This window comes from Stenotrophomonas chelatiphaga, from assembly GCF_032054965.1.
GTDB lineage: Bacteria > Pseudomonadota > Gammaproteobacteria > Xanthomonadales > Xanthomonadaceae > Stenotrophomonas > Stenotrophomonas chelatiphaga.
Genome location: NZ_DAMBRS010000004.1, coordinates 169,923 through 227,593, shown reverse-complemented (window position 1 = coordinate 227,593; position 57,671 = coordinate 169,923). Strand labels below are relative to the sequence as shown.

At 67.6% G+C, this 57,671-nt stretch carries 33 protein-coding genes (1 of these 33 only partly in view); 22 read left to right on the top strand and 11 right to left on the bottom strand.

The features are described from left to right. Positions 1-510, bottom strand: the beginning of a protein-coding gene (locus RTX79_RS08440; RefSeq protein WP_312683169.1) for an efflux RND transporter permease subunit. Its footprint begins 2,730 nt before the window's first position; 510 of the gene's 3,240 nt are visible here — the first part of the coding sequence; the start codon lies at positions 508-510; its stop codon lies beyond the left edge, outside the window. A gap of 75 nt (positions 511-585) precedes the next feature. After that, positions 586-1,827: an efflux RND transporter periplasmic adaptor subunit gene (locus tag RTX79_RS08435; protein ID WP_057509268.1), complete on the bottom strand. Its 1,242-nt coding sequence runs from the start codon at positions 1,825-1,827 to the stop codon at positions 586-588. A 185-nt stretch (positions 1,828-2,012) separates the two neighbouring features. Between RTX79_RS08435 and RTX79_RS08430 the strand changes: the two genes are divergently transcribed. From RTX79_RS08430 to RTX79_RS08370, 13 genes are all read left to right on the top strand, one after another. Next, positions 2,013-3,332, top strand: a complete 1,320-nt coding sequence (locus RTX79_RS08430; protein WP_057509267.1) for a M20 family metallopeptidase — start codon at positions 2,013-2,015, stop codon at positions 3,330-3,332. Positions 3,333-3,841: 509 nt separating this feature from the next. Next, on the top strand, positions 3,842-4,660 hold the full coding sequence (gene queF, locus RTX79_RS08425; protein ID WP_312683168.1) for an NADPH-dependent 7-cyano-7-deazaguanine reductase QueF: 819 nt from the start codon (positions 3,842-3,844) through the stop codon (positions 4,658-4,660). 92 nt (positions 4,661-4,752) lie between these two features. Next, positions 4,753-5,043 carry a LysM peptidoglycan-binding domain-containing protein gene (locus tag RTX79_RS08420; protein WP_123698829.1) on the top strand — a complete coding sequence of 97 codons (291 nt, stop codon included), beginning with the start codon at positions 4,753-4,755 and terminating at the stop codon, positions 5,041-5,043. A 56-nt stretch (positions 5,044-5,099) separates the two neighbouring features. After that, on the top strand, positions 5,100-5,609 hold the full coding sequence (locus tag RTX79_RS08415) for a hypothetical protein (protein WP_312683165.1): 510 nt from the start codon (positions 5,100-5,102) through the stop codon (positions 5,607-5,609). A gap of 185 nt (positions 5,610-5,794) precedes the next feature. Further along, on the top strand, positions 5,795-6,478 hold the full coding sequence (locus RTX79_RS08410) for a hypothetical protein (protein WP_312683164.1): 684 nt from the start codon (positions 5,795-5,797) through the stop codon (positions 6,476-6,478). A 219-nt stretch (positions 6,479-6,697) separates the two neighbouring features. Further along, complete coding sequence (locus RTX79_RS08405; protein WP_312683163.1) at positions 6,698-8,929, top strand: NADP-dependent isocitrate dehydrogenase; 2,232 nt, start codon at positions 6,698-6,700, stop codon at positions 8,927-8,929. 218 nt (positions 8,930-9,147) lie between these two features. After that, positions 9,148-10,089: a hypothetical protein gene (locus tag RTX79_RS08400; protein WP_312683161.1), complete on the top strand. Its 942-nt coding sequence runs from the start codon at positions 9,148-9,150 to the stop codon at positions 10,087-10,089. A 2-nt stretch (positions 10,090-10,091) separates the two neighbouring features. Beyond that, positions 10,092-10,640 (top strand): GTP-binding protein, encoded by a 549-nt coding sequence (locus RTX79_RS08395; RefSeq protein WP_312683160.1) that lies wholly within the window; start codon positions 10,092-10,094, stop codon positions 10,638-10,640. Further along, a complete protein-coding gene (locus tag RTX79_RS08390; protein ID WP_312683159.1) occupies positions 10,633-11,049 on the top strand; it encodes a roadblock/LC7 domain-containing protein in 417 nt (138 codons plus the stop codon). The genes RTX79_RS08395 and RTX79_RS08390 overlap by 8 nt, the downstream gene beginning before the upstream one ends. A gap of 53 nt (positions 11,050-11,102) precedes the next feature. Further along, positions 11,103-11,462, top strand: coding sequence for a hypothetical protein (locus tag RTX79_RS08385; protein ID WP_123698835.1), 360 nt, complete (start codon positions 11,103-11,105; stop codon positions 11,460-11,462). A 113-nt stretch (positions 11,463-11,575) separates the two neighbouring features. Continuing rightward, positions 11,576-13,306, top strand: a complete 1,731-nt coding sequence (aceK, locus tag RTX79_RS08380; protein WP_312683158.1) for a bifunctional isocitrate dehydrogenase kinase/phosphatase — start codon at positions 11,576-11,578, stop codon at positions 13,304-13,306. Positions 13,307-13,365: 59 nt separating this feature from the next. Then, a complete protein-coding gene (locus tag RTX79_RS08375; RefSeq protein WP_312683157.1) occupies positions 13,366-14,235 on the top strand; it encodes an energy transducer TonB in 870 nt (289 codons plus the stop codon). A gap of 42 nt (positions 14,236-14,277) precedes the next feature. Next, positions 14,278-15,159: an energy transducer TonB gene (locus RTX79_RS08370; RefSeq protein WP_312683154.1), complete on the top strand. Its 882-nt coding sequence runs from the start codon at positions 14,278-14,280 to the stop codon at positions 15,157-15,159. A 364-nt stretch (positions 15,160-15,523) separates the two neighbouring features. Here the strand turns inward: RTX79_RS08370 and RTX79_RS08365 are convergent, their stop codons facing one another. From RTX79_RS08365 to trxA, 6 genes are all read right to left on the bottom strand, one after another. After that, entirely contained in the window at positions 15,524-17,092 is a 1,569-nt protein-coding gene (locus tag RTX79_RS08365) for a sensor domain-containing diguanylate cyclase (RefSeq protein WP_312683153.1), read from the bottom strand. A gap of 615 nt (positions 17,093-17,707) precedes the next feature. Then, positions 17,708-18,739 carry a cupin-like domain-containing protein gene (locus RTX79_RS08360; RefSeq protein ID WP_428695977.1) on the bottom strand — a complete coding sequence of 344 codons (1,032 nt, stop codon included), beginning with the start codon at positions 18,737-18,739 and terminating at the stop codon, positions 17,708-17,710. 6 nt (positions 18,740-18,745) lie between these two features. Next, positions 18,746-21,736, bottom strand: coding sequence for a TonB-dependent receptor (locus tag RTX79_RS08355; protein WP_312683151.1), 2,991 nt, complete (start codon positions 21,734-21,736; stop codon positions 18,746-18,748). A gap of 339 nt (positions 21,737-22,075) precedes the next feature. Further along, positions 22,076-23,089: a LacI family DNA-binding transcriptional regulator gene (locus tag RTX79_RS08350; protein ID WP_312683150.1), complete on the bottom strand. Its 1,014-nt coding sequence runs from the start codon at positions 23,087-23,089 to the stop codon at positions 22,076-22,078. Between the two features lie 364 nt (positions 23,090-23,453). Then, the gene (gene rho, locus RTX79_RS08345; protein WP_312683149.1) at positions 23,454-25,241 is read right to left on the bottom strand and encodes a transcription termination factor Rho; all 1,788 of its coding nucleotides are present in this window, start codon (positions 25,239-25,241) and stop codon (positions 23,454-23,456) included. A gap of 226 nt (positions 25,242-25,467) precedes the next feature. Then, entirely contained in the window at positions 25,468-25,797 is a 330-nt protein-coding gene (trxA, locus tag RTX79_RS08340) for a thioredoxin (RefSeq protein ID WP_042612690.1), read from the bottom strand. A gap of 523 nt (positions 25,798-26,320) precedes the next feature. Here trxA and rhlB point away from each other — a divergent pair. From rhlB to ung, 5 genes are all read left to right on the top strand, one after another. Next, the gene (gene rhlB, locus RTX79_RS08335) at positions 26,321-28,069 is read left to right on the top strand and encodes an ATP-dependent RNA helicase RhlB (protein ID WP_312683146.1); all 1,749 of its coding nucleotides are present in this window, start codon (positions 26,321-26,323) and stop codon (positions 28,067-28,069) included. A 236-nt stretch (positions 28,070-28,305) separates the two neighbouring features. Further along, a complete protein-coding gene (gene ftsE / locus RTX79_RS08330; RefSeq protein WP_057507407.1) occupies positions 28,306-28,992 on the top strand; it encodes a cell division ATP-binding protein FtsE in 687 nt (228 codons plus the stop codon). Next, positions 28,989-29,963, top strand: a complete 975-nt coding sequence (ftsX, locus tag RTX79_RS08325; RefSeq protein WP_123698842.1) for a permease-like cell division protein FtsX — start codon at positions 28,989-28,991, stop codon at positions 29,961-29,963. Before ftsE ends, ftsX begins: the two co-directional genes overlap by 4 nt. A 9-nt stretch (positions 29,964-29,972) precedes the next feature. After that, positions 29,973-30,812 (top strand): response regulator, encoded by an 840-nt coding sequence (locus RTX79_RS08320; protein WP_057507409.1) that lies wholly within the window; start codon positions 29,973-29,975, stop codon positions 30,810-30,812. Next, a complete protein-coding gene (gene ung, locus RTX79_RS08315) occupies positions 30,812-31,513 on the top strand; it encodes a uracil-DNA glycosylase (RefSeq protein ID WP_428695976.1) in 702 nt (233 codons plus the stop codon). Before RTX79_RS08320 ends, ung begins: the two co-directional genes overlap by 1 nt. A gap of 117 nt (positions 31,514-31,630) precedes the next feature. Here the strand turns inward: ung and RTX79_RS08310 are convergent, their stop codons facing one another. Further along, on the bottom strand, positions 31,631-31,993 hold the full coding sequence (locus RTX79_RS08310) for a helix-turn-helix domain-containing protein (protein ID WP_083491918.1): 363 nt from the start codon (positions 31,991-31,993) through the stop codon (positions 31,631-31,633). A 376-nt stretch (positions 31,994-32,369) separates the two neighbouring features. Here RTX79_RS08310 and RTX79_RS08305 point away from each other — a divergent pair, with 376 nt between their 5' ends. The 4 genes from RTX79_RS08305 (at position 32,370) to rpoH (ending at position 54,564) form a co-directional block, all read left to right on the top strand. Then, positions 32,370-34,463 carry a hypothetical protein gene (locus RTX79_RS08305; protein WP_312683143.1) on the top strand — a complete coding sequence of 698 codons (2,094 nt, stop codon included), beginning with the start codon at positions 32,370-32,372 and terminating at the stop codon, positions 34,461-34,463. A gap of 117 nt (positions 34,464-34,580) precedes the next feature. Then, on the top strand, positions 34,581-49,694 hold the full coding sequence (locus tag RTX79_RS08300; protein WP_312683142.1) for an Ig-like domain-containing protein: 15,114 nt from the start codon (positions 34,581-34,583) through the stop codon (positions 49,692-49,694). A gap of 3 nt (positions 49,695-49,697) precedes the next feature. Then, the gene (locus RTX79_RS08295) at positions 49,698-53,348 is read left to right on the top strand and encodes a hypothetical protein (protein ID WP_312683141.1); all 3,651 of its coding nucleotides are present in this window, start codon (positions 49,698-49,700) and stop codon (positions 53,346-53,348) included. A gap of 340 nt (positions 53,349-53,688) precedes the next feature. Next, positions 53,689-54,564 (top strand): RNA polymerase sigma factor RpoH, encoded by an 876-nt coding sequence (rpoH, locus tag RTX79_RS08290; protein ID WP_057507413.1) that lies wholly within the window; start codon positions 53,689-53,691, stop codon positions 54,562-54,564. Positions 54,565-54,672: 108 nt separating this feature from the next. Here the strand turns inward: rpoH and purD are convergent, their stop codons facing one another. Together purD and purH are read right to left on the bottom strand one after the other, a co-directional pair. Continuing rightward, positions 54,673-55,956, bottom strand: a complete 1,284-nt coding sequence (gene purD / locus RTX79_RS08285) for a phosphoribosylamine--glycine ligase (protein ID WP_312683140.1) — start codon at positions 55,954-55,956, stop codon at positions 54,673-54,675. A gap of 77 nt (positions 55,957-56,033) precedes the next feature. Beyond that, positions 56,034-57,617 carry a bifunctional phosphoribosylaminoimidazolecarboxamide formyltransferase/IMP cyclohydrolase gene (purH, locus tag RTX79_RS08280; protein ID WP_312683139.1) on the bottom strand — a complete coding sequence of 528 codons (1,584 nt, stop codon included), beginning with the start codon at positions 57,615-57,617 and terminating at the stop codon, positions 56,034-56,036. Between the last annotated feature and the right edge of the window lie 54 nt (positions 57,618-57,671).

Genomic DNA, 57,671 nt, shown 5'->3' with positions numbered 1-57,671 from the left:
CACGCCCTGCACCTGCGAAAGGCGCTGGGCGAGAATGGAATCGGCGTAGTTGTTGACCTCGCGCAGCGGGCGCGTGTCGGACGTCAGCTTCAGGGTGACGATGGCCGCATCGGCCGGATTCACCCGGTTGTAGACCGGCTGGTAGGGCAGCGAGGAGGGCAGGGTGGCCTGGCGGATCGCGGCCTGCACGTCCTGCGCGGCGATGTCGATGTCCCGTTCCATCGAGAACTGCAGGATGATCGTGGACAGTCCGGCCGACGAATCGGAGGTCATCAGCTCCAGCCCGGAGATCTGCCCGAACTGGCGTTCCAGCGGCGTGGTCACCAGCGAGGCCATGGTGGTGGCGTTGGCACCGGGGTACTGGGTGGTGACCACCAGGCTGGGCGCATCGATTTCCGGCAGCGCCGACACCGGCAACTGGCGGTAGCCGAGGATGCCGAGCAGCAGCAGGCCCGCCATCAGCAGCGAAGTGGCGATCGGGCGGCGGATGAAGAGGGTCGAAAAGCCCACGGGCGGATCCTTGCTGGAACGTCATGACAGCGCCGGCAGAAGTGCCGGCGCCGGTAACTCAGGCGATGCCCGCGCTCAGCGCGGGCCACCACCGCGGCGGCCGCCGCCGTTCTGCTGCTGTGCCGCCTTCAGTTCGGCTTCGGTCGGCGCGGCCGGGGTCTCGCCCGGCTTCAGCGCGTTGACCTTGGCACCCGGCTTGAGCCGGAACTGGCCTTCGCTGACCACCCGCTCGCCGCCCTTCAGGCCTTCGGTGACCTGCACGTGGCTGTCACCGACTTCCACGCCGCTGCGCACGGTCTGCATCTTGACCGTGTTGTCGGCCTGCACCACGTAGACGTATTCGCCGTCCGGGCCGCGCATCACGGCCTGGGTCGGGATGACGATGCCGCCACCGATGGTGCGCAGCTGCAACCGCACGTTGACGAACTGGCCTGGCCACAACACGTTGGCCTGGTTGTCGAACAGGGCGCGGGCACGGAAGGTGCCGCTGTCGCTGCTGATCAGGTTGTCCACCACGTCCAGGGTGCCGTCGCCGCTGATGACATGGGCGTCGGTGCGGTCCAGCGCGGCGATCTGCACCGCGCCGGCCTGCTGGGCGGTGCGCACGTCGCCCAACTGGCGCTCGGGCAGGTTGAACACCACGTGGATGGGATGCACCTGGGTCAGGGTGACCAGGGCGGTCCCGGCGCTGACCACGTTGCCGGCGTCCACCGCGCGGATGCCGGCCACGCCGGTGATCGGCGCGGTGACCTTGGTGTACTGCAGCTGCACCTGGGCGGCGCGCATGCTGGCTTCGTTGGCCGCCACCGCGCTTTCGAACTGGGCCACCTGGTTGCGCTGGGTGTCCAGGTCGGTCTTGGCAACGTACTGCGCGTACTCCGGCGCGCTGGAGCGCTGGTAGTTGGAGCGCGCGGTGGCCAGCTGCGCCTGGTTCTGGCGCTTGGCTGCCGATGCCTCGTCGTAGCTTGCCTGTGCGCTCCGCGGGTCGATCACCGCCAGCACGTCGCCCTTCTTCACTTCCTGGCCTTCGCGGAAGTTCAGGCTCATCAGCTGGCCGCCGATCTGCGGACTGACGGTGACGGTATTCATCGCGCTCACCGTGCCCAGCGCGCTGGCGTACACCGGCACGTCCTGGCGCTGGGCTTCGATCACCGTCACCGGCACCGGGCCGGCGTCGGCCTGCGGCCCACCACGCTCACCGCTGGCGGCGGCTTCGCCCGACGGCTTGTCCTTGCCGCCACCGGCCATGCGCAGGCCAACGAACACGACCACCAACACTGCCACCACCAGCAGCACGATCTTCCACAAACGCGACATTCCAATCACTCCTGGGGGCTGGGCCGGGCAAGGCGCACGGCTGGCAAGGTGCCAAGCATACCTGCGGGCGATGCCGCTGCCTGCATGCCAAAAGGGCCGGGTGCTCGGACCCTGCCCGGGCCCGAAGGTTCCCGAAAGCGACAGCTTGGCCTACATTCAACCGCAACCCTACCGTGGAGATCCCGATGCCCCGTCGCGCGCTGCTGTCATCCGCCCTGCTGCTGGCCCTGCCGATGCTCGCCCATGGCCAGGCGGCCGAGCGCCCCGAAGTGGCCGCCGCCGCCCAGCGCCTGCAGGCCCAGGTGGTGGAGTGGCGCCGCGATTTCCACCAGCACCCGGAGCTGTCCAACCGCGAGGAGCGCACCTCGGCGGAGGTGGCCAAGCGGCTGCGCGCGATGGGCCTGAAGCCGAAGACCGGCATTGCCCACCACGGCGTGGTGGCGATCATCGAAGGCGGCAAGCCCGGTCCGAAGATCGCCCTGCGGGCGGACATGGACGCGCTGCCGGTGACCGAACAGACCGGGCTGCCGTTCGCCTCCAAGGCCACCAGCACCTACCGCGGCCAGCAGGTCGGGGTGATGCACGCCTGTGGCCACGATGCGCATACCGCCACGCTGCTGGGCGTGGCCGAAGCGCTGGTGGCGATGCGCAAGGACCTGCCGGGCCAGGTCATGCTGATCTTCCAGCCTGCCGAAGAGGGCGCGCCGTCGCCGGAAGAGGGCGGCGCGGCGCTGATGCTGAAAGAGGGCGTGTTTGCCGACTTCAAGCCGGAGGCGGTGTTCGGCCTGCATGTGTTTTCCAGCGTGCAGGCCGGCAAGATCGCGGTGCGGGGTGGCCCGTTGATGGCAGCCTCGGATCGCTTCGGGATCAAGGTGATCGGCCGCCAGACCCATGGTTCGGCGCCGTGGAACGGGGTGGACCCGATCGTGGCCACGGCCGACCTGATCGGCACCGCGCAGACCATCGTCAGCCGCCGCACCAACCTGGCGCAGCAGCCGGCGGTGGTGACCTTCGGTGCGATCAACGGCGGCATCCGCTACAACATCATCCCGGACGAGGTGGAGATGGTGGGCACCATCCGCACCTTCGACGAGGGCATGCGCCAGCAGATCTTCGCCGACCTGCGCAACGTGGCCGAGCACACCACGGCGGCGCACGGGGCGACGGCGGTGACGGAAATCTACGAGGCGGAGGGCAACCCGGCCACGGTCAACGACCCGCAGCTGACCGCACGCATGCTGCCGAGCCTGCAGGCGGTGGTGGGCAAGGACAATGTGTACGAGCCGCCACTGCAGATGGGCGCGGAGGACTTCTCGCTGTTCGCCAGGGAAGTGCCGGGAATGTTCTTCTTCGTCGGTTCCACCAGCGAGGGGATCGACCCGGCGAAGGCGCCGGCAAACCATTCGCCGAAATTCCTGCTGGATGAGAAGGCACTGGATGTGGGCCTGCGGGCGTTGCTGCAGGTCAGCCTGGATTATCTGCACGGCGCGCCTGTCGAAGGCTGAGGGTATGCCTGCCGTTTGGAGCAACGGCAACGGCAACGGCAAAAAGCTGCGGGGGTTGTTTGTTGGCGGGGCGGGGTGGGTTGGCGGGGGACGGCAGGAGCCGCATCCCTGCGGGCCTCGTTTCGCGCCATCCATGGCGCTCAACGCCCCCGCCAACCCACCCCGCCCCACCTCCGACAGGCCCATGGTGGCCTTGGTAGCGCCGACCCATGGTCGGCGGATGGTGGTGGAACGCGGGCTGATGGATCCCGCCGACCGTGGGTCGGCGCTACCGCTTTTTCATTCTTTTTCTACGCGGGTGGCGGCCACCGGAACCTGTGAGGGGGCCGGGCGGTGGGGCTGGGCGGGGGCGTTGAGCGCCATGGATGGCGCGAAACGAGGCCCGCAGGGATGCAGTTTTTGCCGTCCCCCGACCAGCCCTACCGCCCGGCCCACCCCAGACGCAGCTCCAGAACCGAAACCTGCGAGGGGGTCTCACCCGTTCGACCCGCTCATTTACAATGAGCGCCATGAACACCCCCCAGGATTCCAGCCTCGGTCGCGAGGTCAGTTACCCGTCGCAGTACGATCCCGGCCTGCTGTTTCCCATTCCCCGGGCTGCCGCCCGCGCCGAGATCGGGCTTGACGCCGCCGCCCTGCCGTTCGTCGGCCATGACCGCTGGCATGCGTTCGAACTGGGTTGGCTGGACAACCGGGGCAAGCCCTGCGTTGCCGTGGCCACCGTGCAGGTGCCCTGCAGCTCGCCGAACCTGGTGGAATCGAAGTCCTTCAAGCTGTATCTCAATTCGCTCAACAGCGCCCGCTTCGCCGATGCCGAGGATGTGCGCAGCACGATCGCCAGCGACCTCTCCGCCTGCGCAGGCGTTGCGGTGCAGGTGACGTTCGGATTGCCCGCGCTGCGCGAGACCCCGCGTGGCGAGTCGATCGACGGGCTGGACGTGGACATCGACTGCTATGGCCCGCCGCGCGCGGCGTATCTTTCCGCCGATCCGGCCGACGTCGTCGAAGAAACCCTGGTGTCGGCGCTGCTGAAATCCAATTGCCCGGTGACCGGCCAACCGGATTGGGCCACGGTGAGCCTGCGCTACCGCGGCGCACGCATCGACCGCGCCGGCCTGCTGCGCTATCTGGTCAGCTACCGCGAACATGCCGAGTTCCATGAGCAGTGCGTGGAGCGGATATTCAACGAAGTCCGCCAGCGCTGTGCACCGCAGTGGCTGGAAGTGGAAGCGCGGTACACGCGCCGCGGCGGGCTGGACATCAACCCGTGGCGCGCCAGTCCGGAGATCGTTGCACCTGCAAGCATCGACCGCGAGCTCCGACAGTAGATCCGGCGACGGCTTCACGCGAAAACCATCCCCATTTAACAACCTGTGTGAGAACGTGCCTGCCACGTAGTCACGCAGATGGGAGTGTGTGGATGAGTACCGAGAAGAAAGCCGATTTCTCCGGTGTCACCGGCAGCGTCGACAGCACCGCGCAACAGGTTCCCAAGGCCGATTTCTCCGGCGTGTCCGCTTCGGTGGACAGCACCGCGGAGGTGGTCGATGCGACCTACACGGTGGAGAAGGGCGACACCTTGTCCAGGATCGCCAAGCAGCACCTGGGCGATGCGAATGCCTGGAAGAAGATCTTCGATGCCAACCGTGACCAGCTGGATGATCCGGACCGGATCCAGCCGGGGCAGGTGTTGAAACTTCCACCGAAGTAACCCCGCAGTCCCCCCGCACACGCGTTCCGTTGTTGTACCCCCTTGGAGGAAACCCGATGACCCATACCAATACGCTTCGCAATGGGCTGCTCGTTGCACTGCTTGGCAGCGTTGCGCTGGTCGGCTGCAAGAAGAACGAACCCGCCGTCGATACCACCGCTACGCCGGCTGCCGATACCGCCCCGGCCGCCGCTCCGGCGCCGATGACGGGCGCACCGCCGCCGATGGCCGAAGCGGCTTCGGTGAATGTTGCGTCGGTAACCGTCGGCAAGACCGCCGCAGCAGACAAGTCGGTTGCCACCGCCGCGCTGTTCGCGCCGAAGGACGAAATCATCGTCTCGGTTCGTACCGATGGAACCGCGAATAATGCGAATGTCGGCGCCAAGCTGACCTTCCAGGATGGCCAGGTGGCCGGTGAGCAGAGCGCCACGCTCAATACCTCCGGTGCCGAGACCACCAATATCAGTTTCAAGAATGCCAATGGCTGGCCGGCGGGCAAGTACCGTGCGGAAGTCATGGTAGATGGCAAGGCGGCCGGAACGCCGCAGGAGTTCGAGGTCAAGTAAGTCCACGCGCTGCCGACTCTCTCCCGGTAGTGGACTCACGATGGACGCAGCCGCGAGGCTGCGTCTTTTTTCTGGGCTCGGTAAAGGCCTGCAGACCTCGCTCGCCGTCAGGCACGACGGTTTTCTGGAAGTGCCCGCAGTCGATCCCAACGATACTCGCGCTTCCTCCTCCAACGAGAGCAGCGATGCGGGTAGATTCCCTTTCCGTCGTCAGCATCGGCACCGGTCAACGACGATCGCATCACAGCGTGAACGAGGTCCACAGCATGGCCGTGCGCCTGCGGCGGATCAGCGTGCGGCAATCCCCGGATGCCATCCAGGCCGAGCTCAACGATCGCGTGTACTACTGGCGGCCTTCCGTGCAGAAGGAGCTGGAGGCGGAGCTTGGGATCGTCAACGGGAAGCGCCGGCAGGCACCGGTACGGACCCAGTTCCTGCGCTGTGGCGCTTCAAGGACGTTCGCGACCAACCTGAGGAAGGTCGCGATCCTGAAGAAGCCTATTCTGCAGGGCATACGCGCGGGCAAGACCTGGCGCGAGGCGATCGCCCCGCTGGATCTTCCGGCCGATGCACTGCGCGGACAGGCTGGCTTCGAGGTCGAGAAGTGGCTTGCCGCTACGGTCGGACCCGAGGTCTTCCAGCGCGTCGGCAATGTCCGCCAGGCCGCCGAAACGTTGGACCTGGGCACCTGGGGTCGCATGCAGCTCGAGGACGCCGTCATCGCGCGGTTTGCGATTCGTGGGCTGTGCACGGCATCGCCCGATGAACTGGCGGCGCGCTGGGAGCTCGGTGAGCACGCACGACGTGACTTGGCCAGCCTGCACCAGGAACTGCACGCCGTCACGGCAGCCACCCCCGTGCGCACGTAGTGCCGGGAGCCAGGCACGAGGATCTACATACCTGTGAGTATGGCGGGGCTTTGCTCCGCACGGCTGAAATCGGGACAATGAAAGGGTTTCCTCCGCAGCGCGCCAGAGGTGGCGCCGCGGAGGGAGAGTGCAGCAGGCCCATCCTGCCGCGACACGGTTGCACGTGGCCCGGTGTGATACCGGCCTTCCCCTGAGATCCGCAGAGAGCCCTGATCCCCCATGTCGAATACGCCCAAGATCCTCTACACGCTGACCGATGAAGCGCCGTTCCTGGCCACCCAGTCGCTGCTGCCGGTCGTCAGTGCGTTCACCGCAACCGCCGGTATCGCCGTGGAAACCCGCGACATTTCGCTGTCCGGCCGCATCCTGTCGCTGTTCCCGGAGCGCCTGAAGGACGACCAGAAGGTCAACGACGACCTGGCCGAGCTGGGCCAGCTGGCGACCACCCCGGAAGCCAACATCATCAAGCTGCCGAACATCTCGGCATCGGTGCCGCAGTTGAAGGCGGCCATCACCGAACTGCAGCAGCAGGGCTATGCGCTGCCGGATTACCCGGAAAACCCGGCCGACGACGAGCAGCGCGACATCAAGGCGCGCTACGACAAGGTCAAGGGCAGCGCGGTGAACCCGGTGCTGCGCGAAGGCAACTCCGACCGCCGTGCGCCGCTGTCGGTGAAGAACTACGCGCGCAAGCATCCGCACCGCATGGGAGCCTGGGCGAAGGATTCGGCCTCGCATGTCGCACACATGGCATCGGGCGATTTCTACGGCAGCGAAAAGTCGGCAACCATCGCCACCGCCGGCAACCTGAAGATCACCCTGCACGCTGCCGATGGCACGGACGTGGTGCTGAAGGAAAAGACCGCGGTCAAGGCCGGTGAGATCGTCGATGCCGCGGTGATGAGCCGCAAGGCACTGGCTGCGTTCATCGCCGAGCAGATCGAAGATGCCAAGGCGAAGAACGTGCTGTTCTCGCTGCACCTGAAGGCGACCATGATGAAGGTCTCTGACCCGATCATGTTCGGCGTGGCGGTCAACGAGTTCTACAAGGACGTGCTGGCCAAGCATGCCGACGTGCTGAAGCAGGCCGGTTTCGATGCCAACAACGGCATCGGCGACCTGGCCGCGCGCCTGCCGTCGCTGCCCGAAGCCACCCGTGCGGAAATCGAAGCCGACCTGAAGGCCGAGTACGCGCACCGCCCGGGCGTGGCCATGGTGAACTCGGACAAGGGCATCACCAACCTGCACGTGCCGAGCGATGTGATCGTCGACGCCTCGATGCCGGCGATGATCCGGGACTCCGGCAAGATGTGGAATGCCGAAGGCAAGCTGCAGGACACCAAGGCGGTGATCCCGGACCGCTGCTATGCCGGGGTCTACCAGGCGGTGATCGATGACTGCCGCACGCACGGGGCCTTCGATCCGGCCAGGATGGGCTCGGTGCCCAACGTCGGCCTGATGGCACAGAAGGCCGAAGAATACGGCTCGCACGACAAGACCTTCCAGATCGCCGCCGATGGCGTGGTCAAGGTCACCGACGACGCCGGCAAGGTGGTGTTCGAACATGCCGTGGAAGCCGGTGACATCTGGCGCATGTGCCAGACCAAGGACGCCCCGATCCAGGACTGGGTGAAGCTGGCCGTGGAGCGTTCTCGCCTGAGCGGCACCCCGGCCGTGTTCTGGCTGGACGCCGGGCGTGCCCACGATGCGCAGGTCATCAGCAAGGTCGAAACCTACCTGAAGGACCACGATACCAACGCCCTGGATATCCGTATCCTGCCGCCGGTGGAAGCCACCGCGTTCTCGCTGGATCGCATCCGCAAGGGCGAGGACACCATTTCGGTGACCGGCAACGTGCTGCGCGATTACCTGACCGACCTGTTCCCGATCATGGAGTTGGGCACCAGCGCGAAGATGCTGTCGATCGTGCCGCTGATGGCAGGCGGTGGCCTGTTCGAGACCGGTGCCGGTGGTTCGGCGCCCAAGCACGTGCAGCAGTTCGTCGAAGAGGACTACCTGCGTTGGGATTCGCTCGGTGAGTTCCTCGCCCTGGCCGCGTCGCTGGAACACCTGGGCAACCGCTACGACAACGCCGCTGCGCGCGTGCTGGCCAAGGCGCTGGACGTGGCCAACGGCGAGTTCCTGGACAACGACAAGTCGCCCTCGCGCAAGCTCGGTGGCATCGACAACCGTGGCAGCCATTTCTACCTGACCCTGTACTGGGCGCAGGCGCTGGCCGCGCAGGACGACGATGCCGCACTGAAGGCACGCTTCGCCCCGCTGGCCAAGGCACTGGCGGATAACGAAGCGAAGATCGTCGAAGAGCTGGTGGCGGTGCAGGGCAAGGCCGTGGACATCGGCGGTTACTACCGTCCGGACCTGGCCAAGGTGGCCGCGGCAATGCGCCCGAGCGCCACGCTGAACACCGCGCTGGAACTGATCGCAGGCTGATCACTGCACCAGGTTGCGAAACGAAGGCCCACGCAGTGCGTGGGCCTTTCGCGTTCCAGGGCCGGCGGCACGGATTTTGCCCATGGCAGGCGATCACAGTTTCACGCTTCGAGGTCCAAACCGCCCGTTCATTCTGAGCATTCGATCACGATGTATCTGTCGTGACCGGCCTTAGTCTGGCGTGGTCCTGCCGCGGGGATCCGGCAGAAGGAGCGGTGATGGCACGGATACTCGTCGTGGGCGCTGACATCGAATGCGAACGCGCGCTGCTGCGCCGGCTGCGGCAGGTTTCCGCGCTGCCGGATGGGCGCGTGCGCAGCTGCCGCGATCTGGATGACTGCGACCTGCTGGTCATCAAGGACACGCCCGCGCTGCGCAACGCCGCGGCGAACCTGCTGCGCGGCCGACCGCGGCTGCAGTGCTGGGTGGAGGATCCGCGCGGACGACTGCGCGGCAAGGACAGCGGCGATGAGCTGGACGATGGCGCGATCGCTGCGGCGCTGCAGGGCATGCAGCCGCGGCCGTCGAAACCGGCGGCGGACCCGTCCGAGCTCGGACGCGGCAGCCATGCGATCACCCAGCTGCTGCGGCAGCGCCTGCCGGGCCGGGAGGGCCAGTTGCTGCTGCTGCGCGATGGCCACGCCGTGGTGCTGCTGGATATCGGCCAGGACCATGCCATCGCCATGCAGGACACCTGTGCGCTGGACACACTGTGTGAGCACTTCGATGCGCTCAGCGTGCACGCGGCTGCACCGACCCAGTGGCAGGCGCTCGCCGCCGGCCGCACCCGGCAGCCGCTTCGCCCGCTGCTGTGGCAGTGGGGCCTGCGCAGTACGCATTGGCATGCCCTGGACACGCGGCTGCAGCAGGGCGCCAGTGTACGGATGACGCGCTGGCCCGATTTCCGCGTGCTCGGGCATGACCACGATGGCTTCCGGTTGTGTTCGCTGCTGCTGAAGCGCGCGCATACGGTGGGCCAGTGCGCACGCCTGCTCGACCTGCCCGAAGCGAGCGTCCGCACCTTCGTCCATGCCGCCTACCTGAGTGGCCACGCGCAGCTGGAAGGGGCGCCGGTGCAGGCCGCGCTGCCGGATAGTGGACCGGCGGAGGCGGGCAACCTGCTGTCGCGGATGTGGCGCAGCCTGCGCGGGAAGGCCTGAGCATGCGCGAGTACAAGATCGTGGTGATCGGCGGCATGGGCAGCGGCAAGTCGACCCTAATACGCAGCATCGCCGCCGGTGCGGTGGTCGACACCGACGTCGCCAACAGCGACCGGCTGGCGGCGGACAAGGCCACCACCACCGTGGCGATGGACTATGCGGACATCGACCTGCCCAACGGTGACCGCCTGCGCCTGTACGGCACGCCTGGACAACAGCGCTTTGATTTCCTGTGGCCGGTGCTGCTGCGCGGCGCCAGCGGCGTGCTGCTGCTGGTCGACGGCAGCCGCCCGGATGCACAGGCCACCCTGGCCAGCTACCTGCAGGTGGTACGGCAGCATGGCGCGGACACGCCGCTGGTGGTGGGCGTGACCCGGCTGGACCTGCTGCCCGCGCCCTCCCTTGATGCACTGGCGGCGCAGGCCTGCGTCGACGGCGTGCCGATCCCGGTGGTGCCTACCGATGCGCGCGAACGTGCGCAGGGCGTACGGCTGATGGATGTGCTGATGAGTGAACTGGAAGCGCAGGCACTGGTGGCCCGGCATGGCTGACGGTGAACCGATGCCGCGGGTGGATGCGCTCCAGGCCCAGCGACTGCGGCCGGCGATGCAACGCTTCGTCGACCGCGTCGAAGGGGTGCGCACCGTGGTGCTGGCCAGCGTGGATGGCTTCGCCCTGGTACAGGCCGGCGCACACGGCAACGGCGAGCGGTTGGCCGCGATGACCAGCGCGATGCTGGGCCTGGCCGGTGCGGTCGGGCGCGAGCTTGCGCTGGGCGAACTGCAGACGCTGATGCTGGAGGCCGACGAAGGCAAGGTGTTGATGCTGGCACTGCCCACTGCAGCGGGCGCGCCGCTGCTGCTGATGGCCGGCTGCGACCAGCGCAGCGTCATCGGCCAGGTGCTGTGGAGTGCACGCGAATGTGGCCAGGCAATCCTGGCCGAACTCGGCGGACCGTGAGCCAGCCGCAGGGGATGCACCGGCTCCCATGACTACAGTGACGGGGTGACACGATGGCAGGTTTGAAGGAATCGCTGGATGCGCTGATGGGCATCGACGGCGCGCAGGCGGTGGCACTGGTGGATTATGAAAGCGGCATGCTGCTTGGCGAAGCCGGCGCGGGCGTGGACATGGAGGTTGCAGCGGCGGGCAACACCGAAGTGATCCGCGCGAAGATGAAGACGGCCGCATCGCTGAACCTCAACGACAGCATCGAGGACATCCTCATTTCGCTGGGCAGGGCGTACCACATCATGCGTCCGGTGGCGAAAACGAAGGGGCTGTTCTTCTACCTCGTGCTGGATCGCAACAAGTCCAACCTGGCCCTGGCACGCCGCAAGGTGCAGGACGTGGAAGCCGAACTGGCCATCTGATCGGGCGGGCGTGGCAGGCGGGCTGCCGGCACATGCCGGCAGCCACAGGGCAACGCTGGGCAACAGGCAGGCGGACATCGTAAGGTGGATGCGAATCCGGCCGTGAGCCTGCCATGTCCCCCATCGACATCGATCCGCTGCTGGCCGAACGGATGGCGCTGGCCATCCGTGATGGCTTCGAGGACTACCACGCGCGCTTTGCGGCGATCACCGCCCGCGCCCGGGGGCGGTTCGAGCAGCGGCAATGGGAGGCCGCCCAGCACGATGCGGTCGAGCGCATCGGCCTGTATGACCAGTGCGTCGCGGCGTGCATGCACAGCCTGCGTCGGTTGGCCGGTGATGCCATCGGCGAGCGCACGTGGTGGCTGCAGGTGCATGCCCGTTACACCCTGCTGCTGCATGGTCTGATCGACGCCGAGCTGTACAAGACGTTCTACAACACGTTGGCGCGGCGCCTGTTCGGTACCCGCGGCGTGGATGCGCAGGTGGAGTTCCTCGCCTTCGACGTGGAGCCCTCCGATGCGATCACCCATCCGGTGGCGCGGCATGCCTATGCGGTGTCGGCCACGCGCCCGGCCGACGCGCTGATGCGGGTGCTGGGCGACTATCGCTTCGATGTTCCCTACGCGCACCAGCTGCGCTGCGCTGCGGCCATCGCGGTGCGCCTGCAGGACGACCTGGCGCATTGGGGAGCTCACCCGGTGCGTGGCATCGAGCTGCTGGACACGGTGTTCTACCGCGAGCGGCGCGCCTACCTGGTCGGTCGGGTGTTCGGTGAACATCGCTTCTCGCCCTGCGTGATCGTGCTGGTGAACGACGGCCAGGGTTTGCGCGCCGATGCGGTGCTGACCCGGCGGCGCGACGTGGCGCATCTGTTCGGCGTTTCGCGCAGCTATTTCCAGGCCAACCTGGGCACGGTGGGCGACGCCGTGGTGTTCCTGCGCAGCCTGCTGCCGGGCAAGCCGATCGATGAGATCTACACCGTGCTCGGCCGCGCCAAGCAGGGCAAGACCGAGCGCTACCGGGCCTTCTTCGGGCACTTCCTGGACCATTCCCAGGAGCAGCTGGTGCATGCCGAAGGCACCCCCGGCATGGTCATGGCGGTGTTCACCCTGCCCAGCTACCCGCTGGTGTTCAAGCTGATACGCGATCGTTTCGCCTGGCCCAAGGCAATGTCACGGCAGCAGGTGGAAGAGAAGTACGCGCTGGTGTTCAACCTGGATCGCGTGGGCCGGCTGCTGGATGCGCAGCCGTACCGGCACCTGCGCTTTCCTGCCGCGCGCTTCGCCCCGGCGCTGCTGCAGGAACTGCTGCAGCAGTGTGCGCAGAGCGTGCGGCTGGACGGGGAAGAAGTGGAGATCGCGCTGTGCTACGTGCAGCGGCGCTTCCGGCCACTGAACCTGTACCTGCGTGAGCAGGGGCCCGAGGGCATGCGTGCGGCGGTGCTGGACTACGCCCAGGCGATCACCGACATGGCGCACAACAACATCTTTCCCGGCGACATGTTGCCGAAGAACTTCGGTGTCTCGCGGCATGGGCGGGCGGTCTTCTATGACTACGATGAGCTGTGCCTGGTCAGCGACTGCGTGTTCCGCGACTGGCCTGCACCACGCAATGCCGAAGAAGCGCTGGCTGACGAGCCCTGGTTCCATGTCGGGCCGCGTGATGTCTTCCCCGAGCGCTTCGCTCCGTTCATGGGCCTGCCTGCCGCTGAGCTGGCGGCGGTGCGCGAGCACTTCGGGCATCTGTTCCAGCCGGCATGGTGGCGCGCGCTGCAGGAGCGCTTTGCCGCGGGCGAGCATCCCGATACGCCCCCCTATGCGCGTGAGAACCGCCTGGCGTGAGGTGGCCGCTGCCGGATGCCTTTGCTACCCTCGGGGCACATCGACACGGAGCAGTCAGCATGCGTACTTCGATCTTTCTTGGATTGGCCCTGGCCCTTGGCGCAGGCAGCGCAGCGGTACCGCTGGATGCCAGCGCGCAGAGCGCACGTGCGGCGCGCGCGCAGGCCGAAGGCAGCATGGTCCTCAGCGGCAGCATCGACATCGCGCCGGATGGCTCGGTCGAAGGCTTCACGCTGAAGGACGAGCACAAGATCGAGCCGTACATCCAGGATTTCCTGAAGCAGAACGTGGCCCGGTGGCGGTTCGAGCCGGTGCTGCGTGATGGCAAGGCAGTGGCAGCGAAGACGCCGGTGAACCTGCGTCTGGTGGCTCGACAGGTGGAGGGTGGCGGCATGGATGTCGTGCTGAGCAGTGCCAGCTTCCGCAACTATGATCCCAAGGCGACCGACGGGGTCGCCAGTGACAACATGCGGCCCCCCTCGTTCCCGCGCGAACTGCTGGATATGCGCGGTGCGGGCGAGGTGCTGCTGCTGGTGCGCGTGGCGCGCGATGGCACGGTCGACGATGTGATCGCCGAACAGGTGAACGGGTACGTGGCCGGGTCGCCCCGCGCCATGCAGCGGATGCGGGATGTCATGGCGCGCGCGGCGGTCGGGGCGGCACGCAAATGGACCTTCGTGGCGCCCACCACCGGTGCCCGCGTCGATGATCCGTTCTGGACCGTGCGCGTGCCGGTGCGCTACTTCTACGGTGGCAACGGCGACCGCTACGGCAAGTGGCAGGCGTATATTCCGGGCCCGAAGCAACGCGCCACGTGGGACGTGGGGCACGGCGACACGGATGCGGCGCCCGATCTGCTGCCCGATGGTGGGGTCTACATGGTCGGGATCGACAACGGGCCGAAGCTGCTGACGCCGCTGCAGGGCTGATTGCCGCGTTCACGTTCGCCGTGGTTCAAGGGAGTGATGAGGATGGAATTCAGAAAAATCACCGGTCGCGTCGGCCTGGCCGTGGTCCTGATGCTGGCCGCGGCTGGGGCGCTTGCTGCACCGGGGAGCAAGCGCGAGGTACTGGGTAAGGCGGAGAGCAGCCTGCTGGTCAAGGGCGAGATCCACATCGAAACGGATGGGTCGGTTTCGGCAGTCGTGTTGGATAGAAAGCGCAGGCTGGATCCAGGAATCGCGCGTTTCGTGCATGAGACTGCCTCGAAGTGGACCTTCGAGCCTGTGCAGGAGAACGGCAAGCCGGTAAGCGTTCGCAGCCCGATGGCAGTCAATCTCGTGGCGACCGTGTCCCAGGCCGGGAGCGTGGACATCCGGGTGGGTGGCGTTAATTTCAGCGGGCCAGCCGACGATTCTGATGAAAGCATCAGGCGCCTGAGGACGGCCGTCCCAACGTATCCGCCGCGCGCAGTCGCGATGGGAGCCGAGGGCATCGTATATCTGCTGGTCCAAGTATCGCCCGATGGAAAGGTGACGGACGTGGTTGCAGAGCAGGTCAACCTGACGGTGGTTGCCTCGAGCCAGCAGATGCAGCGCATGCGCGAGCTGCTGACGATTGCGAGCATCAGTGCGGCGCGCCGTTGGACCTTCCTTCCTCCGACCAGCGGCCCCGAAGCGGACGCCCCGTTCTGGACCGTGCGCGTGCCGGCTCAATTCATATTGAACCTGCAGAATGATCCGGAGCGTGCTGGTCGATGGGAGACCTACATACCGGGGCCGCGCCAGCGCGCCCCGTGGCTGGTGGACCAGGATGCCCCCGGCTTCTCGCCGGATGCCCTGTCCGATGGCGGCCTGTACATGGTGGGCGCCGACAAGAAGGCCCCGAAATTGCTGACCCCGCTGGGAGGCTGAGCGGGCTATGCCGGCCCTGCCTGTGTGATTCCAGGTAGTCGCTGATCCCTATAGCGGTCAGCATGGACAGCTGTCCGCTCCAGGAGTCGTTTCGCCATGCACGCGCTCCCGCAGCCACTGCGCCACTGTCCGTTTCCCCACGCAGTACTCGGCGCAGGCCCGGCCATCGGCCGCCGCCAGCACCGCGACGCGCTTGCCTGCCAGCGAGGGCAACACGGTGCCGCAGGTCGCGCCTGATCGGGTACGCGCGGGTACGGGCTGCGCTGCGCGGGAGCCGATGCATTCTCCATTCTTTCGACAAGGCCATCGAGCTGCTGCAGCCTGCGCGCTGCGCTCGCCGAGCGCGGCTCGGCGCGACCGGGGGTCAGCGGTAAGGGTAGGTCACGCTGCGGTTGCGGCCCTGTTCCTTGGCCATGTACAGCGCCTTGTCGGCCATGCGCAGGGCCTGCTCGGCATCGGCATCGAAGGTCGGGTAATGCGCGACGCCCACCGAGACACTGACATGGCCGACCGGATCCAGTGGCTGGGTCGCGATCTGCTGGCGCAGCCGCTCGGCGATCAGCAGGGCATCGTCGGCATCGGTGGTGGGCAGCAGCATCAGGAACTCTTCGCCGCCATTGCGGCACAGCACATCGCCATCGCGCGAGTAGCGCCGCATCTGTTCGGCGATGTGGCCGATGACCTGGTCGCCGACTGCGTGGCCATGCTGGTCGTTGATGCTCTTGAAGCGGTCGATGTCCAGGGCGAGGATGGCGAAGGACTGGCCCTGCGCCTTCCACGTTTCCAGCGCCTGCTGCAGCCCGCGGCGGTTGAGCAGCCCGGTCAGCGGATCGGTGCGGCTGGCACGGTTGAGGGTACCGATGCGGTCCTGCAGTGCATTGAAGCTGTACAGCACGGCCTGCTTGAGCTGCGCCACTTCGAAGTACCACGCGCGGATGCCACCGACATCGGAGATGGCACGGCCGGTGTCACCTTCCTGCACGTTGCGCGCCAGCTGCCATAGCGGCAGCGAGATGCGCCGCGCGAACCACCAGGTCACCAGCAGCGAAAGTACGCCCAGGGGGATCGCACGCCAGATCACCGACGACATCAACTGCGAAAGCGGCTGCAGGGTGGATGCAGCGGGGCGCTGGGCGACGATGCCCCAGCCGGTGGCCGGTACCGGTGCGTAACCGGCCAGCATGGACACGCCGCGGCTGTTGGTGACCTGCGTTGCCCCGCGCTGCCCGCGCGCCACGGCGTCGATCACCCTGTTGCCCGGTGCATACCCACCGACCCGCTCGGGATCGGCGTGGTAGAGCAGTCGGCCGTTGCGATCCACCACGTACAGGTAGGACCCGTCGCGGTAGTAATGGGTGCCCAGCAGGCTCTGCAGGATGCTGCGCTGGCGCAGGTAGATGGTGCCGCTGACGTAGCCGCGGTACACGCCCTGGGCGTCGAATACCGGGTGCGACATCGCCACCAGCAGCTTGCCGGTGGCCGAGTCGTAGGGGTCGCTGATCATCGGCTGGCGCCGCTCCAGCGCGATGCGGTTGCCTTCGCTGCGCAGCGTGTCGCCCTTCAGGTACAGCGTCTGCGGCGAGGTCGCCATGACCAGGCCGGTCTGGTTGACGATCAACACCGAGTTGAAGCTGTTGGTCTGCAGTTGCAGGCGGCTGGCCTCGTCCTGCGCGCGGCGGTCGTCCATGCCATGGCGACCGAGCAGCATGGCGGTGTAAGCGAGCTGCTGCTGCGATGAGAGGACGAAGTTCTGCGTGGTTTCGGCCAGCTTGTTGGCGTAGACGCGATTGGCTTCCAGCGTACTGCTGATCAGCTGATCACGCTGCACGCGGTAGCTGGCCAGCAGGGTATTTGCCAGCCCCACCACGGTACTGAGCAGGGCCAGGGCAAGGATCAACGAGCCCAGGTTGAGGCGTTTGGAGAGCGTGCGCATGCGGGCAGGTCGGGCTGTTCAGGTGCTGGTCCAGCCGGTCTGGCCGGAGGGAACGACAGCGCGGGACGGCGCCCGCACGCAGCAGCCTGCGCACGGTTCGGTGGGGGACTGCGCGGGCATTATCGCTGAAAGCGACAGGTCACGTGCGGAGGGTGGGCAAGATCAACGTCAACGTCAACGTCAAGGGCTGCAGGGCTATGGGTTGGTGGGGCGGGCTGGGTTGGCGGGGGACGGCAGAAGCCGCATCCTGCGGGCCTCGTTTCGCGCCATCCATGGCGCTCAACGCCCCCGCCAACCCAGCCCGCCCCACCTTCGACGGGTCCATGGTGGCCCCGGTCAGGACGACCGGCATGCCCATGGTGGGCGGATGGCGGGGCACCGGGGGACGGGGTCAGGGTCCTTTCGCGCAGCGAAAGGACCCTGACCCCTGCCTTTATTTCTTTCATTACGCGGGTGGCGGCACCGGAACCTGTCTGGGGGCGGGCGGGGAGTCTGTGCGGGGCCTTGAGCGGCAGGAGCCGCGAAGAGCTACAGGGACGTACTTGCGCGTGCCCCGCACAGCCTCCCCGCCCGACCCACCCCCAGCGGCAGCCAACCAAGCCACCCGCGAGGGGGTCACCCGTTCGATCCCCGCGACAACCGCGTGCGCAGCACCTCGCGCAGCCGCGCGGCGGATGATTCATCCAGCTCGCCCAGCACGCCACGTGCATGCGCTGGCACGTGCGCGGCAACCTGGTCATCGGCGTTGAACACGTAGTGTTCGAACACGGCCTGCCAGGCCGCGCGCTGCGCTGCAGGAAGATCACGCACCGCGAGCAAAGCGAGCATCAGGGCATTCATCGGCGCATCGCGCCATGCCTCAACCGGGCGCCACCAGTAATTGACCAGAACGTTGAACGCCTCGAGTCCCTCCATGTGGTGCCACCACAGGGCGGGAATGAACACCGCATCGCCGGGTTCCAGCACGGCCCCCTGCGCATGCTCCATCGCCTGTTCAAAACGCGGGAAGCGCTGCAGGTCCGGCGCGGCGAAATCGACCAGGCTGATGGCCTGGCCGGCAGGGGTGAAGTCCAGCGGGCCGATGTACAGATTGCCGATCTGCGCAGGAGGAAACAGCATGACCCGCCGGCGCCCTGCCGCCACGCAGGCGAGGTTGTCCGGTGCATCGTGATGGGCGGCGATGCGCGAGCGGTTGCCGATCCAGATGCTGGCCAGCGGATCAGCCTGTCCGAGCGGCAGCGGATTCGCCTGCTGCAGTCCCGGCAGGTAGGTATCCAGCGTGGTGGACGCCACGTAGATGGTCGGCGCGTGCGGGTCGCCGCGGTACTTGATCAGGGTATCGAGGACCACGCGCAGCGGCACCTGTTCGCGGCGGAAATTGAAGCCGGTCAGGTCCTCGTTGTAGAACACCCGGCCCTGCGTGCCGGGCGCGGCGGTGGTCGCGGTGACCGGCATGCTCCCGTGGTCGAACTGCTTGAGGTAGTCCGCCGCGGCGGTGTCTGACTGCCGCGCGGCCCGAACCAGCGGCCAGCCGGCGGCCAACCCCCGCACCACCTTCGGCGTGGTCCAGCTACGCAGTGCGGCAGGCAGTGCCGCAGGATCGGCGAGCTGGACTTCCTCGATGGGGCGGGGCGGGGGCAGGTGCATCGTCGCTCAGAACTTGTAGCGCACGCCGAACATGTAGCGCGGGCCGGTCTGGGTGGCATAGCGCAGCATGTTGCTGTGGCGTGCGTAGGTGCGCATCGTTTCGTCGGTCAGGTTGATCGCCTCCACGCTCAGCGTCAGCTGTTCGCTCACCGCGTAACTGATGTTCAGATCGAGCTGACCATAGGCTTCGGTGTAGTTGGGGTTTGGTCCCTGGCCGCCGATGCCGTTGAGGAACTTGTCGCGCCAGTTGTACGCCGCGCGGATCTGCCACGCGTTCTTGTCATAGAACAGCACGGCGTTGGCCGAATCGCTCAGGCCGATCATCGGGTACTGGTCGCCCAGGCTCAGGTTGTCGAAGGTCAGCCCGGACTTCACCTTGGTGTAGTTCGCCGCCACGCCGAAACCGGACTGGCCGAACAGGTGCTGCACCGCGACTTCCCAGCCGTCCAGATGATCCGAACGCTGGTTGGCCGGCAGGGTGATGTCGAACCCGGCGATCGGGTCGCCCGGCTGGCCGACGATGCTGCCGGTCTGCTGGCCGGCGGAGTTGACGCCGGTGGAGATCACGCCCGGATCGCCGGCGTGGTTGGTGAAGATGTAGTTGCGGATGCACACGGTATCGGTGGTGACGCAGCCCGACGCCAGCGCTTCATTCCAGTACGCGCCGCCCACCGGCGTGTGCAGGCTGCCGGCATCTTCGCGCGCGATGGTGTTGCTGATGAAGTTCTTGATGTTCTTGCGGAAGAAGCCGACCGAGGCGTAGCTGGCATCGCCGTAATACCACTCCAGCGACAGGTCGAAGTTGTCCGACAGCAGCGGCTCCAGCGCCGGATTGCCACGTGAACCGGTGCCGCCCTGGGTGCGCACGATGTTGTCCAGGCGCTGGCCGCTCTCGATCTGCGTCCAGCCCGGACGACCCAGGCTTCGGCTGTAGCTGCCGCGCAGTGCCAGCGACTCGTTGATGTCCAGCTTGAGGTCGACGTTGGGCAGCACGTAATCGTACTTGCCCGTGCCACCGATGAAGGTGCCGTCGTCGGCGTAGGTGATGTTGAACTCGTTGAGCGAGTTCCAGCTGATCGAGGTCGGCACGCGCACCAGCGCCAGCGATTCCACTTCGGTCTGCTCATAGCGCACGCCGGCCGCGACATGCAGCGGCATGTTCCAGTCGAAGGTGGTGCGGTACTGCAGGTAGGCGCTCTTTGATTTTTCGGTGGTGCGGATGTCTTCGGAGTACTCGGTCGGGGCGAGATAGCACGTCGGACAGGCCGGCTCGGCGCCGTTGGCGACCTGCGCCGCCCGCTCCCGCAGGCGGTCGAAGTCGAAGACCAGGAACTGGCCGGTCAGGCGTGGGTCGTTGTGCCCGGAAAACGCCTTGAAGTACTTGCCCATGTCATCGGCGTACCAGATATCGTCGGCGTAGTCGGCCGGCGTGCCGACGCCGCCCCAGCTGTCACGCTGCTCGATCGCCGCCGCCGAACGGTTGTCCACCTGGGTGTGGCCCACGCCGAAATCGAGTGCCGAATAATCGGCGAAACGGAACACGCCCTTGGCCTGCAGCTGCTCCACTTCGGACTTGTTGTAGCTGTTCTGGAATACCGAACCGGTGACCAGCGCATCGGACGCCTGCACCCCGCCCGGTGGCAGGGCGATGTTGATGATCGGCAGGTCGCCGCTGTAATCCACCGTGGTCCTGCCGCGCACGTACGCGGCCACACCGAGCACGCCGGCCGAACCATACGGGCCATCGGGCTGCGACTCGGCGCTGGCCCGGTGGTAGTCGAAGGACATGTCCAGCGCGTCGTTGACTTCCCAATCCACGTTGAAGCCCAGCGAGTCCATGCGGTTGCGGGTGGCCAGCTTCATGCCGCCCATGGCCACGTCACCGTTGACCACGTCTTCGCTGTACACGATGGGCGCGGCAACCGGGCCATCGGTCCAGGTGCTGTCCCCGGGCCCGTAGTTGAACCACACCGACAGCTCGCTGCGCTGCTGCTGCACCTTGTTCTCGACATAGGTGTAATCCAGCGTGGTGGTGACATTGTCCAGCGGCTTCCACTGCAGCGTGGCCTGGCCGTTGGTGCGCTGGCGCTGCACGGCATTGACGTTGTACGCGGTGTTCTGCGGACGGCCGTAGATGTCATCGGCACCAGGCCGGTTGGTGATCCGGTCCGAGTAGCCCGTGCCGGGCTGCGGCAATGCGCGCCAGTCACTGGTGTCATCGCCGCGCAGCGTGGCCCAGCCTTCGGCGACGGTGGCCTGGTTGAAGCCCGAATCACGCTCCTGGTGGCTGGCGCTGAGCGCTACGCCGAAGCGGCCGTCAGCATAGGTCTGGCTGAAGATACCGGACAGCTCGCCGGTGACGTTGGATCCCTGCAGGGTGCGCGGCACGTTGTCGTTGGAGGTGTCGTGCACCGCTTTCATGCCAAGGCTGACCACCGGCGCCGCTTCCAGTGGGCGCAGCGTCTTGATGTTGATGGTCGCGCCGATGCCACCGGTCGGATTGTCGGCGCGGGTGGTCTTGAACACCTCCACCGCGGAGATCGATTCGGAGGCGATGTTGGCGAAATCGAACGAACGCGAGCCGGACAGTCCGCCGCCGCCGTTGCCGAGGTTGGAGGCGGGCATCTGGCGGCCGTTGAGCAGCACCAGGTTGTAGTCCGGGCCGATGCCGCGCACGGTCACCTTGGAACCTTCGCCGCTGGACGTGCGGTCGATCGACACGCCGCTGATGCGCTGCAGTGACTCGGCCAGGTTGGTGTCCGGGAACTTGCCGATGTCCTCGGCCACGATGCCGTCCACCACGCCTTGGCTGTCGCGCTTGAGGTTCATCGACGAGGTCAGGCTGCCGCGGATACCGGTCACCTGCACGGTGTCCAGGGTGGCTGGATCGGGTGCTGCGGTCCCGGTGGGGTCCTGCGCCCAGGCGGGGCCGGCGACGGCCACCAGCAGGGCGGAGGCGAGCAGTGTCTTGCGAGGTACGGCCTTGTACTTCTTCATTGCGGATCCCTCCCCAGGGAGTGCGGAAACAGCGGGTTTGATTTCGGCTGGAACGCGGCAACTACATGACGGGAGCGATTTGGGGATGCGTTGACAGCGTTGTCAACAAAGCGCCGTCGGCGCGCCTCGGCTCGTCGTTTTGCCTGCGCCGGCTGAATGCAGGGGCAGGCCGGGCGCGCCTGCGCGAAGCCTTGTAATTGCAGTGTCATGGGGAAAAACGGGGCGGCCTGCACGCGTCAGCAGGAGGACCTGCCCGTGCTGCGATGCAGAATGGTTCTGCGCAGCGCCGATGGGGGCAACGCTGACAGCGCTGGACAACGGCCACCGCCGGCGATGCCGTCAGCGCCGGCGGTGGCGCGGTGCAGCCGTGGATTCGCGCACCAGCACGGCATGCTCCAGCGTGATCATGCTGCCGGCACCCGGCGAACGGATGCGGTCCAGCAGCTGCAGCGTCGCCAGCCGTCCCATTTCCGCGGTGGGCTGGCGCACGGTGGTCAGCGCGGGAAAGATGTGGCTGGCGATCGGGGTGTCATCGAAACCGCAGACGGACAGGTCGCGTGGGACCTGCAGGCCGCGGCCACCGGCCACCCGGTACACGGCCGCGGCCATGTCGTCGTTCGCAGCGAAGATCGCGGTGGGCGGATCGGCCAGGTCGAGCAGGCGATGGGCTGCGGGAATGCCGGATTCGAAGGAGAACTGCCCGCCGACCACCAGCGCCGGGTCGTAGGCGATGCCGGCTTCGCGCAACGCCGCGCGATAACCCGCGTGGCGCCACTGGCAGGCACCGTGCGCCCGCGGCCCCTTGATGTGGCCGATGCGCCGATGGCCCAGCGCGATCAGGTGGCGCATCAGTTCCACCACCGCGGTGGTCTCGTCCATGCGCACGCCGATGGCGCCGGTGGGATCGCGCGGGGCGATGCTGGCAAACGGAATGTCATGCTGCTGCAGGTAGGACAGCACGACCGGATCATCGCTGAGCGGTGGAATCAGCACGACGCCGTCGGGGCGTGAGTTGTCGAACAGCGCGCTGAGGTCGGGCAGGGCATGCCGCCCGATCCCCACCGGGCCGAGCAGCAGGTTGTAGTGGTTGCCGTGGCAGGCATCCAGCATGCCGCTCTGGATCTCCATCAGGTAGTTGCGCGAGGGATTGTTGTAGGCCAGCGCCAACGAATAGGAGCGTTGGCCGGCCAGGCTGCGCGCGTAGAGGTTGGGCTTGTAGCCCAGCCGCGCGACCGCCTCGCGCACCCGCGACCGGGTCTGCTCGCGCACGTTGGGTTCGTTGTTGAGCACGCGCGACACGGTCTTGATGGAGACCCCTGCCGCCGCAGCGACGTCCTCGATTCGACTACGCATGGTGCAGGTGATCCTCCATGTGCCAGCGGCGGCCGGTGCGCGCCGAGCGATGGTGCAGCCTCGGGCCGATATTGCCACGGCGCAGCGCAGCACGGCATCGTGCAAAGCCCGCTGCGCTCGCCGCTATCGGGGTCCCGGCTTCGGGCGGCGGACGAATACTGTCAGGGCGACGGGTGGGCGGGCTGTCCGGGACACTTTGAGGCAGGAGCCTAACAGTAGCCTGCAAGGACGTACTTGCGGCGTGTCCCGGACAGCCTGCCCACCCGTCGCAGGCAAGCAGCCTGCTCTTGGCAGGCACGCGCCCCCGAAACAACAAAGGCCCCGCAATGCGGGGCCTCGTCGTGGATCGTCCGGCGCCGGGAACTCAGCGCTTCATCGAACCGAAGAACTCGTCGTTGGACTTGGTGTTCTTCATCTTGTCCAGCAGGAACTCCATCGCAGCCATTTCATCCATCGGATGCAGCAGCTTGCGCAGGATCCAGATCTTCTGCAGCAGCTCCGGCTCGATCAGCAGGTCTTCGCGGCGGGTACCCGAGCGGTTGATGTCGATCGCCGGGAACACACGCTTTTCAGAGATGCGACGGCTCAGGTGCACTTCGCTGTTGCCGGTGCCCTTGAACTCTTCGTAGATCACCTCGTCCATCTTGCTGCCGGTGTCGACCAGCGCGGTGGCGATGATGGTCAGGCTGCCGCCCTCTTCCACGTTGCGTGCCGCACCGAAGAAGCGCTTCGGACGGTGCAGCGCGTTGGCATCCACACCACCGGTCAGCACCTTGCCCGAGCTCGGCACCACGTTGTTGTAGGCACGTGCCAGGCGGGTGATCGAGTCCAGCAGGATCACCACGTCCTTCTTGTGCTCGACCAGGCGCTTGGCCCGCTCGATCACCATTTCGGCAACCTGCACGTGGCGCGCAGCCGGCTCGTCGAACGTCGAGCTGATGACCTCGCCGCGCACGGTGCGCTGCATTTCGGTCACTTCTTCCGGGCGCTCATCGATCAGCAGCACGATCAGGTGCACGTCCGGATGATTGGTGGTGATGGCCGTCGCCACCTGCTGCATCATCATCGTCTTGCCGGCCTTCGGCTGGGAGACGATCAGCGAACGCTGGCCCTTGCCCTGCGGTGCCATCAGATCGAGGATGCGGCCGGTGATGTCTTCGGACGAGCCGTTGCCACGTTCCAGGGTGAAGCGCTTGCGCGGGAACAGGGCGGTCAGGTTCTCGAACAGGACCTTGTTCTTGGACGCTTCCAGCGGCTCACCGTTGATGGTGTCCACGATGGACAGCGCGAAGTAGCGCTCGCCGTCCTTGGGGAAGCGGATGCGGCCGGACAGGTGGTCGCCGGTGCGCAGGTTGAAGCGGCGGATCTGGCTGGGCGAGATGTAGGTGTCGTCCGGACCGGCCAGGTAGCTGGCTTCGGCCGCGCGCAGGAAGCCGAACCCGTCGGGCAGGATTTCCAGCACGCCGTCGGCGGCGACGCCGTCACCGTGGCGGGTCAGCACCTTCAGCAGCGCGAAGATCACGTCCTGCTTGCGGGCGCGGGCGACGCCTTCGGAAATCTGCAGCTGCTCGGCGATTTCCAGCAGCTTCTGCGCCGGCATGCGCTTGAGGTCGCTCAGCGAATACACCGGGAAGCCCTCAGGCACGTTCGCCTGCTGGGTGCGCACGAATGCCTGCTGTTCGTTGTTGTCCTGCGGCAGTCCATCGTCGCGGCCACCGCCACGTGCCGGGCGGTCACGGTCGCGTCGGTTGCGGAAGCGGTCACGGCGGTTGCCCTGGCCCTGGCCATTGTTCTGCTGGTTGCCCTGGTAGGGGCCCTGGTTCTGGCCGCCTGCGGTGTTCTGCTGGCCACCTGCCTGGTTGTTGTTGTTGTTCTGCTGCGGGCGTCCCTGGCCGGATTCGCGGCCTTCGTTGCCGTCACCGCCGTGGGCGGCGGGTGCTTCGGCAGCGGGCGCGCTCGGCGCCGCTGCAGCGGGCGCGGGGGGCGGAGCGGGGCGGGGGGCTTCGGGCGCATTGGCCAGCGGCAGCCCAGCCTGTGCCGGAGCACTGGTTTCGGCGGACGCCGGTGCGGCAGCCTTGGTCACGCGCGGCTTGCGCACACGCTTTTCGGCGGGCGCATCAGCGCTGCCGGTTTCAGAAGTGGTATCGGACAAGAGCGTTATTCCTCGCTTGAAGGTGCGAGCGCCCGGCTGGGGCGGCGAACGAAGGGATGGGGTCTGGAGTGAACTGCATCCAGCGGGTGCGGCACGCGAACGCGGACCGGATGTGCCGACACTATCACCGGCGCGCGGCGCCTTGCAAGCACCGCGATGCCACGACATTCAGGCAGCGCAGGGGCTGCAGGCAGCCGGCGTCACCGGCTGCCGGGAGACACAGGCCTCAGGCCAATGCCTTGTCGAGCAGGCCGGCCAGCTGGGCCTTGCCCACTGCACCCACCTGTTCACCGACCTTCTCGCCATCCTTGAAGACGACCAGGTAGGGGATGGAACGGACGTGGTACTTCACGGCCAGGTCGCGCTCGTGGTCGACGTTGACCTTGACGATCTTCGCGCGCCCACCGTAGGCAACGGCCAGTTCGTCCAGCGCCGGGGCGATCATCTTGCACGGGCCACACCATTCGGCCCAGAAATCAACCAGGACCGGCTCTTTGGAGTTCAGTACGGTGCTTTCGAAATCAGCGGTGCTGACATGTACAACGTTGTCGCTCATCTTGGTTTCTCGTCTTGTGGGGCACCTGGCTGGGGCCGGAGGTGGGTGAACTGGGCTGGGCCAGACTGGCGCAACCCTCGTCGTTGCCTGGTGGAGCAGGCTCCACGGTGCGCTGGGCGGGATGCCTGGACGCTCACGGCCGGCAGTTTACCCCTATCGGCGCGGGCGGACAGTGGGCGGCTGGAACCCAGCGTATCGCGATCGATATGACCGACGGAATGTGCCGCATTTCACTGTCCGCACCTATGGAATAGGGGGCCGGTGTCAGTCGCTCAAGGCGCAACCGGGGCCGGATTCAGCGGGCAGTGGCGTGGATGAAGGCGCCGTGCGGTTCCATCTCCCGGTCTGGTGAGACGCTCGGGCCCGGTTGCTGGCCCGATTACGCTAAACTGCTCCATTGAGCGGCAAGGGACCCGAAGGTCCAAGGCCCGCCGACCCGCCGCAGGGGCCGCAGTTTGCGACGGAGCCCCCAGATGACGCCGAGCCGCCCGATTGCAGGTGGCGGCCAGACCAAGACGGACACATGAGCGACAAACCGCTGACCGATTTGACCTTTTCCTCCTTCGATCTGCATCCGGCATTGCACGCCGGTCTTGAAGGAGCCGGATTCACCCGCTGCACCCCGATCCAGGCGCTGACGCTGCCGGTCGCACTCGCCGGTGGCGATGTCGCAGGCCAGGCACAGACCGGTACCGGCAAGACGCTGGCCTTCCTGGTCGCGGTGGTGAACCGCCTGCTGACCCGCCCGGCACTGGCCGACCGCAAGCCGGAAGACCCGCGCGCGCTGATCCTGGCGCCCACCCGCGAACTGGCCATCCAGATCCACAAGGACGCGGTGAAGCTGGGTTCGGAACTGGGTCTGCGCTTCGCGCTGGTGTACGGCGGCGTGGACTATGACAAGCAGCGCGAGCTGCTGCAGCAGGGCGTGGACGTGATCATCGCCACCCCCGGCCGCCTGATCGACTACGTCAAGCAGCACAAGGTGGTATCGCTGCACGCCTGCGAAATCTGCGTGCTCGACGAAGCCGACCGCATGTTCGACCTGGGCTTCATCAAAGACATCCGCTTCCTGCTGCGCCGCATGCCCGAGCGCACCATCCGGCAGACCCTGCTGTTCAGCGCCACGCTCAGCCATCGCGTGCTGGAACTGGCGTATGACCACATGAACGAGCCGCAGAAGATGGTGGTGGAAAGCGAATCCATCACCGCCGCCCGCGTGCGCCAGCGCATGTACTTCCCGGCCGACGAAGAAAAGATCCCGCTGCTGCTCGGCCTGCTGTCGCGCAGCGAAGGCGCGCGCACGATGGTGTTCGTCAACACCAAGGTGTTCGTCGAGCGCGTCGCGCGCGCGCTGGAACGTTCCGGCTACCGCGTCGGCGTGCTGTCCGGTGACGTGCCGCAGAAGAAGCGCGAAAGCCTGCTGAACCGCTTCCAGAAGGGCCAGCTGGAAATCCTGGTGGTCACCGACGTGGCGGCCCGCGGCCTGCACATCGACGGCATCAAGTACGTCTACAACTACGATCTGCCGTTCGACGCCGAAGACTACGTGCACCGCATCGGCCGCACCGCGCGCCTGGGCGAGGAAGGCGATGCCATCAGCTTCGCCTGCGAACGCTATGCGATGGGCCTGCCGGATATCGAGGCCTATATCGACCAGAAGATCCCGGTCGAAGCGGTGACCGCCGAACTGCTGACCTCGCTGCCGCGTCCGGAACGTGCGCCGCCTGCGCCGGGCGAGGAAGGCGACGAGAACGAAAGCGTCAGCCAGATCTTCCGCGAAGCGCGTGAGGCGCGTGCCGCCGAAGAGGAGCGTCGCGGTGGTGGTCGTGGTGGCAAGCCGTCGGCCGGCCGTGGCGAACGCAGTGGTGAGCGCAGCGGCGAACGCCGTCCGCGTCCGCCGCGCAAGCCGCGCGTGGAAGGTGATGCCGCAGCCGTGGCGCCGTCGCAGGCTGCTGCAGCGGCGGCCGGCAGCGCTGATGCTGCCGTGGCGGCCCCCGTCGACGCCGTACAGGCCCCGCGCCCGCCGCGTGCCGACACTGGCGCCGCGCAGGACCCCGCGCTGCAGGATGGCGAGCGCAAGCCGCGCAAGCGCCGTCGCCGCCGCAACGGCCGCCCGCTGGAAGGCGCTGAAGGCGCGAACCCCCAGGGCGCAACCGCCGCGCACGGTGCGCCGGTGCAGGTAGTGGCCAAGCCGGTCCGCAGTGCCGACCCGGGCGACTCCTTCCTGACCCGCATCGGCCGCAAGATCCGCCGGATGCTGGCGGGCGGGTAAGCGGGTAAGCGGCATCGCGTTCGCGCTGTCGCTCCCCGGTTCGCTGTGCGAACCGCGGACCCCGCATCAGCAGCATCCACACCCGCGCGACTGCGGCGCTGCCCCCGGACGCCGGGGGCGGCGGTGTCTCCGTCCTGCCTCGCTGCGGGGCCTGACCCTGCCGCGATGCCGGAAGGTTTTCGCCGGGCATGGCCCGGCGCTACCGATCCGCCGCGCCGCTCCTGCATAATCAGGGGATGAGCGTCCTGCGGTTCGACAACGTAAGCAAACAGTATGCCGGTGGACACGAGGCGCTGACCGATGTCAGCTTCGACGTGGCGCCTGGTGAGATGGTGTTCGTCACCGGCCATTCCGGCGCGGGCAAGAGCACCCTGCTGAAACTGATCCACCTTGACGAGCGGCCCAGCCGCGGCGCGGTGGTGTTCAACGAGCGCAACCTGCTGAAGGTGCGCGGTGGCGACGTGCCACGGCATCGGCGCGAGGTGGGTGCGGTCTACCAGGACCACCGCCTGCTGATGGACCGCAGCATCGCCGAGAACGTGGCGCTGCCGCTGATCCTGCGCGGCACCCGGCGTGCCGACATCGGCAAGCGCGTGCGTTCGGTGCTTGAGCGCATGGGCCTGGGGCACCGCGAAAAGGCCCTGCCGTCGCAGCTGTCTGCCGGCGAGCAGCAGCGCGTAGGGATCGCCCGTGCGATCGTCGGTGAACCGCGCCTGCTGGTGGCCGACGAACCGACCGGCAACCTCGACCCGACCCTGGCCGCTGAAATCATGGCGCTGTTCGCCGAGCTGCCCGCGCGCGGCACCAGCGTGCTGGTGGTCAGCCATGACCTGGCCCTGCTGCGGCGCATGCGCAAGCGCGTGCTGATCCTGGACCATGGTCGGCTGGTGGACGACATCTCGCCGCAGGATCTTGCCGAATGAGCACCGAATCCGCTCCTGCGCCCGAGCGCAACGCCAACACCACGGCGACCGCACCGTCCGGGCTGGGCATCTGGTGGCAGCACCACATGCACAGCGTGGTGTTCAGCCTGGGTCGCGCGTTCCGCAAGCCGTGGGCGACGCTGCTGACGGTGATGGTCATGGCGCTTGCACTGGCACTGCCGCTGGGCCTGTCGATCGCGCTGGACAACCTCAAGCACTTCACCGGCAGCGTGCAGCAGTCGCGTGACATCAACCTGTTCCTGAAGGCCGAGCTGGATGCGGCCAGCGCGGCCTCTTTGGCCACCGAGCTGCGGGCGCGCGACGACGTTGCCGCGGTGGCCCTGCGCACACCGGAACAGGGCCTGGAAGAACTCCGCGAAAACGCCGGCCTCGGCGAGGCGATCGATGCCCTGCAGTCCAATCCGCTGCCCAGCCTGCTGGTGGTGACACCGGCCCAGAAGGCTGACGATGCGCGCCTGGCGCGCGCACTGGGCACCCTGCCGCAGGCCGACCTGGTGCAGCACGATGCGCTGTGGCGCACCCGCCTGGACGGCTGGCTGGCGTTCGGCGCGCGGCTGGTGCAGGTGCTGTCGGTGCTGCTCGGCCTCGGCGCGGTGCTGGTGGTCGGCAACACGGTGCGGCTGGACATCCAGGCGCGCCGCGAAGAGATCGGCGTGCTGCAGCTGCTGGGCGCCAGCGATGGCTTCATCCGGCGCCCGTTCCTGTACCTGGGCGCGTGGTACGGCCTGGGGGCGGGACTGGTCGCGCTGGGGCTGCTCGCCGGCGCCGGCGCCGCACTCGCCGGGCCGCTGGCACAGCTGTCGCAAAGCTACGCCAGTCCGTTCGCGCTGAAGGGACTGGACCTGCTGCATTCGTCGGTCGTGCTGCTGGCCATCGTGCTGGTGGGCTGGCTGGGTGCATGGCTGGTCACCGGACACTTCCTGCGCCAGACGCGCCCCACCGAGACCTGAGTCCTCCGCATGCAGCCGCAAGCACTGAAGCACCTGCACGACGATGCCACCCGGGTCATGGTCGTCGACGGCTCGCGGCTGGTCCGCAAGCTGATCGCCGACGTACTGCAGCGCGACCTGCCCGGCGTCCAGGTGGTTGGCTGCGCCAGCATCGAAGAGGCACGCCAGGCCTTGGCGGATGGGCCGGTCAACCTGGTCACCACCTCGCTGTCGCTGCCCGATGGTGACGGGCTGGCATTGGCCAAGACCGTGCGCGAATCGGCGGGGCAGGCCTATGTGCCGGTGATCGTGGTGTCCGGCGATGCGCAGTCGCATCTTGAACAGCGCCGCTTCACCGACTACGTCACCGATTACTTCGACAAGTCGCTGGGCCACGAAGCACTGGCCGCCTTCATCCGCGGCTACGTGCAGCCGGCGATCATTCCCGGCGCCACGCTGCTGTACGTGGAAGACAGCCGGGTGGTCGCCGAAGCCACCAAGCGAATGCTCGAGCGCCAGCAGCTCAACGTGCTGCACGTGATGACCGCCGAAGAGGCCGTGACCCTGCTGACCGCCGAGTCGCTGGGCCGCAACCAGCACCGGATCGACCTGGTGCTCACCGACGTGACCCTGAAGGGCGAGCTCAGCGGACGCGACCTGGTGGAGCGGGTGCGGGTGGATTTCGGCTATGGCAAGCGTCGCCTGCCCGTGCTGGTGATGACCGGCGACGGCAATCCGCTCAACCAGACGGCGCTGCTGCAGGCCGGTGCCAACGACCTGGTGCTCAAGCCGATCGAAGAGCGCCTGCTGGTGACCAAGGTGCTGTTCCAGCTGCGGCTGTCCCGATTGAATCCAAGATCCGTGGTGTGATGAACGAAGCAGTACCCCCTTCCATCCAGCTCGAACCGAGCTGGAAAGCACAGGTCGGCGATTGGCTGCTGCAGCCGCAGATGCGCGAGCTCGGCAACTTCCTGCGCCAGCGCAAGGCCAGCGGCGTGAACGTGTTCCCGCCCGGCCCGCAGATCTTCGCGGCCTTCGACGCCACCCCGTTCGATGCCACCAAGGTGGTGATCCTGGGCCAGGATCCCTATCACGGGCGTGGGCAGGCGCATGGCCTGAGTTTCTCGGTGCAGCCCGGCGTGCCGGTGCCGCCGTCGCTGTTGAACATCTACAAGGAAATCGAGCGCGACCTCGGCATTCCGCGGCCGGCCCATGGCTGCCTGCTGCCCTGGGCGCGGCAGGGCGTGTTGCTGCTCAATGCCGTGCTGACGGTGGAAGAGGGCAACGCCGGGGCGCACCAGAAGCGCGGCTGGGAAGGCTTCACCGACCACGTGGTGGAAGCGCTCAACCGCGAACGCGAGGGCCTGGTGTTCCTGCTGTGGGGCAGCTATGCGCAGCAAAAGGGCAAGGTCATCGACACCCAGCGCCATCGGGTATTGAAGGCACCGCATCCCTCACCGCTGTCCGCCCACCGCGGCTTCCTCGGCTGCGGCCATTTCTCCGCGACCAACGAGTACCTGCAGCGCCGCGGACAGACACCGATCGACTGGTCACTGCCACCGGCAGGATGACGGTGGGTGACGACCGCCCCGGTGACGGCCGCACCCGGTAGTGACGGCCGCTGGCCGTCACGCCTTTCCCGCTGCGCCCGCCGGGCCTGGCCCGGCGCTACCGTCACCCACCCCGAATCAATCCTCCAGCATTTCGATGATCGCCCGCGCCACCTGGCGTTTGCGCGGCGTCATTCGACGCAGCAGGCAGAGAATCTCGGTTTCATGCGGATGGCGACCCACATCGGGTTTTGTTTCGGGCAATGGCAGATCGATTCCGTCTTCCGGGCGACCAGGTCCACGTCCTGTGGCCAGCCATTCAAAATAAACCTGGGTCACAATCGCGATTTGTGCCAAATGCGTCACACTCGGCGAGGTTCCGCCCTCGCGTTCCCATTGGGCCACTGCGCTGCGGCGAACGCCGGTTTCCTGCGCCAATTGTGATTGAGATAGTCCGGCGGTCAATCGCGAGCGTCGGATTCTGTCGCACATGTCCTTCATTGGGCACCCCTCTCCATGTCTTGGCAAGCACTGCTTACCGGGAAGTGATTCTTTTTCCGGCTGTACAGAAACGCTGTCCTGCGTATCCGTAGCAACCGTGCCGGCCTTCCCCTGGACTACAGGCCAGCAATACTGCCCTCCATATTCACGCCGTCCTGTTTGACGGCTTTCCCGCGCCCCGTATTAATCACCTCGAACCGGGCTTAAACGTAAACCCGGGATTCAACCGGCCAGTATCGAGTTTGTTCAGGTGACGGATTCATTCCGCCGCCGGGGCGTGGTGCTGCCGCTGGAAACTGCACGGAGCACGGGAATGGTTGATGTGAATGGCGTGAAGATATCGTCATTATGGCGGCAGATAACCGTGATCGCCGTCATGTTGATTGCGCTTGCCTGTGCGGGCAGGGCACATGCGCAGGGCACATCAGCGTGTACCGCGGGTGCCTGCGTCAGTGCCGGGCCGCGATTGGCTTCGGTCGATTCCACCCAGAGCCCGGTCCTCAACCTGCTGTTCGGTGCACTGCTGCCGGGCACCACGATCAATCTCACCGCGGTCGACTGGAACAGCCTGGCCGGCGCCAACCTCAACCTCAATGCCCTGATCACCCAGCTCAACGGCGGGGTGGAGGTCAGCGATCCGAGCCAGGTGCTCAACACCGCGATCAGCCTGGGCACGCTGCGCGCGGCGATGGTGGCGGTACTGCAGGCCGACAACCAGACCGTGGCGGCCAACATCCTCAACGCACTGCCACTGGGCGTGGCCGGCGCCACCGGCAGCATCCGCCTCGGTGATCTGCTGCAGATCGCCCTGCCAACCGGCTCGCTCACCACGGTGCGGCTCAACGTGCTGGACCTGCTGACCGGCAGCGTGCAGCTGTACAACTTCAGCAACGTGTTGACCACGCCGACGCCGATCACGGTCAACACCGCAGCGCTCGGCCTGACCGGCGTGGCCAATGTCCGTCTGTGGCTGCAGGTGGTGGAGCGTCCGGTGTACACCTGCGGACCGCTCGGCAGCGCGTTCCACAGTTCGGCGATCCGGGTGAAGCTGGATCTGGACCTCGCGCAGGGACTCAACGTCGCCGCGCTGACCGGCCTGCTCAACAATCTCAACGTGCTCGGCCTGGTGAAGGTGTCCAACGCCAACATCAGCGCCAGCGTGCTGCACCTGCAGGTGTATGCGGACATCGCCCGCGCCGAAGGCACGATCTCGGCGGTCAACCTGGTCGGCAACGCGGTCACCCTGCAGGCGCGGCCCGGGCTGGTGAACCTTTACGTCGGCCAGATCAGCGACGCGACCTTCTTCAACCGCTCGCTGGTACTCACCGAGAGTGCGCTGACACCCGCCACGCTGACCTCGCTCAACGTCACCGTGCGGGTCACCACGCTGCTGAACATTCCCGTCGCCGATGTCTCGGTGCCGTTGGCCGTCAGCATCCGCGGCTTCGCCACGGCAACGCCGGGGCTGCAGTCGGCCAGTTTCACCGGGCCGTATCCACAGACACGCACCTTGTCGGCCGGCACCGTCAGTGCCGCCACGATGGTGTCCACGCTGGTCAACTCGCTCAACATCCAGGTCACCAGCGGCAATCCCACGGTGACCCTGCTCGGTGCGCTGCCGTTGCCGCTGCCGGTGGCCGACCTGGTGAACACGCTGGTGAGCACGCTGCTGCAGCCGATCCGCACGGCGGTCAACACGCTGGTCACCCCTGTGCTGACCGCGCTGCTGGGCGGGGTGGTCGACAACCTGCTCGGGCTGCTCGGCATCCGCATCGGCCAGGCGGTGTTCACCGTTGAAGGCGTGACCCAGGCCTGCGCGGCCACCCTGCAGCTGGTCAAGGAACTGCAGCCGAGCAGCGATACCGGCCGCTTCAACCTGGCCATCAACTACAACGGCAGCGTGGTCGGTTCGGCGGCGAATGTCGGCAACAACGGTGCCACCGCTGCGGTGGTGACGGTGGCCGGCGGCACCTACGCAATGGCGGAAACCGCCGCTGCCGGCACGGTGCTGGAGCGCTACGCCAGTACCTGGCAATGCGCGAACCAGGACGGCACGGTCGTCAGTTCCGGCACCGGCAACAGCTTCACCCTGCAGGCGCCGGCGGTCACCGCCACGCCGGTGGCGCTGGTCTGCCGCATCGTCAACCGCACCCGCCAGGCCGATCTTTCGATCACCAAGACCGACGGCAGCGGCAGCTACACGCCCGGTGGTGCCGCCACGTACACGCTGGTGGTCAGCAATGGCGGTCCAGACGCGGTCACCGCCGCGGTGGTCAACGACACCTTGCCCAATGGCGCCACGCTGAGCGCGGCCTGGACCTGCAGTGCCAGTGCAGGCAGCGCCTGCGCGGTGGCCAGCGGCGGAGCGGTGGGCGGCAACAGCATCAGCGTGGGCGTGGACCTGCTCAACGGCGGCAGCGCCACGATCAGCGTCCCGGTGGTGTTCAGCAGCAATCCCGCCGCGTACTAGCGGCGGGCAGCAGCAATGGAACGGGCGCGCAGCGGACCGCGCGCCACCCGCAACAAGGACGGATCGGCACGACGCGTACCCAACGCAGTGGCGGCCGCAGCAGGCGAAGAAGAGGGCATGGCCATGGTTGACCAGCACGGCACACGACGCACGGCACGCCACGCCCACACAGGGTGGGGTGCCTGCCTGCTGGCGCTGCTGATGCCGGCCACGCTGCTGGCGCAGACCTATCCCAGCCCGCTGAGCAATACCGCCAACGTGGCCCCTCCGGCCGACATCGGCGACATCGCGCCGGGCAACAACAGCGCCACCGACAGCAACGTGCTGGCCCTGCAGGCCCAGCTGAGCGTGTCCAAGAGCATCCTGGGGCCGACCACGGTCGCCGCCGGCGGGCAGGTGCAGTACCAGATCCAGGTCGGCAACCAGGGGCCTTCAAGCGCGCTGGGTGTCACCGTCAGCGACGCCGTGCCTGCGCTGCTGGCCAATGTCAGCTGGACCTGTACGCCGGCCTCGTCGTTGTCTTCGTGCGCGGTGGCCAATGGCACCGGCAACAGCATCAATGCACTGGTCAACGTTGGCGTGGGCGACAGCGTGTCGGTGGTGGTCACCGCCACCGCGCCGGCCGCTACGCCGGCCACCATCCCGGCCAACACCGCCGCGCTGATCCTGCCGCCCGGCACCACCGATCCCACCCCGGGCGACAACAGCGCCAGTACCCCCGCGATCACCGTGCAGCCCGCCGCGCTGCTGGCGGTGGCCGACAGTTTCGCCGCCGCGCTGCCGGCCACCGGCGGTACCACCCCCAGCGTGCTGACCAATGACACGCTGGCCGGCGTGGCCGTGGTGGCGGCCGACCTCATCGTGACCCTGCAGAACGCGCCTACCGGTTTCAGCATCGATGCCAACGGCGTGATCAGCGTGCCCAGCGGCGCACCCGCTGGCCGCAACGCACTCACGTACCAGATCTGCGAACGGATTTCGCCGAGCAACTGTTCCACCGCCACGGCCACGTTCGCGGTGGCACCGTCGGCGGTGAACGACAGCTACAGCGTGGCCGCCAGCACGCCGAGCTACGCGCAGACGGTGGCGACCAACGACAACGCAACGGCCACCTCGGTGTTCTCGCTGCTGGGCGCGCCGCCGGCAGGGCTGACGTTCAATGCCGATGGCAGCTTCGTGCTGGCGCCCGCTGGCGGCATCACCGCACCGGTATCGTTCCAGTACCAGGTGTGCCTGCCTGCACCGGATGCGACCGCCTGCGCCACGGCCACTGCCAGCATCCTGGTCAATGCCAACCCGCTGGTCGCCGTCGACGATGTCGTCGCCGCGCCGTTCGCGCCCGGTACCGGTGGCAGCACGCCGTCGGTGATCGGCAACGACTCCCTGGGCGGGCAGCCGATCAGCGTGCCGGCCACGGTGCAGCTGAGCCTGGTCGGTGCGCCGGCCGGTTACAGCATCGCCCCGAACGGGGTGATCACGGTTGCGCCCACCGCTGCGGCGGGCGCGGTCGATCTCACCTACCAGGTCTGCGAAACGGCAGTACCGGCGAACTGTGCCACCGCCAACGTGTCGCTGGTGGTCAGTCCGGATGCGGCCAACGACAGCGTCACCACGCCCGGGGCCGGGCAAGCGGTGGGCGGCAGCGTCGCCGGCAACGACAACGCCCCCAGCGGCGCGCTGTTCAGCGTGCCGACCCAGCCAACGCGGGGCACGGTGGTGATGGATGCCTCCGGTGCGTTCACCTACACGCCCACCGGGGGCAACACCGGCGCGGACACCTTCGCCTACCAGGTCTGCCTGCCTGCACCGAACGCGACGGTCTGCGATACCGCGACGGTGAGCGTGCAGGTCGCGGCCAATACGATCGATGCACTGGACGACATCGTCAGCACGGCGCTGCCATCCAGCGGCGGCACCACGCCCAGCGTGCTGGCCAATGACCTGCTCAATGGCGTGCTGGTGACGCCGGCCCAGGTGGTGGTGTCGCTGCAGGGCGCACCGGGCGCCTACAGCATCGCCACCAACGGCCAGATCACCGTCGCCGCGGGCGCGGCGGCCGGCGCGCAGACCCTCGACTACCAGCTGTGCGAAGCGGCGGTGCCGACCAACTGTGACCTGGCCAGCGTGCAGCTGGTGATCGCGCCGGACGCGGTGGGCGACACCTTTACCGCCACCGCCGGCGTGCCGCTGCCGGGCGTGCTGACCACCGGCGACAACGCACCGGCCGGCAGCACCTACAGCCTGCTGGTCGGCCCGGCCAACGGCACCGCCACGGTCGATGCCGATGGCGGCTTCAGCTATACCGCACTGGCTGCCTACACGGGGCAGGACAGTTTCCAGTACCAGCTGTGCCTGCCGGCGCCGAATGCGGCGGTATGCGATACCGCCACGGCGACTTTCAACGTGGCTGCAGCCGTGGTGGCGGCCAATGACGATGATTTCAGTGCCGCCCCGTTCGGCGCGGCCGGCGGCCTGACCGCTGCGGTCACCGCCAACGACACGGTCAACGGCGTGCCCGTGGTACCAGCGCAGGTGACCCTGGCGCTGACGGGCGCGGCGCCGGTGGGCTTCACCCTGCAGCCGACCGGCGAACTCAGCGTGCCGGCCGGTGCGCAGGCGGGCATCGTCACCCTGACCTACCAACTGTGCGAAGCGGGCACCAGCAACTGCGATGCCGCCACCATCACCGTGGTGATCACCCCGGACGCGGTGGATGACGTGCTGTCGACCAATGCCGGCCGTGCGGTCAGCGGTAACGTTGCGATCAACGACAACGCCCCGGCGGGCTCGACCTTCAGCGTGCAGGGCACCGCACCGGTCGGCCTGGTGTTCAGCGCCGACGGTGCGTTCACCTATACGCCTCCGGCGTTGTTCACCGGCGCGGCCACCTTCGATTACCAGGTCTGCCTGCCGGCGCCGGAAACCGCCGTGTGCGCCACCGCGACGGTGACGATCAACGTCAACGCCGGCACGCTGCAGGCCAACGACGATGACTTCCGTTCGCTGGTCCTGGACGCCAATGCAGGCGGCACCACCAACAGCGTGCTGGCCAATGACACCCACAACGGCGCCATTCCGCCGGATCCGTCCGAGGTCGTGCTGAGCCTGGTGGGCGCACCGAGCGGCTACGTGGTCAATCCCAACGGCACGATCTCCGTGCCCGGTGGCGCGGCGGCGGGGCAGGTGGAATTCAATTATCAGATGTGCGAAGTCGCGCTGCCCGGCAACTGCAGTTCGGCGGCGGTGCTGCTGCTGCTGAGCCCGGTCGCCAACAACGACAACTTCAGCACCCAGGTCGGCGTGCCGCTGGCCAACAGCGTGGCCGGCAATGACAACGTGCCGGCGGGCAGTGCCTTCGAGGTCAGCGGCACGGCACCTGCCGGGCTGGTGTTCAACCCCGATGGCAGCTTCGTCTACACCCCGCCGGTGGGCACCCAGGGGGCGGTCACGTTTGCCTACGAGGTGTGCCTGCCTGCGCCGAATACCCTGGTGTGCACCACCGCCACGGTGACGTTGAACGTCAACGCCGGCACGCTGGTGGCCAACGACGATGATTTCCGTGCGACGCCGGTGGATCCGACGCTGGGCGGCAGCACCGCCAGCGTGCTGGGCAACGACAGCCTGGACGGCAGCACGCCGCCGGCATCGACGGCGGTGCAGCTGAGCCTGCTCAATGCGCCGGCCGGCTATACCCTGGCCGCCGATGGCACGCTGTCGGTGGCTGCGGGCGCCATGGCGGGTGCGGTGACGCTGACCTACCAGCTGTGCGAGGCCGCACTGCCGAGCAACTGCGACAGCGCGCAGATTTACCTGCTGGTGGCGCCGCAGGCGCAGGCCGATGTGTTCTCCACGCCGGCCGGACAGCTGCTGGCTGGCAACGTGGGCACCAATGACAACGCGCCGATCGGTGCCGTTTACACGGTCAACGGCACCGCGCCGGACGGTCTGTCGTTCAGCCCGGACGGCAGCTTCCTGTTCTCGCCCACCGACGGCTTCACCGGGCCGGTGAGCTTCAGCTACCAGGTGTGCCTGCCGGCGCCGGACACCGGCCTGTGCAGCACCGCCGCGGCAACGATCAACGTCAACGCCGGCAACCTCATCGCGCTGGCCGACGACTTCAGCGGCGCGCCGCTGGCGCCCGGTGGCGTCACCACGGTCAGCGTGCTGGCCAATGACACCTTGAACGGCGTGTCGCCGCCTGCGGCAGCCAGCGTCAGCGTGAGCCTGGTTGGTGCACCCAGCGGCTATGCACTCACCGCCGATGGCCTGCTGCAGGTGCCGGCGTCGGCCACCGCCGGGGTCAACGTGTTGACTTACCAGCTGTGCGAAAGCGCCGCCAGCGGCAACTGCGCCAGTGCGCAGGTCACCGTGGTGGTGACCCCGCAGGCACAGGACGATGCGCTGTCCACGCCGGCTGGGCAGGTGCTCAACGGCAGCGTCGGCGACAACGACAACGCGCCGATGGGCTCGCAGTTCAGCGTGACCGGCACCACGCCGGACGGGCTGCTGTTCAACGGCAACGGCACCTTCAGCTACACCCCGCCGGCCGGCGTGCCGAGCCCGGTCGGTTTCAGCTACCAGGTGTGCCTGCCGGCCCCGTATGCAGCGCTGTGCTCCACCGCCAACGTCAGCGTCAACATCAATGCCGGCACCTTGCTGGCAGTGGACGATGACTTCACTGCCACGCCGATCAACCCGGTCAGCGGTGGCAGCACGACCTCGGTGTTGGCCAACGACGCACTGAGCGGCGTGAGCCCGCCCGATCCGGCCAGCGTGCTGCTGTCGCTGCCCGCTGCGCCGGCAGGTTTCAGCATCACAAGCGACGGCGTGATCAGCATCGCCGCCGGCACCCAGGCCGGCGCGGTCAGCCTGACCTACCAGCTGTGTGAAGCGGCGCTGCCGTCCAACTGCGATACCGCCAGCGTCGCGCTGCTGGTGTCGCCGCAGGCCGTGGCCGATGCGGTATCCACCCAGGTCGGCCAGCCGGTTTCCGGCAACGTCGGCAGCAACGACAACATCGCGCCCAGCTCGACCTTCGTGCTGACCAGTGCCGGCCCCGCCGGGCTGGAGTTCAATGCCGATGGCAGCTTCACCTACACCCCGCCGCTGGGCGTGGTCAGCCCGGTGACGTTCGATTACCAGGTCTGTCTGCCGGCGCCGAATGGCGGTATCTGTTCCATTGCCACCGTCACCCTCAACGTCAACAACGGTGCGCTGGTTGCAGCGGACGATGACTTCAGCGGCACGGCATTGCCGCCGGGTGGCGTGACCACCAGCGTGCTCGTGAACGACAGCCTCGATACCGTCAGCCCGCCGGCACCGGCGGACGTGGTGCTGTCCCTGGTCGGCGCGCCGGCCGGCTACGCCATTGCCGGCGATGGCACGATCAGCCTGCCCACCGGCACCGCGACCGGCCGCGTGCAGCTGACCTACCAGCTGTGCGAAGCCGCCGCACCGACCAACTGCGATACCGCCACGGTGTCCTTGCTGCTGACCCCGCAGCCGGCAGACGACATCGCCTCCACGCCTGCGGGACAGGCTGTCAGTGGCGCGGTGGGCATCAATGACAACGTACCGGCCGGCTCTGCCTACACGCTGGTGGGCGCTGCACCGGGCGGGCTGGTGTTCAACCCCGATGGCAGCTTCACCTACACCCCGCCCGCGGGCGTCATCAGTCCGGTGACCTTCGACTACCAGGTCTGCCTGCCGGCGCCGGATGCAACGGTATGCGGCACCGCCTCGGTGACCATCAACGTCAACAACGGTGCGCTGTCGGCGCTGGGCGATGACTTCAGTGCCACACCGTTGCTGCCCGGCGGCACCACCGCCGGCAGCGTGCTGGCCAACGACACCTTGAACAACACCACCCCGCCGGCCGCCGCCAGCGTGGTGCTGAGCCTGGTGGGTGCGCCGGCGGGCTATGTGATCAACGCCGATGGCACGCTCACCACGCCGACCGGCGCGGTGGCAGGTGCGGTGAACCTGACCTACCAGGTCTGCGAAGCCGCCGCACCGACCAACTGCGACACCGCGCCGGTGTCGCTGGTGCTGACTCCCGTACCGGGCGCCGATGCCTTTACCGTGCTGGCCGGGCAGAGCGTGCTGGGCAACGTCGGCGGCAATGACAACGTGCCGGCCGGCGCGGTCTTCAGCGTGATCGGCACGGCGCCGGCCGGGCTGACGTTCAATGCCGATGGCAGCTTCAGCTACACCCCGCCGGTGGCCGCGCCCAGTCCGGTCAGTTTCGACTACCAGGTCTGCCTGCCCGCGCCGAACGCCGGCGTATGCGGCATCGCCACGGTGACGCTGACCGTCAACAACGGCGCCCTGCTGGCCGCCGACGATGACTTCAGCGGCGCGCCGCTGCCGGGCGGTGCCACCACCGCGGGCAGCGTGCTGGCCAACGATGCGTTGAATGGCGTCAGCCCGCCGGCCGCGGCCGACGTGACCCTGCGCCTGGTCGGCGCGCCGGCCGGCTATGGCATCAATGCCGACGGCACGATTTCCACCCCGCTGGTCACCCCGTCGGGCGCGGTCACGCTGGTCTATGAGCTGTGCGAAGCGGCCGCGCCGGGCAACTGCGCCACCGCCAACGTCGCGCTGGTGCTGGTTCCGCAGCCGGTTGCCGATGTGGTGTCCACGCTGGCAGGCCAGCTGGTCGGCGGCAATGTCGGCAGCAACGACAACCTGCCCGCAGGCGCATTGTTCAGCGTCGTCGGCACCGCGCCGACCGGGCTGGTGTTCAACGCCGATGGCAGCTTCACCTTCACTCCGCCGGCCGGCGTCGTCAGCCCGGTCAGCTTCAGCTACCAGGTGTGCCTGCCGGCGCCGAACAGCACGGTGTGCGGCACCGCGGCGGTGACGATCAACGTCAACAACGGTGCGCTGGAAGCGGTGGCCGATGATTTCAGCGGCACGGCGCTGCTGCCTGGTGGCAGCACGCCCAGCGTGCTGGTCAACGACGTGTTGAACGGCGCCACGCCGCCGGCTGCGGCTGCCGTGCAGCTGTCGCTGGTCGGTGCGCCCGCTGGTTACGCGATCAACGCCGACGGCACGATCAGCATCCCCAGCGGCACGCTGTCGGGCGCGCTGACCCTGACCTACCAGCTGTGCGAAGTAGCCGCGCCCGGCAACTGCGACAGCGCCGATGTGTCGCTGCTGCTGACGCCGGTGCCGCAGGATGACGTGGTGTCGACGTCGGCGGGCCAGGCGGTCGCCGGCAGTGTCGGCGGCAACGACAACGTGCCGGTCGGGGCGGTGTTCTCGCTGCTCGGCACGCCGCCGGCCGGGCTGCTGTTCAACGCCGATGGCAGCTTCAGCTACAACCCGCCGGTGGGCGTGGCCAGCCCGGTGCAGTTCGATTACCAGGTCTGCCTGCCTGCTCCGGACGCGGCGGTGTGCGGCACCGCGTCGGTCACCGTCAATGTCAACAATGGCGCGCTGACGGCGCTCGCCGACGATTTCACCGCGACGCCGCTGCTGGCCGGTGCGAGCACGCCGAGCGTGCTGCTCAACGACACCCTCAATACCGTCACCCCGCCGGCTGCGGGCACGGTGAACCTGAGCCTGGTGGGCGCCCCGGTCGGGTACCTGATCAACGCAGCCGGCGTCATCAGCACGCCGATCGGCGCGCAGTCCGGTGCGGTCACGTTGACCTACCAGCTGTGCGAAGCCGCAGCGCCGACCAACTGCGATACCGCCACGGTGTCGCTGGTGCTGCAGCCGCAGCCGGTTGCCGATACGGTTTCCGTCGCGGTTGGCCAGGCGGTCAACGGCAACGTCGGCAGCAATGACAACGTGCCGGCAGGCGCAGTGTTCAGTGTGGTCGGCAGCACCCCGGCCGGCCTGCTGTTCAATCCCGATGGCAGCTTCAGCTACAGCCCGCCGGTGGGCGTGGTCGGTCCGGTGAGCGTCGATTACCAGGTCTGCCTGCCGGCGCCGAACGCGGCGGTGTGCGGCAACGCCTCGGTCACCTTCAACGTCAATACCGGCACCCTGGCCGCGGCCGACGATGACTTCAGCGGCACCCCGCTGGTGCCCGGTGGCAGCACGCCCAGCGTGCTGGCCAACGATGCCCTGAACGGCACGACGCCGCCGCTGGCCAGCGATGTGCTGCTGAGCCTGGTCGGTGCGCCGGCCGGTTATGCGATCAACGCAGATGGCACGATCTCCACGCTGGGCAGCACGCCGTCCGGTGCAGTCACCCTGACCTACCAGCTCTGCGAAGCGGCGGCGCCGACCAACTGCGATACGGCATCGGTCGCACTGCTGGTGACGCCGGTGCCGGTGGCGGACGTGGTCTCCACGCTGGCGGGCCAGCCGCTCAGCGGCAATGTCGGCGGCAATGACAACGTGCCGTCGGGCGCGCTGTTCAGCGTGGTCGGCACGCCGCCGGCCGGCCTGCTCTTCAACGCCGATGGCAGCTTCAGCTACACCCCGCCGGCCGGCGTGGCCAGCCCGGTCACCTTCAGCTACCAGGTCTGCCTGCCTGCGCCGAACGGCACCACCTGCGGCATCGCCACCGTCACCATCAACGTCAACAACGGCGCACTGAGCGCGGTGGACGATGACTTCAGCAGCATCGCGGTGGTGCCCGGTGGCACCACGCCGAGCGTGCTGGCCAACGACACCCTCAACGGTACGACGCCGCCAGCGGCCGCGGCGGTGGCCCTCAGCCTGGTCGGCGCGCCGGCCGGCTACGCGATCAATCCCGATGGCACCCTCAGCGTGCCCACCGGCACCCTGTCCGGCGTGGTCACGCTGACGTACCAGATCTGCGAGGTCGCCGCGCCGAGCAACTGCGACAGTGCCGCGATCACGCTGCTGGTGAGCCCGGCACCGGCCAACGATGTGGTCTCCACCCCCGCCGGCCAGCCGGTCGTGGGCGAGGTTGGCAGCAACGACAACGTGCCGGCGGGCGCGCTCTTCTCGGTGCTCGGTGCCCCGCCGACTGGGCTGGTATTCAACGCCGATGGCAGCTTCAGCTACACGCCCCCGCTGGGCACCAACGGGTCGGTCAGCATCGGCTACCAGGTGTGCCTGCCGGCGCCGAACGGCAGCGTCTGCGGCAACGCGATCCTGGTGATCAACGTCAACAACGGCGCCCTTGCCGCGGTGGCGGATGATTTCAGCGGCACGCCGTTGCTGCCCGGCAGCACCACCGCGTCCAGCGTGCTGGCCAACGACACCTTGAACGGTGCCACGCCGCCTGCGCCGGGTACGGTCACGCTGTCGCTGGTCGGCGCACCGGCCGGTTATGCCATCAACGCCGATGGCACGATCGTCACCGGCAGCGCCTCCGGTGCGGTGACCCTGACCTACCAGGTCTGTGAAGTGGCCGCACCGACCAACTGCGATACCGCCACGGTGTCGCTGGTGCTGCAGCCGCAGCCGCTGGCGGATTCGGTATCCGTTGCTGCGGGCCAGACCGTCACCGGCAATGTCGGCAGCAACGACAACGTGCCGACCGGGTCCTCCTTCAGCGTGCAGGGCGCGACCCCTGCGGGGCTGTCATTCAACGCCGATGGCAGCTTCAGTTACACCCCGCCGCTGGGCACCGTGGGGCCGGTCAGCTTCAGCTACCAGGTCTGCCTGCCGGCGCCGAACGGCAGCGTGTGCGGCACGGCAAGCGTGACCGTCAGCGTCGGCAGCGGTTCGCTGCTGGCCGGCAATGATGACTTCAGCGCCACGCCGCTGCTGCCCGGTGGCACTACGCCCAGCGTGCTGGCCAATGACGCGTTGAACGGAGTCAGCCCGCCGGCTTCCTCGACCATCGTGCTGAGCCTGGTCGGTGCGCCGTCCGGCTTCGTCATCAATCCCGATGGCAGTATCGCCACCCCGGCCACGGCGGCGTCCGGCCCCGTGCTGCTGACCTACCAGATCTGCGAAGCCGCCGCGCCGGGCAACTGCACTACCGCATCGGTGTCGCTGCTGCTGGCGCCGGTGGCGGTGGCCGACGTGGTGTCCACACTGGCCGGACAGCCGGTGAGCGGCAACGTCGGCAGCAATGACAACGTGCCGCCGGGTTCGCTGTTCAGCGTGGTGGGCACGCCGCCCGCTGGCCTGCTGTTCAATGCAGATGGCAGCTTCACCTATACCCCGCCGGTGGGCACCACCGGTGCGGTGGCCTTCAGTTACCAGGTCTGCCTGCCGGCACCGAACGGCACGGTATGCAGCACCGCATCGGTCACCCTCAACGTCAACAACGGCACGCTGGTGGCGACCGCTGATGACTTCAGTGGCACCGCTGTCGTGCCGGGTGGCCCCACGCCCAGCGTGCTCGCCAACGACACCTTGAATGGCGCCACGCCACCGGCGGCTGCAGCGGTGTCGCTGTCGCTGGTCGGTGCACCGGCCGGCTATGTGATCAATGCCGATGGCACGATCAGCGTGCCGGGCGGGACGCTGTCCGGACCGGTCACGCTGACGTACCAGATCTGCGAAGTGGCGGCGCCTGGCAACTGCGACAGCGCGACGGTCACGCTGGTGGTCAGCCCGGCACCGGTCAGCGACGTGGTCTCCACGCCGGCCGGGCAGCCGGTGGCCGGCAACGTCGGCAGCAATGACAACGTGCCGGTGGGCTCGCTGTTCTCGGTGCTGGGCACTGCGCCTGCCGGCCTGGTGTTCAATGCCGATGGCAGCTTCACCTACAGCCCACCGCTGGGCACCACCGGCGCGGTCACCTTCACCTACCAGGTGTGCCTGCCCGCGCCGAACGCGGCGGTGTGCGGCACCGCCTCGGTGACCATCAACGTCAACAACGGGGCGCTTGCCGCGCTGGCCGATGACTTCAGCGCCACGCCGCTGCTGCCCGGTGCCACCACTGCCGCCAGTGTGCTGGCCAACGACACCTTGAACGGTGCCAGCCCCCCGGCCGCCGGCAGCGTCACGCTGTCGCTGGTCGGTGCGCCGGCGGGCTATGCGATCAACCCCGATGGCACTGTCATCACGCCGGCCGGCACGCTGTCCGGTGCGGTGACGCTGACCTACCAGGTGTGTGAAGTGGCGGCGCCGGCCAACTGCGACACCGCGACGGTGTCGCTGCTGCTGACCCCTGTCCCGGTGGCCGACAGCCTTGCCGTGGCCGCGGGCCAGACCCTCGGTGGCACGGTCGGTGGCAATGACAACGTGCCCGCCGGTTCGACCTTCAGCGTGGTCGGCACGCCGCCTGCGGGGCTGTCGTTCAACGCCGATGGCAGCTTCAGCTACACGCCGCCGGCCGGCACCAGTGGCCCGGTCGGCTTCACCTACCAGGTGTGCCTGCCGGCGCCGAACGGCAGCGTCTGCGGCACGGCCAGCGTGACCTTCAACGTGGGCATCGGCTCGCTGGTGGCCGGCAACGATGATTTCAGCAACGCGCCCTTCGCGCCTGGCGGCAGTACGCCCAGCGTGCTGGCCAACGATGCCTTGAATGGCGTCACGCCGCCGCCGGCTGCCAGCGTGGTACTGAGCCTGGTGGGGGCACCTGCAGGCTTCGTGATCAATCCGGATGGCAGCATCGCCACCGCTGCGGGCACGCTCTCCGGTGCGGTCACCCTGACCTATCAGGTGTGCGAGGCCGCGGCACCGACCAACTGCACCACCGCCAGCGTGGCGCTGGTGCTGTCGCCGGTGGCAGTGGCCGACGTGGTGTCCACGCCGGTCGGCCAGCCGGTCAGCGGCAACGTCGGCAGCAACGACAACGTGCCGCCGGGTTCCAGCTTCAGCGTGGTCGGCAGTACGCCGGCCGGGCTGGTGCTCAATGCCGATGGCAGCTTCAGCTACACCCCGCCGGCCGGCGTCAGCGGCCCGGTGGGCTTCACCTACCAGGTCTGCCTGCCGGCACCGTACGCATCGACCTGCGCTACGGCCAGCGTGACCGTCAACGTCAACACCGGCACGCTGCTGGCGGCAGACGATGACTTCAGTGGCGCCCCGGTACTGCCCGGTGGCCCCACGCCCAGCGTGCTGGCCAATGATGCGCTCAATGGCGTATCGCCCCCGGCCGCATCCAGCGTGGTCCTGACCCTGGTCAGCGCCCCGGCCGGTTTTGCGATCAATGCCGATGGCACGCTGGTGGTGCCGTCCGGTGGCATCAGCGGTCCGGTCACGCTCACTTACCAGGTCTGCGAAGCGGCAGCGCCGGGCAACTGCGCCAGTGCCGCGATCACCCTGGTACTGACGCCGGTACCGGTGGCTGACGTGGTGTCCACGCCGGCCGGCCAGCCGGTCAGCGGCAATGTCGGCAGCAATGACAACCTGCCGCCCGGTTCCACCTTCAGCGTGGTGGGCAGCACGCCGCCCGGGCTGGTGTTCAATACCGATGGCAGCTTCACCTACACCCCGCCGGTGGGTACCAGCGGACAGGTCGGTTTCACCTACCAGGTGTGCCTGCCCGCCCCGAATGGTGCGGTGTGCGCGACCGCGGCGGTGACGCTCAACGTCAACAACGGCGCGCTGTCGGCGCTGGCCGATGACTTCAGCGCTACGCCGCTGCTGCCGGGCAGCACCACGCCCAGCGTGCTGGACAACGACACGCTGAACGGTGCGACGCCGCCGGCATCGGGCACGGTCGTGCTCAGTCTGGTCGGCGCTCCCGCCGGCTATGCGATCAACGCCAACGGTACGATCGTCATCCCGGCCGGCACGCCGTCCGGTGCGGTCACGCTGACCTATCAGGTGTGCGAGGCGGCAGCGCCGACCAACTGCGATTCGGCACAGGTATCGCTGCTGTTGACCCCTGCACCGGCTGCCGACAGCGTGTCCGCGGCCGCAGGGCAAACCACCAGTGGCAATGTCGGCAACAACGACAACGTGCCACCCGGGTCCATCTACAGCGTGGTGGGCGGCACACCGGCCGGGCTGGTGTTCAACCCCGATGGCAGCTTCAGCTACACCCCGCCGGCCGGTGCCAGCGGCACGATCAGCTTCACCTACCAGGTCTGCCTGCCGGCGCCGAATGCGGCGGTGTGCGGCACTGCCACGGTGAACATGACGGTGGCGACCAACGTGGTACTGGCGGTCAACGACGACTTCACCGCGACACCGGTGGATCCGTCGGTAGGCGGCACCATCGCCCGCTCGGTGCTGGAGAACGACACCTGGAACGGGTCCGCACCACCGCCGGTGGGCAGCGTCACCGCGACCCTGGTCGGCAGCACGCCGGGCTACACGATGAACAACCAGGGCCAGCTGATGGTGGCGCCGGGCGTGCAGCCGGGCCAGGTGCAGCTGAGCTACCAGCTGTGCGAAAACGGCGTGCCCGGCAACTGCTCCACGGCGATCATCAGCGTGCTGGTACAGGGGCCGGTAGGCGCCCTGCTGGCGGTGGATGACAGCGGCGGACCGCTGCCGGCCGGGCAGGCAGCGCCGAACCTGTTGAATGTATTCAGCAACGACACCTTCAACAGTGCGCCGCTGGATCCGGCGCAGGTCGACTTCGCGCCGGTGAACACCGCCGAACTCAGCTTCGCCGCCGATGGCGCGCTGAGCGTGGCCGGCGGCCTGTCGCCAGGCAGCTACAGCACCACCTACACGCTGTGCCTGGTGGGCCAGCCGACCGTGTGCGACACCGGCACGGTCACCGTCACCGTGGTCGCCAGCGTCGACCGGGTGGTAGCGCAGGACGATGCGATCAACATGCCGCAGAACGGCGTGGTGGAGATCGACGTGCTGGGCAACGACCGCATGGATGGCAATCCGATCGATCCGGATGGGGTGGTGCTGACCATCACCTCGCCGCCGCCGTTCGGTACGGCGGAAGTGATGGCCCGCGCACGTATCCGCTTCGCCGTGCTGGCCAACTTCGCCGGCCAGCAGAGCTTCGATTACCAGGTCTGCGAGGCAGCCGATCCCACCCTGTGCGCCAGTGCCACGGTGAGCGTCACGGTCGCGGAGAACGTGCTGGTGCTGTCCGACGATGCCATCACCACCGAAACCAGCGGTCCGTTGGTGATCGACGTGCTGGCCAACGACAGCACGCGCACGGCGGCGCTGGATCCTGCATCGCTGCAGGTGGTGGTCGCCCCGACCCGCGGCAGCGTGCAGTGCGCCAATGGCCGCTGCACCTACACGCCTTCCGGTGGCTTCTTCGGCACCGACAGCTTCCGCTACCGGATCTGCGACGTGTCGATCCCCACCCCGGTGTGCGCCGAAGCCAACGTGTCGGTGACGGTGGCCGGGGAGCAGGCCACGCTGCGGCTGACCAAGACCGCCGCCAAGCGCAGTGCGCAGATCGGTGACCTGGTGCGCTACACGGTCACCATCGACAACGTGGGCGAGGTGGACGCCAACGGCGCCACCCTGCTGGATACGCTGCCGCCGGGCTTCAGCTTCGTCAGCGGCGGGTTCTCGGTGAGCGATGCCGACAATGCCGCGCGCACCAGCGGCGTGCAGCCGCTGCGCATCGACGGCATCGACATCGCCGTCGGTGAGAGTGCCACGGTGGTGTACTACCTGCGGGTCGGTGCCGGCACCGGCACCGGCGTGCACACCAACCGCATCACCGCCATCGACGGGCAGAACCGCAGCATCGGCAACATCGCCTCGGCCGACGTCGACATCAGCGCCGATCCGCTGCTGGACGAGAGCCTGGTGGTCGGCACGGTGTTCGATGACCGCAACGGCAACGGCGTGCAGGAACCGGGCGAACGCGGTATCCCGGGCGTGCGCGTGGCGGCCGTGGAAGGCCTGCTGATGGAGACCGATGCCTTCGGGCGCTACCACCTGGTCGGCATCCAGGGCGGCGGTGCACGCGGCCGCAACTTCATCCTGAAAGTGGATCCGTCCACGCTGCCGTCCGGGGCCCGCTTCACCACGCCCAATCCGCTGGTACGGCGGATCACGCCGGGGCTGCCGGTGCGCTTCGACTTCGGCGTGGTGATGCCGGCGGGCGAGATCGTCGCCCCGGCGGACGCCCCGCGCGGGGCCGCCATCGAACTCGGCGAAGGCCTGTTCGAGCGCGACTCGGCAGGCCTGGCCGAGGGCACCGCGGCGGTGCTGGATAAAGCGGCCCAGGCGCTGACCGCACGCAACGGCGGCCGGCTGCTGTTGGCGACGGACGAGGCCCGGCAGGCGCTCGCGTTGCAGCGTGCAGCCAGCCTGCGCGCGGCCCTGGCCGGCCGGCTGCGCCCCGACGTGGCGGCCGCCACGCGCATCGACGTGGTGCGCAACGGCGACGAGCAGGTGCTGCACAGCCTGCGTATCGATGATCCACCCGCTGTACCGCCTGTCACCGGCGGGGAGGGGCGCTGAGCCATGGACAACACCCGCAAACCCTATCGCCCGATCATGCCGCTGCTGATGCTGGCGGCCTTCGTTCCGTCGTGGCCGGCAGCCGCCCAACCGGTGCTGCCGCCGACCACGCCGGCACCGATCCGCTGCGAAGCGGACAGCTGCCGCAACGACGAGGGCCTGCTGCTGCGCATCCGCGACGATGGCCCGGCCGCGGCTGCGCCCTTGCCCGCTGCCGGCAGCGTCGACGCGGTGCCGCAGGCGCCGGCCACGCTGGCCGGTGGCTTCATGTCCGAACTGCCGAACGGCGGCGTGGTCTGGGCGACTGAAGACCCATCGATGGTGCCGCCGAGCCTGAGCGTGCAGTCGGCCGCTACCGTGCCGTTCGAGAACGGCCGCTTGGTGCGTCCGCTGCGCTTCCACAGCTACAACAACTACGCCTCCTTCATCGAGAAGCTGGACGTCACCTTGTACCGCGGCACCGACACCGACCTGGTCACCCCGTTGGCTCGCATCGAACTGCCGGTGGGCTACGTGTCCGAAGCCGAGTGGGACGCGCAGCTGCCGGAGCAGATCAAGCTGCGTACCGGTGATGACCTGATCTACGTGGCACGCGCCTACGGTGCCGGCAATTCCTTCGACGAAACACAGGTGCAGCGCATCCAGCTGGTCACCCCGGCCGACTTCGATCGTGGCCTGCAGGTGACCCGTGACAACGTGCAGAAGACCCTGGGCCAATCGCTGGATGGCGAAAACGCGCAGGCGCTGCAGGTCAGCAACGGCATCTACGGGCAGAGCCAGCTGCGGCTGCAGAACATCCCCATCCACGGTTCGCGCGTGCGGGTATACGGGCGCGGGCTGGAACCGAACAGCCGGGTGACCATCAACGGCCAGAGCTTCCCGGTGGACCTGGAGCAGAAGTTCGCCGCGGAGTTCCTGGAACCGGTCGGCGCGCACCGCTACGAGGTCAAGGTGGACGCCAAGGACATGCCCAGCGCCGAACGGCAGCTGGACGTGGACGTGACCGGCCGCTACCTGTTCGCGGTGGCCATCGCCGATGTCACCGTGTCGAAGAACAGTGCCAGCGGCAACCTGCAGCCATTGGCCGCCGATGACCGCGACGACGACAGCTTCCTGAGCGAAGGGCGGCTGGCGTTCTACCTGAAGGGCAAGATGCGCGGCAAGTACCTGCTGACCGCGCAGGCCGACACCCAGGATCGCGAGTTGAAGCACCTGTTCCGCGATTTCTGGGAAGCCGATCCGACCGATGTGTTCCGTCGCCTTGATCCGGACCTGTACTACCCGGTGTACGGCGATGATTCGACCACCTGGCGCGACGTGGACACGCAGGGGCGGCTGTACCTGCGCGTGGACTGGGACCAGAGCCAGGCGATCTGGGGCAACTATGCGACCGGCATCACCGGTACCGAGTATGGCCAGTACGTGCGTTCGCTGTACGGCGGCGCGTTGAACTGGCGTTCGCTGGAAGCCACGCCGCTGGGCGAGGCACGCTCGCAGCTGAAGGTGTTCGGTTCCGAAGCGCAGTCCGCGCCCGGGCACAGCGAATTCCTCGGCACCGGTGGCAGCCTGTACTACCTGCGCCACACCGATGTGCTGCCCGGTTCGGAACAGGTGGTGCTGGAAGTGCGTGACCGCACCACCGGCCGTAGCGAAACCCGCGTCACCCTGCAGGAAGGCGTGGACTACGAGATCGATGACCTGCAGGGCCGCCTGATCCTGACCCGCCCGTTGGCGATGCTGACCCGTGAGAACGTGCGCAGCATCACCCGTGACATGCCGCTGGACGGCTACGACCAGCTGCTGCTGGTGGACTACGAATACGTGCCGCTGGGCTTCAGCAGCGACGACGTGACGATGGGCGCGCGTGGCCGCCAGTGGATCGGTGACCACGTGGCCATCGGTGGCACCTGGGTGGAAGAAAACCGCAGCGGCGAGAACTACACGCTGAAGGGCGCCGATCTCACCCTGCAGGCCGGGCGCGGCACCTATGTAAAGGTGGAGCACACCGAGACCGATGCCACCGCCGCGCCGGTGTTCTATTCGGACAACGGCGGCCTCAGCTTCATCCGCCGCAACCCGTATGACGTCCAGCGCTCGGGCAGTGCCACGGCGGTGGAAGCGCGTGCGAACCTGCGCGAGCTCGGCTGGACCGCGCAGGACTGGAGCGTCGGCGCGTGGTGGCGCGACGTGGATGCCGGTTTCTCGGTCGCGCGCCAGGACACCGGGCTGGCGGTGGAAGAATACGGCGCTGAGTTCCTTGGCTACCTCACCGACGACTTCAGCCTGTATGGACGCCACACCCGCACCGAACAAGGCGAACTGGCGCTGGAACAGACCCAGTTGACCGCGGACTGGCGGCTGGGCAACGACGGCCAGTGGACCGGTGAACTGCGCCGCGTGCGGGAAGAACAGCGCCTGCAGACGGTGGATGCGCTGCTGGCGGCGATCGGCTACCGGCAGCGCTTCGGCTCATCCTGGGAGCTGTACAGCACCGGCCAGGTCACGGTGGATGACGACGGTGGCGCGTACGAGAAGAACGACCTGCTGACCCTGGGGGCGCGCTACCTGTTCGGTGACCGCAGCAGCGTCGGCGCCGAAGTCAGCGGCGGCAGTCGCGGGCATGGCGGCAAGGTCGATGCGGAATACCGCATGGCACCGGACCACAGCCTGTACGGCAGCTACAGCTACAGCAGCGACCGCACCGGCACCGATCCCCTGTTCGACACCGGCCTGCAGTCCGGCTGGACGCTGGGCCAGCGCTGGCGGCTGAGCAACCAGGTCAATGTGTACAACGAAAGCCAGTACCTGAAGGATCGCCGGCAGGACAATGCCGGGCTGGTGCATACCTTCGGCATGGACTTCTACCCGGCGCAGGGCTGGAACCTCGGCTTCACGGTGATGGATGGCGAACTGGAATCGACCCTCGGACGCATTGATCGTCGTGCCTACAGTGTCAGCGGCGGACGCACCGATGCGGTGGCGCAGTGGAACAGCAAGCTGGAATACCGGCACGACTCCGGCGCCGAACAGCGCGAGCAGTGGGTGACCACCAACCGCCTGCTGTACAAGGTCAACGAAGACTGGCGCCTTGCCCTGCGCGCGAACTATGCCGATACCCAGGACCGGATCAACCCGGTGGCCGATGCCAAGCTGGTGGAAACCAACATGGGCTTTGCCTGGCGCCCGCATGACAACACCCGCTGGGCCGCCTTCGGCAAGTTCACCTACCTCTATGACGTGGCCTCGCTGGGGCAGGAAGGCGGCAACCTGTATGACCAGCGCTCGCAGGTGCTGTCGCTGGAAGGCATCCGCCAGTTCGGCGCGCGCTGGGAAGTGGCCGGCAAGCTGGCCTCGCGCTGGGGCGATTACCGCACCGGGCGTGGCGAAGGCGCTTGGCTGGACAGCCGCGCCGACTTCGCTGCGCTGCAGCTGCGCTACCGCCTGTTCGAGAAGTGGGAAGGGCTCGCCGAGCACCGCTGGTTGAAGGTGCGCGACGGCGGCGTACGCAAGGGCTGGCTGGTCGGCGTCGACCGCCGGGTGGGCGAGAACTTCAAGATCGGCGGCGGCTACAACTTCACCGAGTTCAGCGATGACATGACCGAGCTGCGTTATGACCAGAAAGGCTTCTTCCTGAACCTGGCGGGGTATTACTGAGGGCTGACGGGAGCGCGGAGCCGTGCCTGGCGAGCGTTTCCGGGGATCGGCCGGGCATCGCTTGGCACTCCCGATCTGCAGGCGCTGAACGCCTGACAACTTTTTGCGGCTGAATGCGGAGATTCCGCTGTCCGTTCAGCCAATCTGCACGGAATTACCGGCCCGTATCTCGCTCATGTCATTGATCTATATAGAGTCTTACAAGATCTGCGCCCCTATCGCCACTGTCACCAAATCGCGGTAGGGTAGATGGGTACTCAGCGCCATTGTTCTGTCACCGGAACACTGGAACTTTTTTGACCTTTAGCAGTCGAAGTATCGGACTGCTAAGATGAGACCCATGAGCCAGAACACCTCTACTGCCCTTGTGGCAAACAATCTCCCGATTCCCAGTGCGCTCGGTTCGCTGGACGCCTACATCGGTGCCGTGCACCAGATCCCGGTGCTGTCGGTCGATGATGAGCAGGACCTGGCGCGTCGTTTCCGTGATCAGACCGATCTGGACGCGGCCCGCGAGCTGGTGCATTCGCACCTGCGTTTCGTGGTGCACGTGGCCCGCGGCTACAACGGCTACGGCCTCGCCCTGGGCGACCTCATCCAGGAAGGCAACATCGGCCTGATGAAGGCAGTCAAGCGCTTCGACCCGGACATGGGCGTGCGCCTGGTGTCCTTCGCGGTGCATTGGATCCGTGCGGAAATGCACGAGTTCATCCTGAAGAACTGGCGCATCGTGAAGGTGGCCACGACCAAGGCGCAGCGCAAGCTGTTCTTCAATCTGCGTCGTTCGAAGAAGCGCCTGGGCTGGATGAACGCTGCCGAAGTCACCGCGGTGGCCAAGGACCTCAACGTGTCCGAGCGCGAAGTGCTCGAGATGGAGTCGCGCCTGTCCGGTCGCGATATCGGGTTCGACGCGCCGAGCGACGAAGACGACGACCACGCCCCGCCGTCGCCGGCGGCGTACCTGATGGCCAATGAAGAAGATCCTTCGATGGCGTACGAGCGCGCCGACAGCGAAGACAACCAGCTGCAGCTGCTGCGCGAAGGCATGGCGGAACTGGATGCGCGTTCGCGCGACATCATCGCCCGTCGCTGGCTGGACGCCGACAGCAAGGTCACGCTGCAGGAGCTGGCCGATGAGTACGGCGTGTCCGCCGAGCGCATCCGCCAGGTCGAAGCCAACGCGCTGAAGAAGATGAAGGCGCTGTTTACCGCGTAAGCGCAGGCAGCCGCTGCATACAGAAACGCCGGGCACTGCCCGGCGTTTTCTTTTATGCGCGCTCGGCGGTGGTAGTGACGACCGCTGGTCGTCAAGCCGTCATGCGACTCAACGTTCCCGGGCGATCGCACGCCAGCCGATATCACTGCGGTGGAACGCATTGGCCCACGTCACCTGGGCCACGCCGGCATACGCATTGGCCTGCGCATCGCGCACGCTGTCGCCGAGTGCGGCCACGCACAGCACCCGCCCACCGGCGCTGACAACGTTGCCCTGGGCATCCAGCGCGGTGCCTGCGTGGAACACCTTGGCGGTGTCCGGCACGCGGTCCAGGCCGGAAATCACATCGCCGGTGATCGGCGCTTCCGGATACGGCGCAGCGGCCAGCACCACGCCCAGCGACGGACGTGGATCCCACTGCGCCTGCACCTGGTCCAGCGTGCCGTCGATCGCCGCCTGTACCAGGTCCAGCAGGTCCGACTGCAGGCGCAGCATCACCGGCTGGGTTTCCGGGTCGCCGAAGCGCACGTTGAACTCGATCACCTTCGGCGCGCCGCTGGCATCGATCATCAGGCCGGCATACAGGAAGCCGGTGAACGGCACGCCATCGGCGATCATGCCCTGTACGGTCGGTTCCACCACCTCACGCATCACCCGCGCGTGCACCTCCGGGGTCACCACCGGGGCCGGCGAATACGCGCCCATGCCGCCGGTGTTGGGGCCGGTATCGCCATCGCCGACACGCTTGTGATCCTGCGAGGTGGCCATCGGCAACGCATGCACGCCATCGACCATCGAGATGAAGCTGGCCTCTTCGCCATCGAGGAATTCTTCGATCACCACGCGCGCGCCGGCATCGCCGAAGGCGTTGCCGGACAGCATGTCACGCACCGCGGATTCGGCCTCTTCCAGCGACATCGCCACGATCACGCCCTTGCCGGCGGCCAGGCCATCGGCCTTGACCACGATCGGTGCGCCCTTTTCGCGGATGTGGGCGAGCGCCGCGTCGACGTCGGTGTGCACGGCGTAGTACGCGGTCGGGATGCCATGCCGGGCCAGGAAATCCTTCGCGTAGGCCTTGCTGCCTTCCAGCTGCGCCGCAGCGGCGGTGGGCCCGAAGATGCGCAGGCCGGCTTCGCGGAACTCATCGACCACGCCGGCCACCAGCGGCACTTCCGGGCCGACCACGGTGACGGCGACGCCTTCGGAGCGTGCCAGTGCCAGCAGGCCATCCAGGTCAGTGACCTTGATGTCCACGTTGCGGCACTTCGCTTCGTTGGCGGTGCCTGCATTGCCGGGCGCGACCAGCACCTCGGTGACCTGCGGGGACTGGGCCAGCTTCCAGGCCAGGGCGTGTTCGCGGCCGCCGGAGCCGATGACGAGGATCTTCATGCGAGGGATTTCCGATACGCGGGGAAAGAGACGCGGGGTGACGAACGGGTCGGCACCCCCAAGGGATCCGGTTTCCGTCAGTGACGGAAGTGACGCACGCCGGTGAACACCATCGCCAGGCCGTGTTCGTCGGCGGCGGCGATGACTTCGGCGTCGCGCATCGAACCGCCCGGCTGGATCACCGCCTTGATGCCGGCAGCAGCAGCGGCATCGATGCCGTCGCGGAACGGGAAGAACGCATCGGAGGCCATCACCGAACCCTCGACCACCAGGTTGGCGTCGGCGGCCTTGATGCCGGCGATGCGCGCCGAGTAGACGCGGCTCATCTGGCCAGCACCGACGCCGATGGTGCGGTTGTCCTTGGCGTACACGATGGCGTTGGACTTCACGAACTTGGCGACCTTCCAGGCGAACAGCAGGTCGGTGAACTGCTTGTCGGTCGGGGCCAGCTTGCTGACCACCTTCAGTTCGTCGCGGGTCATGCCGCGGTTGTCGGACGACTGCAGCAGCAGCCCCGATCCGATCCGCTTGCTGTCGTAGTTGTTCAGGCCCTCACCGTGCGGGATGCGCAGCACGCGCACGTTGGCCTTCTTGGTGGCATATTCCAGCGCGGCCGGTTCGTAGTCCGGGGCGATCAGCACTTCAACGAACTGACGGTCCAGGATCACCTGCGCGGTGGCCAGGTCCAGCGGCTTGTTGAAGGCGATGATGCCGCCGAAGGCACTGGTCGGATCGGTGGCATAGGCCAGTTCATAGGCATCGCCGTTGCCGGCACCCACGGCCACGCCGCACGGGTTGGCGTGCTTGACGATCACGCAGGCCGGCGCCTCGAACTGGCGCACGCATTCCCATGCCGCATCGGCATCGGCCAGGTTGTTGTAGCTCAGTTCCTTGCCCTGCAGCTGCTGGAAGGTAGCCAGCGTGCCCGGCACCGGATACAGGTCACGATAGAACGCGCCGCTCTGGTGCGGATTCTCGCCGTAGCGCAGGTCCATCACCTTCACGAAGGAGGAGTTCATCTGCGCCGGGAACTCACTGCGCACCGGCACGGCGGTCTCGCGCGAGGCGACGGCGGACAGGTAGTTGCTGATCGCCGCGTCGTACTGGGCGACGCGGTTGAACGCCGCCACCGACAGCGCGAAGCGCTTGGCGGCCGACAGCTGGCCATCGTGTGCAGCCAGTTCGGCCAGCAGTTCGTCGTACTGCGACGGATCGGTCGCCACCGCGACACGGGCGAAGTTCTTCGCCGCCGAACGCAGCATCGCCGGGCCGCCGATGTCGATGTTCTCCACGGCGTCGTCGAGCGCGCAGTCGGCCTTGGCGGTGACCGATTCGAACGGATACAGGTTCAGCACCAGCAGGTCGATCGCGCCGATGCCGTGCTCGGCCATCACCGCATCATCGGTACCGGCGCGGCCCAGCAGGCCGCCGTGCACCATCGGGTGCAGGGTCTTGACCCGGCCGTCCATCATTTCCGGGAAACCGGTGACGTCGGAGACATCCTTGACCGCCAGGCCGGCCTCGCGGATCGCCTTGGCGGTGCCGCCGGTGGACAGCAGTTCCACGCCGCGTGCGGACAGGGCGGTGGCCAGCGCGATCAGGCCGGTCTTGTCGGAAACGGAAAGCAGGGCCCGACGGACGGGCAGCAGGTCAGCACTCATGGGGGCAGGGCAACGGCAGCAGGCGGGGCCGATATTGTAGGCCTTGGGGCGCCC

Excerpts from the sequence above, each read along its gene's own strand:
- RTX79_RS08350 (WP_312683150.1), bottom strand. The coding sequence starts at position 23,089 with ATGCGTAGTCGAATCGAGGACGTCGCTGCGGCGGCAGGGGTCTCCATC.
- queF (WP_312683168.1), top strand. The coding sequence starts at position 3,842 with ATGAACACCCCCCAGGATTCCAGCCTCGGTCGCGAGGTCAGTTACCCG.
- trxA (WP_042612690.1), bottom strand. The coding sequence starts at position 25,797 with ATGAGCGACAACGTTGTACATGTCAGCACCGCTGATTTCGAAAGCACC.
- RTX79_RS08395 (WP_312683160.1), top strand. The coding sequence starts at position 10,092 with ATGCGCGAGTACAAGATCGTGGTGATCGGCGGCATGGGCAGCGGCAAG.
- RTX79_RS08390 (WP_312683159.1), top strand. The coding sequence starts at position 10,633 with ATGGCTGACGGTGAACCGATGCCGCGGGTGGATGCGCTCCAGGCCCAG.
- RTX79_RS08365 (WP_312683153.1), bottom strand. The coding sequence starts at position 17,092 with ATGCGCACGCTCTCCAAACGCCTCAACCTGGGCTCGTTGATCCTTGCC.
- purH (WP_312683139.1), bottom strand. The coding sequence starts at position 57,617 with ATGAGTGCTGACCTGCTGCCCGTCCGTCGGGCCCTGCTTTCCGTTTCC.
- RTX79_RS08410 (WP_312683164.1), top strand. The coding sequence starts at position 5,795 with ATGCGGGTAGATTCCCTTTCCGTCGTCAGCATCGGCACCGGTCAACGA.
- RTX79_RS08405 (WP_312683163.1), top strand. The coding sequence starts at position 6,698 with ATGTCGAATACGCCCAAGATCCTCTACACGCTGACCGATGAAGCGCCG.
- RTX79_RS08435 (WP_057509268.1), bottom strand. The coding sequence starts at position 1,827 with ATGTCGCGTTTGTGGAAGATCGTGCTGCTGGTGGTGGCAGTGTTGGTG.
- RTX79_RS08360 (WP_428695977.1), bottom strand. The coding sequence starts at position 18,739 with ATGCACCTGCCCCCGCCCCGCCCCATCGAGGAAGTCCAGCTCGCCGAT.
- RTX79_RS08415 (WP_312683165.1), top strand. The coding sequence starts at position 5,100 with ATGACCCATACCAATACGCTTCGCAATGGGCTGCTCGTTGCACTGCTT.
- aceK (WP_312683158.1), top strand. The coding sequence starts at position 11,576 with ATGTCCCCCATCGACATCGATCCGCTGCTGGCCGAACGGATGGCGCTG.
- RTX79_RS08300 (WP_312683142.1), top strand. The coding sequence starts at position 34,581 with ATGGCCATGGTTGACCAGCACGGCACACGACGCACGGCACGCCACGCC.
- rpoH (WP_057507413.1), top strand. The coding sequence starts at position 53,689 with ATGAGCCAGAACACCTCTACTGCCCTTGTGGCAAACAATCTCCCGATT.
- ftsE (WP_057507407.1), top strand. The coding sequence starts at position 28,306 with ATGAGCGTCCTGCGGTTCGACAACGTAAGCAAACAGTATGCCGGTGGA.
- RTX79_RS08385 (WP_123698835.1), top strand. The coding sequence starts at position 11,103 with ATGGCAGGTTTGAAGGAATCGCTGGATGCGCTGATGGGCATCGACGGC.
- rhlB (WP_312683146.1), top strand. The coding sequence starts at position 26,321 with ATGAGCGACAAACCGCTGACCGATTTGACCTTTTCCTCCTTCGATCTG.
- RTX79_RS08295 (WP_312683141.1), top strand. The coding sequence starts at position 49,698 with ATGGACAACACCCGCAAACCCTATCGCCCGATCATGCCGCTGCTGATG.
- ftsX (WP_123698842.1), top strand. The coding sequence starts at position 28,989 with ATGAGCACCGAATCCGCTCCTGCGCCCGAGCGCAACGCCAACACCACG.
- RTX79_RS08400 (WP_312683161.1), top strand. The coding sequence starts at position 9,148 with ATGGCACGGATACTCGTCGTGGGCGCTGACATCGAATGCGAACGCGCG.
- RTX79_RS08305 (WP_312683143.1), top strand. The coding sequence starts at position 32,370 with ATGTTGATTGCGCTTGCCTGTGCGGGCAGGGCACATGCGCAGGGCACA.
- RTX79_RS08355 (WP_312683151.1), bottom strand. The coding sequence starts at position 21,736 with ATGAAGAAGTACAAGGCCGTACCTCGCAAGACACTGCTCGCCTCCGCC.
- ung (WP_428695976.1), top strand. The coding sequence starts at position 30,812 with ATGAACGAAGCAGTACCCCCTTCCATCCAGCTCGAACCGAGCTGGAAA.
- purD (WP_312683140.1), bottom strand. The coding sequence starts at position 55,956 with ATGAAGATCCTCGTCATCGGCTCCGGCGGCCGCGAACACGCCCTGGCC.
- RTX79_RS08370 (WP_312683154.1), top strand. The coding sequence starts at position 14,278 with ATGGAATTCAGAAAAATCACCGGTCGCGTCGGCCTGGCCGTGGTCCTG.
- RTX79_RS08310 (WP_083491918.1), bottom strand. The coding sequence starts at position 31,993 with ATGAAGGACATGTGCGACAGAATCCGACGCTCGCGATTGACCGCCGGA.
- RTX79_RS08420 (WP_123698829.1), top strand. The coding sequence starts at position 4,753 with ATGAGTACCGAGAAGAAAGCCGATTTCTCCGGTGTCACCGGCAGCGTC.
- RTX79_RS08430 (WP_057509267.1), top strand. The coding sequence starts at position 2,013 with ATGCCCCGTCGCGCGCTGCTGTCATCCGCCCTGCTGCTGGCCCTGCCG.
- RTX79_RS08320 (WP_057507409.1), top strand. The coding sequence starts at position 29,973 with ATGCAGCCGCAAGCACTGAAGCACCTGCACGACGATGCCACCCGGGTC.
- RTX79_RS08375 (WP_312683157.1), top strand. The coding sequence starts at position 13,366 with ATGCGTACTTCGATCTTTCTTGGATTGGCCCTGGCCCTTGGCGCAGGC.